The organism is Limisphaera sp. 4302-co (genome assembly GCF_049537155.1).
Taxonomy (GTDB): domain Bacteria; phylum Verrucomicrobiota; class Verrucomicrobiia; order Limisphaerales; family Limisphaeraceae; genus Limisphaera.
The window spans coordinates 288,358-346,028 of record NZ_JBMVQZ010000002.1 but is presented as its reverse complement, the minus strand read 5'-3'; the positions used below and the strand labels follow the sequence as shown (position 1 = coordinate 346,028).

General features: G+C 65.7%; 31 protein-coding genes, 1 tRNA gene and 1 pseudogene (2 of these 33 only partly in view). 15 read left to right on the top strand and 18 right to left on the bottom strand.

The genetic code is table 11. The features are described 5' to 3' along the window. Both ACPDIX_RS03535 and ACPDIX_RS03530 read right to left on the bottom strand, forming a co-directional pair. A protein-coding gene (locus ACPDIX_RS03535; protein ID WP_423430464.1) for a Calx-beta domain-containing protein crosses the window boundary here: on the bottom strand, positions 1 to 7,034 show its 5' end (the start). 10,945 nt of this gene lie to the left of the window's left edge; only the first 7,034 of its 17,979 coding nucleotides appear in the window; the start codon lies at positions 7,032 to 7,034; its stop codon lies off the left edge, out of view. Positions 7,035 to 7,487: 453 nt separating this feature from the next. Continuing rightward, positions 7,488 to 7,571, bottom strand: a pseudogene (locus tag ACPDIX_RS03530) (LEPR-XLL domain-containing protein); the annotation flags it as partial. A gap of 417 nt (positions 7,572 to 7,988) precedes the next feature. Here ACPDIX_RS03530 and ACPDIX_RS03525 point away from each other — a divergent pair. The 4 genes from ACPDIX_RS03525 to ACPDIX_RS03510 all read left to right on the top strand — a co-directional run bounded on the left by ACPDIX_RS03525 (position 7,989) and on the right by ACPDIX_RS03510 (position 15,247). Next, entirely contained in the window at positions 7,989 to 9,839 is a 1,851-nt protein-coding gene (locus ACPDIX_RS03525) for a DUF2075 domain-containing protein (RefSeq protein WP_423430396.1), read from the top strand. Between the two features lie 288 nt (positions 9,840 to 10,127). Continuing rightward, positions 10,128 to 12,455 carry a DUF6600 domain-containing protein gene (locus tag ACPDIX_RS03520; protein ID WP_423430395.1) on the top strand — a complete coding sequence of 776 codons (2,328 nt, stop codon included), beginning with the start codon at positions 10,128 to 10,130 and terminating at the stop codon, positions 12,453 to 12,455. 36 nt (positions 12,456 to 12,491) lie between these two features. Further along, a complete protein-coding gene (locus ACPDIX_RS03515; protein ID WP_423430394.1) occupies positions 12,492 to 13,547 on the top strand; it encodes a hypothetical protein in 1,056 nt (351 codons plus the stop codon). Between the two features lie 788 nt (positions 13,548 to 14,335). After that, positions 14,336 to 15,247, top strand: a complete 912-nt coding sequence (locus tag ACPDIX_RS03510) for an HDOD domain-containing protein (protein ID WP_423430393.1) — start codon at positions 14,336 to 14,338, stop codon at positions 15,245 to 15,247. Positions 15,248 to 15,665: 418 nt separating this feature from the next. On the opposite strand, the gene ACPDIX_RS03505 is transcribed toward ACPDIX_RS03510, so the two are convergent. Together ACPDIX_RS03505 and ACPDIX_RS03500 are read right to left on the bottom strand one after the other, a co-directional pair. Further along, entirely contained in the window at positions 15,666 to 16,025 is a 360-nt protein-coding gene (locus tag ACPDIX_RS03505) for a competence type IV pilus major pilin ComGC (RefSeq protein ID WP_423430392.1), read from the bottom strand. Positions 16,026 to 16,391: 366 nt separating this feature from the next. Next, positions 16,392 to 16,781, bottom strand: a complete 390-nt coding sequence (locus ACPDIX_RS03500; protein WP_423430391.1) for a competence type IV pilus major pilin ComGC — start codon at positions 16,779 to 16,781, stop codon at positions 16,392 to 16,394. Between the two features lie 466 nt (positions 16,782 to 17,247). On the opposite strand from ACPDIX_RS03500, the gene ACPDIX_RS03495 reads away from it, so the two are divergent. Continuing rightward, positions 17,248 to 17,322: transfer RNA gene (locus tag ACPDIX_RS03495), tRNA-Glu, on the top strand. 278 nt (positions 17,323 to 17,600) lie between these two features. On the opposite strand, the gene ACPDIX_RS03490 is transcribed toward ACPDIX_RS03495, so the two are convergent. After that, positions 17,601 to 18,623 (bottom strand): M23 family metallopeptidase, encoded by a 1,023-nt coding sequence (locus ACPDIX_RS03490; protein WP_423430390.1) that lies wholly within the window; start codon positions 18,621 to 18,623, stop codon positions 17,601 to 17,603. A 7-nt stretch (positions 18,624 to 18,630) separates the two neighbouring features. Next, positions 18,631 to 19,161: a SecDF P1 head subdomain-containing protein gene (locus tag ACPDIX_RS03485; protein ID WP_423430389.1), complete on the bottom strand. Its 531-nt coding sequence runs from the start codon at positions 19,159 to 19,161 to the stop codon at positions 18,631 to 18,633. A 48-nt stretch (positions 19,162 to 19,209) separates the two neighbouring features. Between ACPDIX_RS03485 and ACPDIX_RS03480 the strand changes: the two genes are divergently transcribed. Beyond that, positions 19,210 to 19,446, top strand: a complete 237-nt coding sequence (locus ACPDIX_RS03480; protein WP_423430388.1) for a hypothetical protein — start codon at positions 19,210 to 19,212, stop codon at positions 19,444 to 19,446. A gap of 496 nt (positions 19,447 to 19,942) precedes the next feature. Here the strand turns inward: ACPDIX_RS03480 and ACPDIX_RS03475 are convergent, their stop codons facing one another. Both ACPDIX_RS03475 and ACPDIX_RS03470 read right to left on the bottom strand, forming a co-directional pair. Beyond that, positions 19,943 to 22,015 carry a DUF4129 domain-containing transglutaminase family protein gene (locus ACPDIX_RS03475; protein ID WP_423430387.1) on the bottom strand — a complete coding sequence of 691 codons (2,073 nt, stop codon included), beginning with the start codon at positions 22,013 to 22,015 and terminating at the stop codon, positions 19,943 to 19,945. Positions 22,016 to 22,685: 670 nt separating this feature from the next. Then, a complete protein-coding gene (locus ACPDIX_RS03470) occupies positions 22,686 to 23,780 on the bottom strand; it encodes a type IV pilus twitching motility protein PilT (RefSeq protein ID WP_423430386.1) in 1,095 nt (364 codons plus the stop codon). Here ACPDIX_RS03470 and ACPDIX_RS03465 point away from each other — a divergent pair. The 3 genes from ACPDIX_RS03465 to ACPDIX_RS03455 all read left to right on the top strand — a co-directional run bounded on the left by ACPDIX_RS03465 (position 23,715) and on the right by ACPDIX_RS03455 (position 26,829). Further along, positions 23,715 to 24,749, top strand: coding sequence for a prepilin-type N-terminal cleavage/methylation domain-containing protein (locus ACPDIX_RS03465; protein ID WP_423430385.1), 1,035 nt, complete (start codon positions 23,715 to 23,717; stop codon positions 24,747 to 24,749). The two genes, ACPDIX_RS03470 and ACPDIX_RS03465, sit on opposite strands and share 66 nt — an antisense overlap. Before the next feature lie 98 nt (positions 24,750 to 24,847). Beyond that, entirely contained in the window at positions 24,848 to 26,191 is a 1,344-nt protein-coding gene (locus ACPDIX_RS03460) for a hypothetical protein (RefSeq protein WP_423430384.1), read from the top strand. After that, positions 26,188 to 26,829, top strand: coding sequence for a MarC family protein (locus ACPDIX_RS03455; RefSeq protein ID WP_423430383.1), 642 nt, complete (start codon positions 26,188 to 26,190; stop codon positions 26,827 to 26,829). Before ACPDIX_RS03460 ends, ACPDIX_RS03455 begins: the two co-directional genes overlap by 4 nt. Before the next feature lie 582 nt (positions 26,830 to 27,411). On the opposite strand, the gene ACPDIX_RS03450 is transcribed toward ACPDIX_RS03455, so the two are convergent. Together ACPDIX_RS03450 and ACPDIX_RS03445 are read right to left on the bottom strand one after the other, a co-directional pair. Continuing rightward, positions 27,412 to 28,452, bottom strand: a complete 1,041-nt coding sequence (locus ACPDIX_RS03450) for a TIGR00730 family Rossman fold protein (RefSeq protein ID WP_423430382.1) — start codon at positions 28,450 to 28,452, stop codon at positions 27,412 to 27,414. A gap of 142 nt (positions 28,453 to 28,594) precedes the next feature. Continuing rightward, complete coding sequence (locus ACPDIX_RS03445; protein WP_423430381.1) at positions 28,595 to 34,597, bottom strand: PAS domain S-box protein; 6,003 nt, start codon at positions 34,595 to 34,597, stop codon at positions 28,595 to 28,597. Positions 34,598 to 34,754: 157 nt separating this feature from the next. Here ACPDIX_RS03445 and ACPDIX_RS03440 point away from each other — a divergent pair, with 157 nt between their 5' ends. Continuing rightward, positions 34,755 to 35,528, top strand: coding sequence for a nucleotidyltransferase family protein (locus ACPDIX_RS03440; protein WP_423430380.1), 774 nt, complete (start codon positions 34,755 to 34,757; stop codon positions 35,526 to 35,528). A 110-nt stretch (positions 35,529 to 35,638) separates the two neighbouring features. Next, the gene (locus ACPDIX_RS03435; protein WP_423430379.1) at positions 35,639 to 38,956 is read left to right on the top strand and encodes a discoidin domain-containing protein; all 3,318 of its coding nucleotides are present in this window, start codon (positions 35,639 to 35,641) and stop codon (positions 38,954 to 38,956) included. A 205-nt stretch (positions 38,957 to 39,161) separates the two neighbouring features. On the opposite strand, the gene ACPDIX_RS03430 is transcribed toward ACPDIX_RS03435, so the two are convergent. The 3 genes from ACPDIX_RS03430 to cysS all read right to left on the bottom strand — a co-directional run bounded on the left by ACPDIX_RS03430 (position 39,162) and on the right by cysS (position 44,756). After that, complete coding sequence (locus ACPDIX_RS03430) at positions 39,162 to 42,251, bottom strand: vitamin B12-dependent ribonucleotide reductase (protein WP_423430378.1); 3,090 nt, start codon at positions 42,249 to 42,251, stop codon at positions 39,162 to 39,164. Positions 42,252 to 42,597: 346 nt separating this feature from the next. Beyond that, positions 42,598 to 43,248 carry a dTMP kinase gene (tmk, locus tag ACPDIX_RS03425; protein ID WP_423430377.1) on the bottom strand — a complete coding sequence of 217 codons (651 nt, stop codon included), beginning with the start codon at positions 43,246 to 43,248 and terminating at the stop codon, positions 42,598 to 42,600. 59 nt (positions 43,249 to 43,307) lie between these two features. Then, positions 43,308 to 44,756 carry a cysteine--tRNA ligase gene (gene cysS, locus ACPDIX_RS03420; protein ID WP_423430376.1) on the bottom strand — a complete coding sequence of 483 codons (1,449 nt, stop codon included), beginning with the start codon at positions 44,754 to 44,756 and terminating at the stop codon, positions 43,308 to 43,310. 308 nt (positions 44,757 to 45,064) lie between these two features. Between cysS and dps the strand changes: the two genes are divergently transcribed. Beyond that, the gene (gene dps / locus ACPDIX_RS03415; RefSeq protein ID WP_423430375.1) at positions 45,065 to 45,556 is read left to right on the top strand and encodes a DNA starvation/stationary phase protection protein Dps; all 492 of its coding nucleotides are present in this window, start codon (positions 45,065 to 45,067) and stop codon (positions 45,554 to 45,556) included. A 185-nt stretch (positions 45,557 to 45,741) separates the two neighbouring features. Here the strand turns inward: dps and ACPDIX_RS03410 are convergent, their stop codons facing one another. Beyond that, the gene (locus ACPDIX_RS03410; RefSeq protein WP_423430374.1) at positions 45,742 to 46,122 is read right to left on the bottom strand and encodes a dUTPase; all 381 of its coding nucleotides are present in this window, start codon (positions 46,120 to 46,122) and stop codon (positions 45,742 to 45,744) included. 182 nt (positions 46,123 to 46,304) lie between these two features. Between ACPDIX_RS03410 and rpmI the strand changes: the two genes are divergently transcribed. The 3 genes from rpmI (at position 46,305) to lpxA (ending at position 47,960) form a co-directional block, all read left to right on the top strand. Further along, a complete protein-coding gene (rpmI, locus tag ACPDIX_RS03405; protein ID WP_423430373.1) occupies positions 46,305 to 46,520 on the top strand; it encodes a 50S ribosomal protein L35 in 216 nt (71 codons plus the stop codon). A gap of 36 nt (positions 46,521 to 46,556) precedes the next feature. Then, positions 46,557 to 46,940 carry a 50S ribosomal protein L20 gene (gene rplT, locus ACPDIX_RS03400; protein ID WP_423430372.1) on the top strand — a complete coding sequence of 128 codons (384 nt, stop codon included), beginning with the start codon at positions 46,557 to 46,559 and terminating at the stop codon, positions 46,938 to 46,940. Between the two features lie 174 nt (positions 46,941 to 47,114). Next, entirely contained in the window at positions 47,115 to 47,960 is an 846-nt protein-coding gene (gene lpxA, locus ACPDIX_RS03395) for an acyl-ACP--UDP-N-acetylglucosamine O-acyltransferase (protein ID WP_423430371.1), read from the top strand. Positions 47,961 to 48,099: 139 nt separating this feature from the next. Here the strand turns inward: lpxA and ACPDIX_RS03390 are convergent, their stop codons facing one another. The 4 genes from ACPDIX_RS03390 to ACPDIX_RS03375 all read right to left on the bottom strand — a co-directional run. Continuing rightward, the gene (locus ACPDIX_RS03390) at positions 48,100 to 51,594 is read right to left on the bottom strand and encodes a pyruvate carboxylase (RefSeq protein WP_423430370.1); all 3,495 of its coding nucleotides are present in this window, start codon (positions 51,592 to 51,594) and stop codon (positions 48,100 to 48,102) included. 119 nt (positions 51,595 to 51,713) lie between these two features. Then, positions 51,714 to 52,952 (bottom strand): SLC13 family permease, encoded by a 1,239-nt coding sequence (locus tag ACPDIX_RS03385; RefSeq protein ID WP_423430369.1) that lies wholly within the window; start codon positions 52,950 to 52,952, stop codon positions 51,714 to 51,716. 82 nt (positions 52,953 to 53,034) lie between these two features. Next, positions 53,035 to 55,401 carry a glycoside hydrolase family 95 protein gene (locus tag ACPDIX_RS03380; RefSeq protein ID WP_423430368.1) on the bottom strand — a complete coding sequence of 789 codons (2,367 nt, stop codon included), beginning with the start codon at positions 55,399 to 55,401 and terminating at the stop codon, positions 53,035 to 53,037. A gap of 114 nt (positions 55,402 to 55,515) precedes the next feature. Then, on the bottom strand, positions 55,516 to 57,671 hold the 3' portion of the coding sequence (locus tag ACPDIX_RS03375; protein WP_423430367.1) for a ComEC/Rec2 family competence protein. The gene runs 271 nt beyond the window's last position; only the last 2,156 of its 2,427 coding nucleotides appear in the window; its start codon lies beyond the right edge, outside the window; its stop codon occupies positions 55,516 to 55,518.

Below are 57,671 nucleotides of genomic sequence, written 5' to 3'. Positions count from 1 at the left end.
CGGTAGTTGGTGATCGTGCCGTTGCTCTGGATCAGCAGATCGTTGTGCAGTCCGGCAAACCGGACCACCTTGCCGGCGCCCGAGGCGCGCGTCGAGACGGCTTCCTCGATGAACAGCCGCACCAGGTCCGGAATCTCGACAACGAGGTGGTTGTCCGGATAGCCGTCGCCGTTTACGTCGGCGTTGCCGCCGAGGGGCGTGCTTTCCAACGGGGCGAACACCGGCAGCCGGGCGCTTACCCCTCCCTCCAACTGCAGGTCCACCACCTCGCCGTTCAGCCAATCCTCGTCGAAGTACAACCGCCCGTCACCGTTCGGATCCTGCAGGCCCAGGCGGAAGACCGCGCCGCGATCGCCCTGCGTGGGACCGGTGTCAGGATCGCCGTCCTGGTCCAGGGTCACCGTCCCGTCCTTGATGAAGATGCCGAACACCGCCCCCAGGGACGCCTCCAGTTCGATCTCCGTGCCGGCCACACGCGCCAGCACCGTCGCTCCGGTGGTGTCGGCCAGGAACGGCCGTGGCCGCAGCGGATCGGTGATGTCGAAGCCGAAATCCAACTGCAGCTGCGCACTGGCGCTGACCGCCAGTTGGCCCTCGCCCTTGATCTGGACGAGCGTCGTCGCGAGCTCGAGGAAGGAGCGGAGTGTCGGGTTGTCGCCCGCCACGTGGCGGAGCAGATCCTGAAGGTCAAGGTTGAAGGGGAGAAGATCCGAGTAGGCCGTGGAAAACTGGAGGGAGAACCTGAGTGCGGCGGTGGAGATCGTACCGGTGCCGTCGTTGCCGGAGGCCGGATTGTCCGGTGGGGCCAGCGCCGCGTTCCAGGGCGAACTCAGGGCATTGATCGCCGAAACGATGGCCGAGGCGGTGGTGCGACCCGGCTGGATCCGAATCGTCAGCAGTTTCTGACCGGCATCCCAGGCGGCCCGGGCGGTGGCATCCTGGATGGTCGAATCGCCCAGAATCCGCACCACGGTGCCGTTGAGCGCGGCGCCGTTGGTGTTGGCGGTGATCCGGAAGGCGTTGTTGTCCCCGTTGTAGTTGATCAGGAGCGAGCTCGGCTGGCTCGGGCTGCCGCCCGAGGTCACCAGGCTGCCGGCCGGCACGCCGTTCTCATCCAGTGAAATCGTCAGGATGCCCGGATCGAGGTTGAACAACGTGTCGAGCTGCTGCTTCAGCTGGGCCAGCGTGTTCTGCAGGGTTTGCTGCGAACCCGCGGCGGAGAGACCCTCCAACCACTGCGCGATCTGCCCGGCGTAATCGAGCATGTCATGGACGCTCAGGTCCACGAAGGGCAGCGGCTCGTCGAGGAAGGAAAAAGCGCTGAGCGAGGAAAGGTTGTCCGCCACCGCCTGCAATGCCCGCACGATCGTGCCGAAGTTCAACTGCGTCAGGTTCTCCAGGCTCCCCAACGACGGATAGGTCACGAAGATGCCGTGCGGGTTGGTCGCCGGATCATACGGATCCGGGTTGTAATCGAGGTGGGTGATGTCGGGGATCCAGACGGATATCTCCGGATTGGTCAGCGGCAACGAGAAGCCCAGGCCCGTGACACTGATGTTGTCCAGACGCGCCAGGAAGCTGCCATGGAACTGGAAGGCCGGCACCAGATTGGCAATCCGATCGGACGAGGTGTTCTGGAAGAGTTCCGAAATGTAGAACCGTGTCTCGCCGGTGGTTTGATTCTCCAGGCTCAGCGAGGCCGTGATCGGTGCGGGAGTGACGCCGTCGTACGCACGCGTTCCGAAGGCGCCCCCGGTGGTCTGGATCTCGACGAAACCCAGCCGCAGCGTGCCCTGGATGCCCGGCGCCACCGTCCCGATGTCCACCGACGCCTGCAGGGACGCATCCTCGATGAACAGTCCACGCATCGGCGACACCGCCACCGTCATGGACACCTGATCCGTGGTGGTGCCCGGATCGTTGTCCAGATCGAGGATCTCGTCTCCAAAGCCCAGTTCGGTCGTCAACGGATCCTGCCGCGGGGCGATCATGACGATGCGGTTGACGATCCCCAGTTGTTCGGCCCGGGCGGACAAGACGACCGTGCCGCCCGCAGGCTGGGCCACCAGCACATCGCCCAGGGTGCCCGACCCGTAAGGGACACCGGCCAACACGGCGTTCAGGTCGGCGGCCAGGTCGCTCACGCTGTTGTTGTCGGCCGTCTGGGCCGCGGTCAGCGTGATGGGGAACAACTGCCCGAACGTCCCCAGCGGGTTGGGTTCCGCGTCGTTGAGGTAAATCCCGAAATGCGCGTCCGCGGTCAGTCGCCCGTGCACCGGCACGGGCACCCCGTTTCCAAAGAAGACACGCGGCACGTCGGCGGCGCCCAGGTCGAACCCGAGCGTGAACTGGAAACCGACCGTCACCTGGAACTGCAGGGCGCCGGTGACCGAGGCGCCGCCGATCGGTCCCAACGCGGTGTCGAACCGGAACGGCACGGTGCCGGTGCCGAACAGGTCGTTTGTGTTGTACGTGGCCGACTTGTTGACCGTGTAGGTGTACATCCGGCGCATCGGGTCGTAGAGCACCCCGCCGTCGCCGTCCAACTGCCCGTCGTTCAACACATCGGCGATCGCAGGGAAGAAATCCTCCGTACCAAACCGCTCCACCAACACGGCGGATTGATCCACCGTGCCGGTGTTGCCGTCCCCGGGACCAAACCCCAGCGACGCAGCCTGCGCATCCGCATCCACCAGCACCAGCGTGGTGTTCCTGGCGATCTCCCCCTCGCGCAACGCGATCACCACCTGCTTGTTCTTGTTGATCCGCGCCACGAGAGACCCCGCCAGACCGGCGGCGTTGATGGCGTTGTTGAGCAGCTGCACCAGTTCCGTACCGGTCCGGCTGTTGGGATTGCCCACCGTATCCGTCACGGTCAACGTCTGCACCGGCCCATCATTGAGCCGGATCTTCAATTGCGCGCCGCTCAGGGGCCCCGAATGCACCGTCGTCTCAAACACCGACCGCGACTGCAGCTCCACGCTCACCATGAACTTGTACAGCACGTCCGTGTACAGTTGCGTCCAGTTGAGCACCTCCCCCAGTTTCACACCGTCGGTAAACGGCAGGGTGATGTCGAAGAGGCTCGAATTCTGGAAGCTGTCCAACCACTGCCAGAGCTGCCGCAGCAGCGTCACCCATTCCAACGGGTTGGCCCGCGCGAAATCGAAGTTGGCCAGCGAGGCCAGCGGCGGCCCCAACGTGATGTTGCCCGCACTGTCCACGGAGACGAGCAACTGATTGGATGCGTCGCGAAACTCCACCGTCCCGCCGCTGACGCGCACGATCAGGTCGAAGGGCAACGCGAACGATCCCACGTGCAAATTGCCCTGGACCCGCACCTGCAGCCCCAACAAGGCGGGCAGGTTCAGTGTTCGCGGCCCGCCGGCCACCGTCACCGTGGTGTTCACGGCGGCGCCGGTCGTGTTCACCTGCAGGGCAATCGCCCCGGACAAGCCCACCACCCCGGTCTCGAACTGCAAATCCGCCTCGCCCGCAATGCCGCCACCCGTGATCAAGAACGCCCCCTGCCCCTGATCGAAGCTCACCACGGTGAAGCTGCCCGCCTTCAAGGCAAAGTGCAGATCCGAGGCGCCCAGCTTGATGACCGGACTGCCGCCCACCACCGCACGTTCGAAGGTGAAGTCTCCCCCCAACACCACCGCTCCCGCCAGGCCGCCCAGTTGGGCCGTGCCCGAAACACCCAGGAAGTCGTGGTAGTAACTCCCCTGGAACTGGATGGAAACGTCCTCGGCCGGAACCGAGCTCACCGGGACCACCACCGGATCCGGCACGCCCACGTCCCCTCCCGTGTTGTTGATCCGCAACCGCAGGTTCTGAGCCGTCAGCGTCAGTGCACCGGCACCCGACAACCCGGCCGTCGTCACCTTCACCTCGCCGGCCAGGCCGGTCGAGTGGATCACGAACGCACCGGACCCACCCGAGACGGTCAGACTCACCGGTCCCGCCCCCAACGTCGCCGTCACATTCGAAGCCGCCACCGTCACGTACGGCGTGCTCCCGGGCACCAGCCCCAGCACGAACCGCCCCTGCAACGTCTGCGTGTACGAACCAACCTGCACCTGGATGTTGACCGGCACCGGACCGGAATCGAGCCTCTGGAACGGCCCGGCCGGCAGGTTCAAACTCGTCGGATTGCCCACCGTCTGCTCGAACGAGCTCGCCGTCGTGTTGAAACTCCAGTCGAACGTGTGCGAGAACGTGTTGCCGAAGGCCGCCACCGCCACCGTGATCTGCCCCTGCCCAGCCACGCCGGCGTCGGTGATCATGAAGAAACCTGACCCGTTGCTGGCCGTCAGCAGGCCGGTCCCAAAAGTGAACGACACCTGCGAGGCCGTCACCAGAATCAGCCGGTCGCCGCTGTCGCTGGTCTTCTGTTCGAAGGCGAAGTTGCCCGTCAACGACGCACCAAACACGCCCAGCGTCACCCCCGTCCCGCCCACCCGCAGGTACGGTCCCGCCGGCAGGTTTACCGTCACGGGTGAACCTCCCACCGTCACCGTCTCGTTCACCGCCACACCGGCGTCATTGATCTCCACGGAAAACGAGCCCGACAACGTCACACCCGGGACGGTCAACGTCACCGCGGCCGAGGCCGTCCCCGCCAGGCCCTGCGCCGTCAGAATGAACGCACCCGTCCCGTTGCTGACCACGAGCAGATTCGGCGCCACACCGCCGAACTGCAGCGAAAGGTTCGAAGCCGCCACTGTCACCACCCACTCGCCACCCGTCGTGGTCTGACGCCGTTCGAACGCGAAATCCCCGTTCACCCCGATACCCTGTACCGTCAGGGTGGCCCCCACCCCGCTCACCCGCAGCAACGGCCCCGCCGCAACGTTCACCGTGACGGACCGCCCACCCACGATGAACGTCTGATTGAAAGCCGTCCCCGTCGTGTTCAGCGACACATCGAACGTGCCGCCCAGGCTCAGCACCGGCACGGCCACCGAGACCTGCGCTGACAAACTCCCCACCAGCCCGTTGCTCAGAAACACCAACGCACCCGTGCCCTCGCTCACTTCCAACAGCGGATCCGTCCCATCCGTGAACACAAAATCCAGACCTGACACCGCCACCGCCACCTCGTCCCCGGGCACGCCGTCCACGTCGCGCGGTTCGAACAGGAACGACCCGTTCAAGGAGGCCTGCGGTTGGGCCAGGGTCAGCGTGCCGGCCCCCGACACCCGGAAATACGGACCGGCAGGCAGATTCACCGTCTCCCCTCCCACCGTCGGGACCGCCCCGGCCGACGTGTTCAACGAAAGCGTCAGGCCCGTCACGCTCATCCCCAGGCCCGGAATCGCCGGACCCAGATCGAAATCGAGCGTCAGCACCCCGGCCAGTCCGGTATCGAGCAGAACGAACGTGCCCGACCCGTTCTGCACACTCAGCACACGGTTGCCTCCCGTGCCCAATTGGAAGTTCACCCCCGTCGCCTTCAGAATCGTTTCCGTCCCGGTGTCTTCGAACGTGAACGACCCGTTGAGCGTCTGCCCCATCACAACCAGCGTACTGTTCACGTCCAGGCTCAGCCTCGGCGGCTCCGCAAACACGTCCGAAGATTCCACCCGCACCCGGTAACTGCCGGTCAGGCTGAACCCGGCGAACGTCAACCAGCCGGACAGCGGAAATTGCGCATCTAACGTCCCGCCCTTGCTGAAATTGAATGCATCGCCCACCGCAATCCCACCCGAGGCCAGTTGCCCCAACGTACCGGCCGTGATGCGGCCGCCCGTCAGGACGCTGGCGTCCGGTTCCGCCCGCACAAACGCATCCATCAACACCGACCCGCCACTGCCACTCAAACCGGCCGACCCGGTGGGCAGACTGAAATGAAAGCCGTACCCGCTCAACCCCGTGACGTTCACCGACGCCCTGGCCCCGATCTCGTCAACCTCCAGGATCAGTCCGGCCGCCTCCCGCCCCACCGACAGATCCAAAACGATCGAACTCTGCACCGTGACCGTCGGAGCCGCCCCGCTGAATACCGCACCGAAAACCCCACCCGTTACGTTCTGCAACGCCAGGTTCACCGAGCCCGGTTCCAGCTCCAGGTCCAGATCCCACCACATCGGATCCGAACTGCTTGAACCAAAGTGTGCCAAAACGCCACGCACGCGGAAGGTCAGCCCGCCAAATGTCGTGCCATCCCAACTTTCGACCGTCCGGGTCACCGTCGCCGCCGACGGCAGCGCGTTCAAAACCGATTGCAGCCGGTTCTTCAACCCGTTGACCAGGCCCGTACCCATGTTGGCCAGATTGCCCAGGTCCGACCCGATCAACGGCAGGTTTTGCGCAAAGCTGCCAAAGGCGTCCAGCGCGTCGGCCACCGAACCGAGTTTGTCAATGGCATTCAAGATGACCGTGTCCGCACCCGACACCAGTGTGGGCGTGGCGACGATTTGGAGCTGCAGTCCCGTGGCGGTGTAGGTGGGGACGAGGGCCCAATCAGGTTGGCCGGGGATGGAAGCCGTGCCCAGCCAACGCGCAAATTCACCCGTACGCCCCCCGCTCGGCCAGGTAATTACGGTGAAGGTGTCACCCAGCGAGGGGGTATAACCGCCTTGGGGATCAAAGAGAATTCTGAGGGTTCCATCGAGGACCGCCGATCCGGTGACCTCGATCCAGTCATACGCTGTTCCCTGCGTAAGTCCCTGGATCTCAATCTCTGTGACGGCATCCGGACCGGGTTGGAAGGTTGAAACAACAATGTGCCCCGGCGAGTTGCCCGGCCGGATCACACCATTGCCGGCCACGGCACCCAAGATCGTGCCGTTGCCGCTCAAAACCTGACCTTCCTGCAGGTAAAGTGTGCCCCCACCCAAATCCCACACTTCATCAGGATTCAGGTGGATCCCTTCCTCCCCGATCGGTGGACCGTTTGCAGCCCGCAGGGTCTCGACCAACTGCGCTGCCAAAGGAGACAAAGCCGCATCCACTCCCCCGCCCTCGCCGTCCTCGAGCTCCACCGCCGCTGCCACCCCCTTGGTGACCTCGTCCGGTTCCACAGCCACAACAGCATCCGCGGACACGACCTCGGGAACCCCGCCAACCGGGTCAGCCCCCGGCTCCTCCGTACCGGGCCCAGCCACACCGGTGAAGCCATCCACAACCGACTCGGTCCGGGCCGACCCCGCCGATTCCACCCCTGCCAAGGTCACCCAAACCGCAGAGCCCAACCCACCAAACCCGTCGTCTGCCGCGCCCGCAGAATCACCCCCGGAAACCACATCTTCAGCCCCGGCAAGCTGGTCACGCCCGGGCATGAAATCTGTGTCACTTTGACCCAAGGCTTGACCTGCCGACGCTTCGGATGAATCGCCCGAGGCTTCCTCGAAAAGCTCGGCACTCGGGGCATACGAGACCGGCGAACGAACCACCGCCTCCGACTGAGGGACGTCACTGGACTTTGCGAGGGGATCTGCCGGAAAAGGTTCCGCCGCCATCCCCGGCCAGCGCAGACCGGAAAGGCCCAGCGCATCCGCCGAAAGGAGGATCCTCGGCTCCAGCGCCTCCAACTCGAACTCACGTCTGGGATCCGGCCCGTTCACAATGGCTCACGATCACTGCGGCCCTGCAGCCTCCCCGGTGGCACCATGACCCGACACACGATAAGAGCTGCTCACACCATTCTTCAATCAGCTCTGCGCCCTCCCTTGTAGCGGTTTACCAAGGATTGTCAAGCACCTGAACAAGCCTTTTTGTGCAAAACTCTGGTGTACGAGGGCTACCACCTTCACACCCAGGAACAGGCCATTCGCTGAAAAGCCTTCCCTCACAACCCGAAACCGAATCAGAATGTACGCGTGCAAGCTCGCGTGACTCGGGATCTCGGACGCCCGAAACTCTCAAGGGCATGGTACGATGCGCCTGTTGAAACTTTTTGCCGGACCCCTCTGACGGCCATTCTTGGGCAACTCGTTCACAGCAGCACTTTCGATGTTGACCAAGCCCAGCGAAACGCGTGGATGGAGGAAATCCGTATCCTTCGCGACCAACTGAAGCCGTTTACTGGTTGGATCTTCCTGGAGTTCGCGATTCCGCGGATGGGCGCCCGTGTTGATGCGATCCTCATCCATGGGCCTGTTGTTTTCGTGCTCGAGTTCAAGGTGGGCGAAAACACCTTTGCCACTTGGGCCTTCGATCAGGTCTGGGACTACGCCCTTGACCTCAAGAACTTTCACGAAACGAGCCACCTCGCCTGGATCGCGCCCGTCCTGGTCCCAACAGCAGCGGCTCAACCATTCTTGTTCGACATCCGACATGACGCAGACAAGGTTTTTCGCCCCATCGGCAGCGCCCCGAAAACCCTCGGCGACGTTCTCAGCCGCGTGATGGCTCTGGCCAGCGGGGACCCCTTGGACCCCATCCTCTGGAGTCAAGGCGCCTACAGGCCAACGCCCACGATCATCGAAGCTGCACGGGCCCTCTATGCAAACCACTCGGTTGAAGAGTTGGCTCGCAACGACGCGGGCGCCCAAAACCTGACTGCGACGTCGGCCCGGCTCGAGGCGCTCATCCAAGAAGCACGCACCGAGCGCAAAAAGGTCATCTGCTTCGTTACCGGGGTACCAGGGGCCGGCAAAACATTGGCCGGACTCAACCTCGCCACGCGGTGCCACCAGAGGGAGTCAGCCTTTCACTCCGTCTTCCTCTCGGGCAACGGGCCCCTAGTAGCGGTCCTCCGCGAGGCCTTGGCCCGGGACGAAATCCGCAGGCGGAAGTACCGGGATCCAGCTGTTTGCAAAAAGACCGTGCTGTCCCAGGTTAAGGCCTTCATCCAAAACGTTCACCATTTTCGCGATGATGCAGATTTAGACCTGCGACCACCTGCCGAACACGTTGCCATCTTTGATGAGGCCCAGCGCGCTTGGGACGCCACTCAAACCGCTCGATTCATGCGGCAAAAACGCCGCAAACTGGACTGGACCCAATCAGAACCTGAGTTCCTCATTTCTTGCATGGACCGCCACTCTGACTGGGCGGTCGTCGTTTGCCTGGTCGGAGGCGGGCAAGAGATCCATACGGGTGAAGCCGGTATCAGCGCGTGGCTGGAGGCCATAAACTCCAGGTTCCCTGCTTGGCATGCCTACATTTCGCCTCGTCTCACGGATACCGAGTATGCCAGCGGCCAAGTCCTCCAGCTCATCCAATCGCGTCCGAACACCCACTTTGATGAGTGCCTTCACTTGGCGGTTTCGATGCGATCTTTCCGTGCAGAGAACCTGTCGGCCTTCGTGAAGGCCCTTTTGGATTGCGACATCAAAACCGCTCGCGACCACTGGGAATCCATCCGCAGTACGTATCCCATCGTTTTGACGCGTGATTTGAACATGGCCAAGCAATGGCTCCGCCACATGGCTCGCGGCTCCGAGCGATACGGCCTACTGGCATCCTCCCGTGCCATGCGGCTCAAACCGCACGCAATTGACATCCGGGTGAGCGTCGACCCTGTCTGCTGGTTTCTCAACGACCGCAGCGACATCCGCTCCAGCTACTACCTGGAGGACGCCGCTACGGAGTTTCAAGTCCAAGGCTTAGAGCTCGACTGGAGCTGCGTGGCCTGGGACGCGGACCTGCGGCATCAGGCTCAGGGCTGGGGGCGCTACGATTTCCGAGGCACCCAATGGTGCAGAGTCGGAACCCGGGAGAGACAGCAGTACGTCCTCAATGCGTATCGTGTCCTGCTCACCCGCGCCCGCCAAGGCATGGTCATCTTTGTACCGCCCGGAGATCGCAACGATCCGACACGCAGGGCAGAGTTCTACGATTCAACCTTCAACTACTTCTGTGAATTGGGCATACCCATGCTCGATTGAAGGGCTGCCTCTCCCACGCTCAAGCCACGGAACTCCATTCCCCGGAGTGCTCATGGTCTATACGGCACAAGTACGCCAACCCACCGACACCTTCCACGCGTCCCGAAACCGTCAGGCAGGCCACGTCCGTGACAGCCCCTCCTCGTCCCCCACCGCGGGTTGGCTGCACACCCCGCCCACCCGCACACCCCATGAATACCCTCCCCAGGCCGGAAGTCGAACCTGTTGGGAAGCCCCCCCGAACGATCGGTGGCAACCCGCCCGAAAAAGCGTACATTGGAGAGGCTTATGAAAACCGGCATCCCCATCGCAGCCGCAGGGCTGCTGAGCCTCCTGCTCTGCCTGCCCCTGGCCGGGTGCGCCCGCACCACCCAGGCCGAAAGCCCGGCCCCGCCCCGGGATACCGTCGCCAACCCAAGCCCCGAAGATGCCCGCCCAACCCACGCAGAAGTGTCCCCGCCCGGGCCAACCACGGACACAACCGACGCCAACCTGCCACCGGTGCCCATGGACGAACCCGTCGCCGACGCAACCACGGTACTGCCACCCGACAAACCCGAGCCGGCTCCGGCCGTCGCGGAGCCGGTGGTTCCCGAGGCCCTCAAGTTCTCCCCCGCCACACTCGAACTGGTCAAACTGGCCCGCGCGGCCGTGCCGGAGTCCGTCATGCTCGCCTACGTCACCAACAGCACCCGCACCTTCAACCTGTTGGCCGACCACATCGTTTACCTGAACGACCTGGGCGTCTCCAGCGAGGTCATCCGCGCCATGATCGAACAGGATCGCCGGCTGCGTGAACTGGGCGGTCAATTGCCCCCCCTCACGGACCAGGCCCCCGCCACAAACACGACCCCGCCCGAATCTGAATCGCCCGTCGCTGCCGCGCCCCGGTTCGCCCCCACCACCAACGCGCCGGCCGAGCCCTCCCCCGAAACAACCGCTGCCGCACCCACCGCCGGTACCAACGTCACCTACCAATACTTCTACGAGGCGCTCTCCCCCTACGGCACCTGGGTGTACGTGGACGGTTACGGTTACTGCTGGCAACCCAGCGTGGTCATCCTCCAGCCCGGATGGCGACCCTACTGCCACGGCGGTCGCTGGATCTACACCGATTACGGTTGGTACTGGCATTCCGATTACACCTGGGGCTGGGCCACCTTCCATTACGGTCGTTGGTTCCTGCACCCCCGCTGGGGCTGGTGCTGGTGGCCCGACACCATCTGGGCGCCGGCCTGGGTGACATGGCGTTACCACCCCGGTTACTGCGGTTGGGCGCCCCTGCCACCCTACGGCCACTTCAGCGGATTCGGCTTCGCCTACAGCAGCTACGGCTTCGGCTGGAGCTGGTTCACCTTCGTCTCATGGGACCATTTCCACGATCGCCACCTCCACCGTCACCGGGTGAAAGACGACGATTGCCGCCGACTCGTGCGCGAATCCCGCCCGGTCAAAGACGGCCTGGTGCGCGAGCGAGACCGGATCGTCAACCGCGGGATCGACCCCGACCGGGTGCGCGAACATACGGGTCGGGAAATGCGACCGCTGCGCGTCCGACCCCAGCCGGTGGACACCGCCCAACCGGCCAGCTTGAGCGCCGCGCGGGAACGCTACGAACCGGCCCGCGGCGAAGTGCTGGCCCCACGGTTGCGTCCAGCCGACCTGACCGCCGCCCGAGCCCCCGGGGCCGGCCGACCCGAACGTGCCCCGGCCCCGCCGGCTGCGAGCCCGCCCACCGCCGGAGCCGGCGCTGCAGCGCTGCGAGATGCCCACGGCACCGCAGCCATCACCCCCACACGCTCGGCCGCACCCGTGGCACGCTCCCGGCTCGTCGAAACCCGCTCCCTCACCGCCGGCACCACGGAATCCAACATTCCAGCCCGCCCCGAACGCACACCGGAACTGGCCGCACAGGGCGCACCCGAGCCGCGCCCGACCGCACCCCGCGCCGCGATCGAGCGGCCCGCTATTGCTCCCGGAAGCGGCACGGCACGCGGAACCGACGCTCCGGCCCGACGCAGCGAAGCATCCACGCCGGCTGTGCCGGCCCGACCGGTCACTCCCCGGCCGGAGAGTCGCGCCACCTACACCTGGACCCGGCCCGCCCCCGCCGTTCCACAGGCCCCGGCCGCAGCGCCCCAACCTTCGCCGGTCATGCAACCTCGACCCGCACCGGCACCGGCACCCACGACCCGGCCGACTCCCCCCGCACCCGCGCCACAGTCCCCGTCGCAAAATGTCATCGTCATCCGTCCCAGCACACCGCCCGGATTCAATGCCCCGGCCGCGCATCCAGGAGGGCGGGGCGGCGATTCCGCTTCGCGCTATCGCGTGTTCTCCTCCCCGCCGGCAAGGCAGGTGAGCCCCGCCCAAGCGTCCCCACCCTCGCCCGCGCCCGGAGGTGTCCCCGCCCCGGCCCTCACGCCGCCAAGCCGGCCCATGGCACCGCCGCCGTCCTTCCAACGACCGGCCCCCACACCGGCCACGCCCCCGGCTGAGGTTGGTCCCGCGCCCACACCCTCCTTCCGGCCGGCACCCGCGACACCTCCGGCGCCGGCACCCTCCGCAACCGGCCGCGGCGCCGCCGCCCCGGGCAGGCCGCGATCCGAACGTTGACACCCCTCGCCCGTCTTTCATCGGTCGGTTGTTCCCATGAATCTTCCAAGGATCGGAACGGAACAGTGGGTGTCTCGCTCCGCCTTCACGCGGACCTGTCCGCCGCGGAAACAACGTATCCCGGACGCCACGGCCCGCCTGTTGCACGGGTTGGCGGTCTGGTGGCTGACGCTGGCGTTGCCAGTCTCGTCCCTCCGGGCCGACAGCACCAACCTCTTCTTCACGGCGTTTGAACGTGCCGAAGGGTACGACACGAACTACACCCTCATCGGCCAGAACGGCTGGCTGGGCACCGGCACGGGTGGAAACGGTCTGGTGCCGGATTTCTTCCCGGGCGAAGGGCAACAGGCGTACATCGGCTACTGGCCACCCCTCCAAACCAACGAAACCGAAACCATCATCTGGCGGCCGTTGAACTTCAATCCGGCGGCGGCCGGACTGCCCCTGGTGGAGTTCTCCGTGCTGATGAGCGTCGAGGATTCCTCGGCCGCAAACGGGCAATACGACAACTTCCAGTGGCAGATCTACAACGACCGCACGAACCGCCTTTTCACCCTGGACTTCGACAACTATCACCTCGACATCTCCTACCGGCTCGACGGCACCAACGATTGGGTGGTCACCCCGGTGAAATTCACCAACGGCGTGCCGGAGCGGCTGGTGATCACGATGGATTTCGCCGCCAACCGCTGGAGCGCCACCTACGGCGGCCGCCTCGTCGCCACCAACCAACCCATCACCACCACCGGCCTGCCCCTCACACTCGGTGAAATTGACCTCGTCTGGGCCTACTACGACCCGAACCGTCCGGGCGACAACTACCTGCTGTTCGACAACTTCCGCGTGACGGCGCGCGCCGCGCAGGATCGGCCCCGGCTCCTGCTCCTGGAACGAACCAATGGCGGCCACGTCTGGCTCCGTCTCCTGGGCCAACCGGGCGTGCGGTACGTGATCGAATCCACCCCCACCCTCGTCCAACCCACCTGGCTGCCCCTGCGAACCAACTCCAGCGGCGACGGCGTGCTCGACTTCATTGACACCACCGCGGTCCATGCACCCGCCCGGTTCTACCGCGCCCGCGTTTCACCCTGACGCCGCCGACCCCACCCCGCTCTGATCCTCACCACCGAGAGACAGAGATCACCGCGGAGACACCGAGCCGGACTTGATAAATCAACCACAGGGGCGCAGAGGACACGGAGATAAAACACAGAGGGATTGCTTTGCGTGTACAAGCGCCGCATGGGTGTGTCCGTGTAAAGCGACCCTCTCTCTTTTCGGTGCGTGTGGACCCTGGTCATGGCGGGCAGCCGGGCGGATCCGGCCGGGTTCGCCGGCCGTCCGTCGCCTGCCAGTGCCGTTCCTTCAATGGCATTTCCCGCTTGTTCGCTGTGAAATCTCTTTCTGGTCTGTCGTCTTGTATCTCCCCCTTTATGACTTCGGCTGCAAGGTGGACGATGTGGACTTTGCCCGGTCCCCGGGTGGGGACAGGGGGTTGGGGTGCCGACTGCAGCCGGCACCCCAACCGGCAGCGGCGGGCCCGACCGGTGCCCCAGCTCCCATGCCACCCGGTCACCCGGCCGGACACCCACGCCACCTGCGGTAAATTGGCTTTCCTCTCCTCTGTGTAAAACCTCTGTGTTCCCACAGTCTCCGTGGTTTATTCGTCAATCCCTCGCGGTGTGTCCGTGGTGAACTCCGTGTCCCGGGTGGTGTCGCGGGGGCCACGGTCGGCGGGCTTCACCCCCTCCGCTCGCCTTCGACCCCGGGGCCACCGGCGGACCGGGCCCCCCCGGCCCCGGGTCGGGCGGCAAATTTTTCCCTTAGGTTTTCCTCCCGGATGGCCGATGGAGAAGCTGAACAGGAACGCGGAAACCGCCATGCCTGAAACCGCAGCCAACGAAACCGTCCGGCCGCTGAGCTTAAACCAGATTCAGGCCCAGCTGAGCCGATGTCCCTCGCTGCCCTCCCTGAGCAGCATCAACAAGGCGTTGCAGGAGTTGCTGGGCGCGGAGCAACGGTATTCGGCCCAGATTTCTGAGATCATCCGGCGCGATCCCAGCCTGACCTCGCGACTGCTGCGGCTGGTCAATTCGGTCTACTACGGCCTGGCCCAACCGGTGAACAGCATCGAGGAAGCAGTGTTCTACCTGGGCATCCGGCAGATCCGTCAGTTGGCGCTGGTCACCCCCATCATCGAGGACTTTCAGCGGCTCACCCGTCAATGCCGCTTCCCCTGGCGCGAGTTTTGGCAGCACTGCATCGGCGTCGCGCTTCTGACGCGTGAGGTGCTCGGCACGGTGCAGACCCCCATGGACGAATCCGATTACGTGGCGGGGCTCGTTCACGACGTGGGCAAGATCGTCATGGCCTGGAGTTTCCCTGAACACTTCGCCGAGATCCACCGGCAGGCCGTGGCCGGCGAACGGGATCTGACCGACATCGAACGGGAAGTCCTGGGGGTGGATCACGCGGAACTGGGGGCCCTGTACCTGGAACGCCAGCGGCTGCCCGATCTGATGGTCCAGGCCGCGCGATATCATCACCAGCCCGACAAAGCGGAGCGGTACACGGCCCTGGTGGCGTCGGTGCAGGTGGCGGACCTGCTGCTGCGGGCCGAGGGGATCGGCTGCAGCGGCAACTACCTCCCTGTGACCCGGGAGCAATGCCAGAGCTGTGCCGGCTGGCATTTGCTCTTCCCCAACCCCAAGGAAGCCGAACAGGCCATTGCCCAGGCATCGCTGCAGCGAAGCCTGGAGCGCCTGCCCCACATCCTCGAAGGCCTGGTCTGAGCCGCAACCTTGGCGCTGTCCGGTTCCACCCCGCCCTTGCTTCCACGCACCGACCCTCTCCGTTCACCACGGAGACGCAGAGAAGACGCCCTTTCCAAAACGAACCACAGAGGCACAGAGCACACAGAGGAAAACACAGAGCCTTCTTCTCGTCTTTCAACCGCTTACGTCCATGCTTGCATCCTGGTCACGGCTGGCAACAGAGCATCTTACTCTGTAATGCGCTGTCGGAGCTCCGACCGCCCGCCAACCGTTGACTCCGGCACACACTCCGCAGCATTTTTCCTCTTCTCTGTGAAGGTCTCTGTGTTCTCTGTGCCTCTGTGGTTTATATATCACATCCTCGCCGTGTCACCGTGGTGGACTCGGTGTCTCCGTGGTGAAGACGGCCGGGCGGTCCGGAATCGGGACACCCTTGTCAATCTTCCAGGACATGCCCGAGGCTTTCGCCCAGGCTGCAGGTGGGCGCCACACCCACACCATTGATGGTGTAGGTCCCGCCTGCCGGGCACTCGGGCCAGCGTTCGCCCCGGAAGTAAGGGACCAGATCCACCGGCTCCGGTGCGGGATCCTCAGAAGACTTCTTGTACTCCAGGGCCCATTGTTGCTTGATGCTGTCAATCTCCCTGAGGTGACTGATGCAGATGTTCTTCTGTGTCTGGCTGCGGGCCCGAGCAAAGTTCGGGACCGCGATCGCCGTCAGGAGGCCCACAATGGCCACCACGATCATGATTTCCACAAGCGTGAACCCGCTTTGCAACCGATGCTGGAGTTTCATGGCTCCACCTCAATGCATGCTTTCTTTGGCGGGCTCTTGGTGGCCTGCTATAGGGACCATCTATGATATTAGGACGTCTTCACTCCACAGCAACCGCCAAGGGCCCATTCAGGGGAAGCAGTTTCCGGGCCGGTCCGGAGCATGGTACCGCGAGCCAGTGAAGCGAACGGTCCGGCGGGCCAAACCCCACCAAGGGTCCCCCGGGGCACCTCGACAACCAGACAACACGACTCACGGCGACCTCCAGACTGCGGCGCCTCACTCTCTCTTTTTGATTTGTTCGTCGCAGCTGCACCGTAAAAGCAAGAGAGCAGCCGTTGTGGCTGCTCCCTCCCAAGGGCAGTTCTGGTTACGCGACGCCTCCGATCAGCTACCTGCGTAGGCGTTATTGTGCTCAGTCGCCTTCGCACTGGTGCACGCAGGAGCCGTGCCGATCACGTTCACATTGTAGGCCGAATTGCCCACGGGACAGGTCGGTACAGTTCGAAGGTACGGCGCGATATCGTTAATGTGGCATGCATCTCCGGTATTCTTCCCTTGTTCCAAGGCCCACTGGTCCTTGGCGCCATCGATCTGCCGCAGGTTGTTCACGCAGGTGTTTTGCTGCGCGGTCTCGCGTGCCCGGACGAAGTTCGGGATGGCAATGGCGGCCAACAGACCGATGATGGCCACCACGATCATGATTTCCACCAGGGTGAACGCACCCGTGCGACGATACGTGTTCAGTTTCATAGCTGTGCTGCCTTTCTTCTCCATGCGGCGCGAACGAAGCAGCCGGCGGGTTGCATACCATCAGGACGGTTCTGTTCGCTTCATTGCCGACTGCAACCGCACCCGACCCATGAGCAGACCGGATGCCAGCCGCTTCAGGACCTCGTCAGACCCCGTTTCGTCCGGGATCCGGCGGTCTTTGAGCACATTCGCCAGTCGAACGCACGCGCCCGGGTGTCCAACGGCACGAGATTCCCGGACACACCGTGTCCCGTTTCGGGACAATCCCGTCACGCCCGAGCCGGACGCAGGTCCCCGACCTTCCCTCCAAGAACAGGGCATCAACACGGGGGCCGACCGGTCCGAAACGCCCCGCACAAGGGCAGGCCGCCACCGGCGCCGGACCATCATCATGCCGATCCGAACGGGCCGACCGGACGAACGGACCCCGGGATCAAATTTTTGCGTGACGCGGCGTTGCGCATCCGTATAGTAAAGACACGACGATCGCGACCCTATCGTCTAGTGGTTAGGACACCACCCTTTCACGGTGGTAGCCCGGGTTCGAATCCCGGTAGGGTCGCCACCCTCATTCTGCAAAAGTCCAACCATCCCAACGACCTGCGCCACTCGAGCCTCACGACTCCGCCGCCATGGCGAGGGCTGTGCATACCCGGGGCAGAGAGGCGACGCAACGTCTGTTGACCCCGTTCGCCGGCCTGTCCGGCCGGCCGGCGGCCTTGCCGGAGGATCTCCCACCCGATGCGCAGACCTTCGCCGCAACGTCACCGTAACGGCGGCACTTTCGCATGCGGCCCTGTTCAACAGGCCACCTGACCCGCGGCCGGCAGAGGGTTGGCGGACTCAATACGTCAGCAGGTCCAGGAGCCGTTCCCCGTGGGAGGCAAGCGTCCAGCCGGTTCCCCTGCGGGTCACCATGCGCTGGCAGGGGCGGTCTCGAACCTCGGCTTCGTTCACCTGCACGAGCTGGTAACGGGCGTGGCCGGGCCAGGCACCGGCGGTCACCGGCACCGCCCGGACGGGCAGGCCCTGGTAGGCGAAGGTGATCTCGTACCCGACCACCAGATCGGTCCCGGCAGGGGCGGGTTCCACCAGCCGGGGTTGACGCCGGAGCCAGGGAAAATCCGTGTCGCGCACGCGAACGGTGCACAAGGGCGTTTGTTGCTGCACGTAGTGGAGGAGGGAGAAACGGGTGCCGAGGGCCTGTTGCAACCGGAAAATCTCCGCCGGGTCGAGCCCGATGAAGTTTTGCCCGTTGTAATTGCCGTGGTCGTTGCGCTGGTTGGGTTCGTTCCGGCGGAACCAGGCATCGAACCGGTCGGAGATCAGAAAGGCGATTTCGAAGTGGAGATGGGCCCGGTCACGGCCGATGGGGGTGCGGGTGTTGGTGCTGCGGCCCAGGACACCCAGGACCTGCCCGGCGCGAACCGCCTGCCCTCTGCGGAGTCGCTCGTCCAGGGAGCGGAGATGGGCGTAAAGGGTGTAAACCTCCATGCCCTCGATGACGTGGCGCAGCACGATGTAACGGCCGTAGTTGGAGAGGGCGGGTTTGGCGTTGATGTAGGCGACCACGCCGTCGGCCGCCGCGGTGACGGGATCGGTGGGTTCACCCCGGGAATCGCGTTCGGTGGCCAGGATGTCGATGCCCTCGTGCCATTGCCGTCCCTCGGTACGGGTGCAACCGTAGGCGCCGCCCTGCCAATCCTTGCCGGGTGTGGGGGCAAAAAAGCGGGCTTCCCCGCCGGGTTCGAACAGGGCGGTGTTGGGCGTGGGCAGGTGGAATGGCCCGCCGGCCCCGCCGAAGCACGCCTGCGGGAGGAAGATGCAGGCCAGAAGCAACGTCGGAACGGGCTGCACCAACCGCATCGCAGGGTCAGAAATCCTTTTGTTTGCGTTGGGCGACGAGGTTGTTCAGGCCGCGGACGATCCGCTCGGCCTCTTCCCGGGAGGCGTCGGGAGTAAACACCAGGAACCCGTCGGCGATCCGCTGCCGGATGAGCGGGGCGGCCAGCCAGCGGGCCTTGTCGGGCGTTTCGCCGAACTGACTGAAGATGGCCATGTGCCGGCCCCGGTTGGCCGTGGTGTACTGTTCGAGCAACCAGGTCCCGGAACGGTTGAGCTGGATCTGGATGGCCGGAACACCGAACCGGTCCACCAGTTTGGCAGATTGAACGTGCACCTCGGTCAGAAAGGGCGACTTTTCGACCGTCATTTCGACGGGGTTGTCGCGGAAAACGGTGATGGTTTCGGTCTGGCCGGTCGGTTCGGGTCGCACCTCGAGATGCACGCGGAACGTGCTGATCTCCTTGCGGGCGCGGGAGGAGGAGGTTTGGCAGCCGATCACCATGGGGATCAGCAGGACCAGCGCCAAATAGAGATTGAACTGTCTGCCGGGCCAATCCATATTGCTCCGCCCAAAACAACCGCATCCGAGCGGGGTTGTAAAGGAACTATGGGCAAGCAATACAACAAGATTTTGAAACGGCGCCGCCGCCAGCGCTACATCAAGCGCAAGAAACTGGCGGCCAAGCTGGCGCGTCAGGCGACCCAGGGCGAGGAGAAGCCGGCCGCCACCGGCCAGGCGCCGGCGGCTGAACCGGCCGCTCATGCATCGGCCCCGGCCGCCGCGGGGACAGCACCGGCTTCAACGCCGGCCGAAACACCGGCTGCTCCGGCGACCGGCGCCTGAGAGTGGCGCCCGGCAGTTTCCGACGCCTTTTCGGGACAACCGCGCCGGTGCCCCGTGCGGGGGCCATCGGCGCGGCCGTTTTTCCAACCCACCCGCGCGGTCAGATTCCAACCGCGCACGGTCCAGACCGGCCCGTCATGAACTCCGGGAGGGACGGCGTCCTCGCCGCTCCCCAGGGAGGGACCGTGTTCCTGCGGGTCCGTCCAACCACAGAGACACCGGGAAGCTTGTCTCCAATCGAGACAGAAGGAACACAGAGGAAAGGACAACCGCGCCGGTTGTTTGCTTTTCCACAGGCAGCTCCATTCCTGCGTCATGGGCATGTCCGCCGGACGGAGGTGTTACTCTGCAGTGTTGTCCCGGACTTCCGACCAGCCGGGGGCCATGGGCAGGGACCATTGTTTTCTGACATTCGGTGTCTTCTTCTCTGTGAGGTACGTCTGTGGTCTTTGTGCTTCTGCGGTTTGTTTCCGAGTCCTGCCCGCGTCTGTTGTGTTCAACGCCGTGTCTCGGCGGTGCCGGTCCTGCCGTGCCTGCGGGAGCGGAGCCGTTGCAGGCAACGTCCCACCAGGGTCTGCAGGCGTTGGCGTTCGGTTTCCGTCAATCCCCTGGGGTCGAACCGGTAGCGGTAGTGCAGCAGGAGGGCCTCCTGCAGTTCCGGTGTCCAGAGGGGTGCAGACAGGCCGGACCGCACGCGGCGCAGCCATCGAGCGGGCGGCTCGTGCGGCTGGCGTTCCCATCCGCGGCGTGCCAGCCACCGTTCCAATTCGTAAAACTCCGAGTCCAGGCCCGGTCCGGCGCCGGCGCGCTGACCGGCTGCCCGGCGGGCGGCCCGTCGGCGTCCCCGGCGGAACATGACCTGGAAGAGCAGCACCCCCAGGATCGGGACGAAGAACCACAACAGATACTGGCGCAGTCGCGTGTAACCCCACCAGGCCAGGGCGAGTTGATACCGCACCCAGCTCCAGAAATCCTGCCAGGCCAGCCACTGCGATTCCCGCGTGCGTTCGTGGGCGATCCAGTCGGCGGGTGTGGTGTCGAAGTCCTCCCATTGTTGGGTTCGGTCGTTCCAGACCTGGCACCAGGCATGGGCGTCCCGCTCCCGGACCACGTACCGTCGACCCGACCCCTCGTGAACCGCATAACCTACCGAGTAGCGAGCCGGGATGCCCAACCGGCGTAGCAAGAGCACCGTGGCGGTGGCGAAGTACTCGCAATGACCCGCCCGGCTTTGGAGGAGGAAGTGTTCCAGGGCGCGGCTTCCCCGCCGGAGCGGGCGCGGCAGGGGCTGCCACAGCCGGTATTGGAACTTCTCCGCGAAAAACCGGGCCACCACGGGCCGCACCTCCTCCCAGGAGGCGTTCTCCGGCAGATCCAGCTCCGCGAGCACCCTCTCCAGTGCGGGGACCAGTTGTTCCGGCACCTCCAGGTCCCGTTCCGGATCGGGCGGAGTTTCCCAGCCGACCGCACCGTTGTGGACCGCCTCGAAAACGAGCAGCCCCGGCCCGGTCGCCAACACGGCCCCGAGCGGGTTGCGTTCCACGCTGAAGGCGGGGAGGTTGCGCAACCGGACGGTTCGTGGCGGCAGGGGCAACAGACCGGCCCGCGACTCGTTCTTGCGCCCGCGCAATGCGGTGGCGATGCGCACCACGGCGGGGCCGTTGGTGACCGTTGCCAGCGGCCAGTTGCCGCTGTCGGGAGGCGATTCGGTAACCGGCAGCAAAGAGTTGCCCCCGTCGGTGCTCAACCAGTCGGGGGGTCTGAACAACTGATACACGCTCTGCCGCAGATAGGCCGGGGCCGGCCCTTCCAGGACCTCCAACCGCACGGCAATGCGCGTCGACAGTTTCCACGGCGCCAGGCCCTGCCAGGAGATCCGGGAGATCCCCATCTCCGTGTCGCCACCCGGGCTGCGCAGTTCGGCCAACCAAGCCCCCAGACGACCCGACCCACCGATGTAGCGCTGGAGATTCCAGATCCCCAACTGGCCGGCCACGCCCAACGCCACGGCGACGATCAGGACCCCCAGCCAGACGAGCACGGGATAACGGCGCGATCGCAGCGGCCACAGCGCCCAACCCAGCAACCCGGCCAGGCCCGCCAACGTCCAGGCAAACCCGCCTCCGGGCGCCGGTTGCATGCAGGCGCCCGCCAGACAACCGGCCAGGTAGAGGTAACCCGGGTGGAACCGTGCCTCCGGCAACAACGGCACTCCCGCCTGCTCCAAACGGTGCCGGCGGCGGCGCACCAGGAGGGATACGGTGCCCAGTGTAAGACCTTCACGGTTGCTGTAGGCGTGGGCCGCCGCGAGCGGAAACATCAGCAACGGCAGCCAACGAAAGACCGACGCCGCCGTGTCGGTGGTCACCCGGCTGGCGCGCCTTTGCTGGAAGTAACCCGGCGAATCGAGCAACTGACTGAATGCGGAGGGGCCTTCGTTGGAGGTGAAGGCCCACACCAATGCCGCCAGCAGCATCACCGAACAAAGGCTCCAAATCCGCCGGAAATCCTCGTCGGAAAACTCCCATCGGAAGGGCAACCAGCGCGCCGCTTCCAGGACGGTCGCCATGGTGATCGCCAACCCCCAGTGCCCCGTTTGCCACCCCCAGAAGAGCAGTCCGGCCCCGATCAGAAACGGCGGTGGACGCACCACCGGAGCCCTTGCCGCGGCCGACCGCGCGTCCACCGGCCCGGTCTGTCGTGCCGGTGCCGGCCTGTCCGGTTGCTCTACCGCACCGGCCTGTGGTCTCGCCCCGTCCATCGCCATGGAGCCGAACTTCCGCGTCAACCATGATCCCGGAGCCGTCGCCTGGCAAGCCGGTCCGAACGCGGAACGGGCGATCGGGAGAGGCTGGCAACAGGGTTGCACCGGGGCACCTTGCCGCTGCGGCACCACCGGAACACGGAGATCACCACGGAGACACCGGGATGGACTTGTCAATCAACCCCGGAGGCACAGGGAGATTTCACAGAAAAGAGCAAAGAAGGGTCGTGGACAGAATCGTGTTCCACCTGGAGAAAGGGGTCGTGGGCACGGCCGGGTGGTTCAAGGCGGACGACGATGTTTGTGGGCAGAGGAATCCGGCATGCAGAATCGCTTCGGATTCCCGGGGAAAATACTTCGCTTGCAGGACAACAAGCACCTCTGTGTTTTTCTCTGTGTCCTCCGGATCTCCGTGGTTTTTTTAAGAAAAACTTTTCTCTCTCTGTCTCGGTGGTGGTTACCGAAGAGGGGCCGCTCAACCCAGGATGCGCCGGCCCTCGTCGAGGAAGATGCCCTTGAAATTCATCTCCAGCGCCTGCGGGTTGCTGGCCTTGGACAGGGCTTCCTTCTCGGTGATGATGCCGTCCCGCACCAGCTGGAAGAGGGACTGATTGAAATTGAGCATGCCGTCGTCCGTGCCCGTTTCGATGGCCGCCGGCAGTTTGTCCAGGCGGTTTTCCTCGATCAGTTTCCTGACCGTGGGGGTGTTGATGAGGATCTCGAAGGCCGGGATCATCCCGCCGGCGATGGTGTTGCACATGCGCTGGCAGATCACCGCCTGCAATGTACCCGCCAGTTGGCGCCGGATCTGTTCCCGTTCTTCGGCCTTGAAGAAGTCCAGGATCCGGCTGATGGACTGCGCGGCGTTGGTGGTGTGGAGGGTGGAGAGGACCAGGTGGCCGGTGTCGGCCGCGCTCATGGCGGCGGTGAAGCTGATCGCGTCGCGCATCTCGCCGATCATGATGATGTCCGGATCCTGTCGCAGGACGTGTTTGAGTGCGTGATGGAAGGAGAGCGTGTCCAACCCCACCTCGCGCTGTTCGATGATGCATTGGTTGTCCTCGAAGACGTATTCGATGGGATCTTCCAGCGTGATGATGTGTTTGCGGAAGTTGGCGTTGATGTGTTCGATCATCGCCGCCAGGGTGGTGGACTTGCCGCAGCCGGTGGAACCGGCCACCAGCACGATGCCGCGCGGGGATTCGGCAATGCGCTTGATCTGCGGCAACAGTCCCAGTTCTTCGAAGCTCGGCACCTGCGTCTTGACGTAACGCATGGCCAGACACCATTGACCGCGCTGCTGGAACAGGTTGGTGCGGAACCGGCCGATGCCGGGCACGAAATACGAGAAGTCAATTTCGCGTTCGTTTTCCAAACGCTGTTTCAGATGAGGCGGCGTGATCGTGCGGACGACCTCCTCCATCCATTGTTGGTTGGGGATGGGCGCGTCCACGGTGATCAGTTGCCGGTTGATGCGGAAGACGATTGGGGCGTCGATCTTGATGTGGACGTCCGACGCACCCCCATCCACGGCGGCTTTCAAAATCTTGTGGAACAGTTCCAGTGCCATGTCTCCAGCTTACTGCAGGTGCGGCCCTGTCTGCCAGTGGGGAAAACGCGCGTCCGCTGGCGTTCCTCCCGCGCTTGTGCCAATGTCAGGGCCCCCGGGCGGGCGGGCAATCGGGCCGGGCCCATTGCCTCACGCGCCCGGCCGGGTATCAAAAGAGTGGTGAGAAAACGGGGACCATCTCAGGATCGAACCGGTTCGTACACGGCCCGGGCTCCCCGGTCTGCCGCCGGCTCTCATGCCGTTGGCGGCCTCCGGTGGGGACGGAGCGGACGGCCGCGCGGTTTTACACTGGTGGAGCTCCTCACCGTGGTGGCCGTGCTGGGGATTCTGGCGGCGCTTCTGTTGCCCGCGCTGCAACGGGCCCGGCGGTTGGCCCACCGGACGGCCTGTCTGAACCAACTGCGCCAGCAAGGGATGGCCTGGCGGATGTATCTGGACGAGAACGAAAGCCGATTTCCTGACCGACGCGATCTGAAAACGGCGTTGCCCGGCGGGTATCGGCCCTGGTCGGACTGGCCGCCGAGCGATCCCCGGGCCGGTTGGGCGGCGGTGGTCCTTGCGGCGCAGCTGCCGGAGAGGGGCGCTTGGGACTGCCCGTCCGCGCGTGCCGGTGGGCTGGCCGACCGGCCGCAGGTGCTCCAACAGGGCGGCACGAACGACGCCGCACCGGCGGTCCGATACTGGATGTGGCGGTTCGACCGAGTGGACGAGCCGGTGCCCTTGGACAACTTTTGGGGCCGACGGGAGTCGGAGTGCGTGGCTTCGCTACGGGCGGCGGACAACCCTGTTGCCGGTCGACCGAATGGCCCGGCCGAGGTGGAGCTGGTGGTGGACGTGTATTTTCCCGGCACCATACCGGGCGTCGCCCCGGAATTGCGCGGGCGCAGCGCTCATCCGGCGGGGCGAAACCAGTTGATGCTGGACGGGCACGCGCGGTTTTTGCGGGACCGACGGTTGAGCGGTGGTTGAACCGCGCGGCGGTGCGGGGATGCGGCGGGCTTGTTCGGTGCGGCCGAACCGGGCAGATTGCCTCCCCGCGCGCCTGGGCGGCCACCGGAGCGGGTTTCATGAACATCGTTTGGGAACCACAGGAAGCAAGGGACCGGGCGCTCCGCATCCGTGAGCGGGTCCCGCCCGGCGGCCTGTTCGCTGGGGAAACCTGGCGGATCAGTCCGCTGCCTTTCCGGCTGTCGGCCGGGCTGGCGGCCGAATTGGAGTCGCTGGGCCGGGTGTTGTTGCAGTTCTACCGCGCGCTGGATCTGTTGTACCGGCAGTCGGTGGCCGGGAAACAACCCGCCTGGGTGGCCGCGTGGCTGGACCAGGGGAAACCTCCCGAGCTCATTGCATGGCAGCGGCACCCCGGGTTCCGTCACGAATTGCCCCGGGTGATCCGACCCGACGTGTTGCTGACGGCCGACGGGCCCAAGATCACCGAACTCGACAGTGTGCCCGGCGGGATCGGGCTGACGGCCTGGTTGCAGGAGGTGTATGCGGAATTGGACGGCGGGCCGGACCACCGGCTGATGGGCGGGGCGGACGGCATGCGGAAGGGGTTCGCCGGCATCTTCGGGGACGCGGCGCAGGTGCATGTCGTTGTCTCGGAGGAATCGGCGATGTACCTGCCTGAAATGGCGTGGCTGGCCGGTCGGCTGGGGAACCGGTATGCCGTCCGCGACGTGCAGTTCCGTAATGTGGCCGATGGAGATGCGGTGTACCGGTTCTTCGAACTGTTCGATCTGGCCAATGTCCCCCCGGCCGCAGAATGGTTCGACCGTGCCGCGCAGGGGCGGATCCGCCTCACCCCGCCGCCCAAGCCTGCTCTGGAGGAAAAACTCTGTCTGGCGCTGCTGTGGAACCGGAATCTGCAGGAGTTCTGGCGGCGTGAACTGGGCGCCGCGTTTTTCGATCGGTTGCGCGGCCTGGTCCCGTACACGTGGGTGGTGGATCCGACGCCGCTGCCGCCGCATGCGGCCATCCCGGAACTGGGGTTGACCGACTGGCGGCAGTTGAAGACGCTCTCTCAAAAGCAGCGCCAGCTCATCCTCAAGGTCTCCGGGTTCTCGCCCTCCGCCTGGGGCGCACGCGGGGTGGTGTTGGGCAGTGATCTCTCGCAGGATGCCTGGGCCGCGGCGGTGGAACGCGCCCTCAGGGAGTTCCCCACCCAACCCTGGGTGCTCCAGCGCTACCACGCCCCGACCCGGCAGCCCGCCTTGTGGTACGATTTCGAACACGATCGGGCGGTCCCGTTCGAGGGCCGGGTCCGGCTCTGCCCGTACTATTTCGTTCACGGGGAACGCGAACAGGCGCGGGCCCGCCTCGGCGGGGTGCTGGTCACCATTTGTCCGCTCGACAAAAAGATCATCCACGGCATGGATGATGCCGTGGAAACCGTGGCAGCCGCACCGGTATGACGGATTGGGTGCAATTCGGTTTGCTGGCCTTCGGGTCGCTGTTCGTGATCGTGGACCCCATTTCCACCGCGCCGGCGTTCCTGGCCATGACGCCGCAGAACACGCCCGCCCAACGCGTCCGCATGGCCCGGAGCGCCTGTGCCGTGGCCACCGGCGTGCTGATGCTGTTTGCCGCGGCCGGGCAATCCATCTTCCGCTTCCTCGGGATCACGCTGCCTGCCTTCCAGATCGCCGCCAGCCTGGTCCTGTTGTTGGTGGCGCTGGACATGTTGCGCGCCCAACGATCCCGCGTACAGGAAACCCGGGAGGAGACCGAGGCCGCAACGGTCAAGGAGGATATCTCGGTGACGCCCCTGGCCATCCCGCTGTTGGCCGGGCCCGGCGCCATCTCCACCGCGATTCTGCTCCAGAGCCAGGCGCGGGACTGGATCCAACACGGCATTCTTTACGGCGTGATCGTGCTGGTGATGGCGGCCAGCTATCTGATCCTGCACCTGGCCGCTCACAGCACCCGGTTTCTCAATCCCATCGCGCTGAACATCCTCTCGCGGGTGATGGGTCTGTTGCTGGCCGCCGTTGCCGTCCAGTTCATGATCAACGGCCTCCGTGCCCTCCGGGGCGAACTCTGGCCGGCCTGACCCTGAGCGCCGTTCTCCGGCTGTCTCCTTCCAGGGACCTCACGCAGTTGCCCGGAGGGGCGGGCGGCCTTCACGCGGGATTCGCCGCGCGGACAGGCTCCTCGTGCCGCCGCGACGCTCCTTCCGGCGACCACCTTCGGCCGCTGAGCGACGGAGAGACGCAGTCCACCACAGAGACACCAGGACCATCAATCAACCACAAAGGCGCAGAGGACACAGAGATATCTCACAGAGAAAACACACACCATGCTCCAACACACTTGCCGTTGCCAACAGTTACGGCCTGTTCCAAACAGCGCACGCGCAGTGCAGGGGAACACGCTCTGTTGCCGAATGTGTCCCGGCGCCGGCGACCAACATACTCGAGTCAATGAAAGAGACAAAGTCCCAAAGAGGAAGAGATACAAACTCTGTGTTTCTCCTCTGTTTTCTATGGTTTCTTTGCAAATCTTGCCCAGGGTGTCCGTGGTCACTCCGGTGCCGGTGGTTGTCGCCGGCGGCGTGCGGCACGCAGTTTCTCCGTGGTGTTTCCGGTGGTTCCGTGGTGAGAGCGGCGCGGGAATGCCGGACGCACCGGCCGGGCTACCAACTGTTGAGCACGTCGATCATCTGGCGGAGCCGTCCGTAGTCGCGGCGGTTGAATCCGAAGGCGATCCTGTGGAGTTCGAGGTGATCCCGGTCCTCCTGTTCCTCCGGCGTGGGCGGGATGCGATGGACGGGCGGGCCGGTGATGATGTCGGCGAAATCCTCGTTGAGGGCCGCCAGGGCCGTGTCCGTGGGCGGATGTTTGAGCCGGATGACGAAGAGATCCTTCACGAACCGGGTCGAGTGAAAGTTGCGGTAGAACCGTGTAATGATGCGGACGGCCTCGTCCACGCTGTCGGTCATCTGATAGAGATGCAGGTCCTCGGGCGAGATCAGTTCGTCCCGCAGGAGGTGTTCGCGCACGTGCCGGTCCCAGGTTTTCCAGTAGGTGCCGCCCGGCCGGTCCACCAGCACCAGGGGCATCAACTGACTTTTGCCGGTCTGCATCAGGGTGAGAGCCTCGTATCCCTCGTCCAGTGTGCCGAACCCTCCGGGGAAGAGCACCACCGCGTCGGCATGCCGGATGAAGATCAGTTTGCGGGTGAAGAAGTATTTGAAGGTGACCAGTTTGCTGTCCTCCCGGATGACGGGGTTGGGGTTCTGTTCCCAGGGCAGCCGGATGTTGGCGCCGAAGCTCATTTCGGGTCCGGCCCCCTCGTGGGCGGCCTGCATGATCCCGGGACCGGCTCCGGTGATGACCATGAATCCGGCCGCGGCGATTTTGCGGCCGAACTCGACGGCCTGCTGGTACTCGGGTTTGTGGGGTGCGGTGCGTGCGGAGCCGAACACGGCCACCTTTCGCACATGGGCGTAGGGGGCGAACAACCGGAAGGCGTAACGCAGCTCCCGATTGGCGATCTGGATGACCCGGACGTCGCCGCGGTCGGCCACGTCGGTCAGGAGCTTGAGGGCATTCTCGATGATGTCGGCCACGATGGCCTCGTTGTGGCCGCCGCCCTTGTAGCGGATGAGCTCCTGGATCCGGCGTTGCAATTCCGGGTCGGGCGGCGGTTTCTCTTTCTTCTCGGCGTTGTTCACAGACACAGGATAGGCGGGCGCGCGCGCCGGGCAATGCCCGGGCGGTGCCGATTTCGTGACAGGAGATCGTTCCGGCCCCGGCCCCGGCCGGCCTTGGAGTGGCGCGGCAATCGTGTTTGGATGCCGTTGCTCCGGCGGGGGCTCAGATCATTGGATCTGCGGGGGGAGTCTCCGTTTTGCCTGCGTCGGGATGCAACAGCCGGTGCAACAGCCACAGCAGGTCCCGGGTCAGGAACGGCTTCCGCAACAGACTCTCCAGATGGAGACTTTCCAGCGTGGCCATGGCGACGCGCTCGGCCACGCCGGTCATCCCCACGATGGGCAGCGAGACACCGAGCCGGCGCAGATCCCGGACCAGAGTCGGTCCGTCCATCCCCGGCATGAGCATGTCGGTGAGGATGACCCGGACGCGGTCGGTGAACCGCTGGAACAGCTCGAGCGCCTCGCGCCCCTCGGAGGCCACCAGGACCTGGTAGCCGTGTTTTTCGAGGGAGCGGCGCAACATCTCGCGCACGCCGGCTTCGTCGTCCACGACGAGGATGGTTTCGCCGCGGGCCGGCGGCGGCAGTTCGGGCTCTGCACCGGCCGGCAGGGCTCCCTCGGTCTGTGTGGCCGGGAGGTACAGTTCGAAGGTGGTGCCCTGTCCCACAATGCTCTTGAAGCGCAGGAAACCGTTGTGACCGCGGACAATGCCCAACACCGTGGGCAGACCGAGTCCCGTCCCCTTGCCCACCTCTTTCGTGGTGAAGAAGGGATCGAAGATACGGTCCCGGATCTCGGGCGGGATGCCCGTGCCGGTGTCGCTGACGGTCACACAGACGTACGGGCCGGGACGGGCATGCGGATCCAGCGCGGCAAAGTCCTCGTCCACGTAAACGTTTTCGGCCGCCAGGCGCAGCGTGCCGCCCTGCGGCATGGCATCGCGGGCGTTCACGCAGAGGTTCATCAAGGCCTGATGAAGCTGGGTGGGATCGCCCATCACCGACCACAGGTCGCGCGGGGCGTGCAGGTCGGGCTGGATGTTCCGCGGGAAGGTCTCGCGGATGATCTTGTCCATGTCCCGCAGGAGGTGGCGGATGGGCACGGGGACTCTCGTGCCGGGGGCACCTCGCGCGAAGGTCAGGAGTTGGCGGATGATATCGGCACCGCGTTGTGCGCATTGTTCGATGGTCTCGAGCATGGCGCGGGCCTCGGGATCTTCGGTGCTCTCGCGCAACAGGGGTGCGGCCATGAGGATGGGCGCCAGGAGATTGTTCAGGTCATGGGCGATTCCACCGGCCAGGGCACCAATCCCCTGCATGCGCTGGGCATGAAGGAACTGGACCTCGAGCTGCTTGCGGTCGGTGATGTCGGTCAGGATGGCCAGCACGCGCGGCGGGCTGTCCGGGGGTTCGTTCAACAGGGTCCAGCGGGCCAGGACCACGCGCTCGCCGCCGGTCTGTTGCGGGACCCGGATCTCGCCGGTCCATACCCCCTGGTCCTGAAGTTTCTGCTCCGCCTCCGTCAGGCCCGTGAAAATGAGCTCCGGCACTTCTTCCAGCCGGCGCCCGGGCAGATCCTCCCGGGTCCGTCCGAGCAGATTTGCGGCCGCGGCGTTGGCGTATCGAATGTGGTGATCCAAGGTCCAGACCAGAATGGCGTCGTTTGCGGCGTCCAACAGCGCGGCCTGTTCGCGGAGTCGTGCCTCGGCCTGTTTCCATTCGGTGATGTCGAGGCCGCATCCGCACAAGCCGATGATGTTGCCGGCCCGGTCCCGCAGGGGGACCTTGGAGGCGATTTTCCAGACCACGGTCCCGTCGCGGCGCACGACCCGTTCCTCGTAGTTCAGCAGGGGCTGGCCGGTCTCGATCACGCGACGGTCCTCCTCGGCGAACCGGGCGGCCTGCTCGGGCGGATAAAAGTCGAAGTCGGTCTTGCCCAGGACCTCCTCCTCGCTGCTGGCGCCCATGTAGCGGAGATCCTCGGGGTTGGTGAGGGTCTTGCGGCCTTCGAGGTCCTTGGCATAGACGACCATCGGCACGGTGTTGACGATGGTGCGCAGGAGGGCGCGCTCGCGTGCCAGGGCTTCCTCGGCCTTCTTGCGATCGGTGATGTCCAGGCCGCATCCGGCCAGCCCGATGACGCGCCCGTGGGCGTCCCGGAGGGGCGCCTTGTAGGTCAGGAGCCAGGCCTGCCGGCCGTCGCGCAGGGTGATCAGGTCTTCTCGACCGAGGATGGGTTCCCCGGTTTCCATCACCTGCCGGTCTTCGGCGGCGAACACTTCCGCCTGTTCGGGCGGGTAGAAGTCGAAATCGCTTTTTCCGAGAACCTCCTCCTCGGAGCTCGCACCCATGAACCGGAGGTCGACCGGGTTGGTGAGGGTTTTGCGGCCGGTGATGTCCTTGGCGTAGACGGCCAGGGGCAGGGTGTTCAAGAGCGTGCGCATGAGGGTGCGCTCCGCGGCAAGCTGGTCGCGCGCGCGCTTCAATTCGGTGATGTCGAGGCCGATGCCGGCCAGTCCGGTGATCCGGCCCTGGGCATCCCGGATCGGGACCTTGGAGGTCAGCAGCCACAGATCGGTCCCGTCTGGCCGGGTCACTCGTTCTTCGCGGTTCAAAACGGGCTGGCCGGTGCGGAGCACCTGCTGATCGTCGGCCCAGAAGGCGGCGGCCTGATCGGGCGGGAAAAAGTCGAAGTCGGTTTTGCCGAGTGCCTCTTCCTCAGACCGGACGCCGAGGTTTTTCTGATCAATGGGGTTGACCAGGGTTTTGCGTCCCTCGGTGTCCTTGAGGTAGAGGGCCACCGGCAGATGATCCACCAGCGTGCGCAACAGGGCACGTTCGTTGGCCAGTCGTTCCTCCCAGCGCTGTCGTTCGGTGACATCAATCAGGCTGCCCAACACGGCCGGCCGACCCTGGTAATCCACGCGCGCGCCATGAGCTTCGACATACACGGTGGACCCGTCCTTGCGCCGGCCGCGGAAACGGTAGCGGACTTCGCGGACCTCGCCGCTGAGCCGGCGCCGGATGTTTTCCCGGGCCAGAGGCCGGTCGTCGGGATGGGTCAGATCCAGCGGCCCCAGCTTGCCGATCAGTTCTTCGGGCGTGTAACCGAAGACGGAAGCCATGGCGGGGTTGACGTAAAGGAAACCGTTGGCGTCGTACAGGTAGATGCCCACGAGGGCGTTTTCGGTGAGCATGCGGAAGCGTTCCTCGCTTTCGCGCAATTGCGCCTCGGCGCGTTTTCGGTCCGTGACATCCGTGCACAGCGTGGCGAACCCGTCCCGACCAAACGGTGCCACGGACACTTCGAAGTGCCGGTCCACCGGTGGCCAGTAGATCTCGAGGCGACGCGGCTGCCCGGTCAGCGCGACCCGGGCGAACTCCTCCAGGTAGGGTGCGGGATGCGTGTCGTAGACCTCCGAGCCGAGCCGGCCGCGCACCTCCTGACGTTTCAGCCCCATGAGTCGCTCGTAGGTGGCATTGACGTCGAGTAAACGGTAATCCACCGGGCGGCCGTTTTCGTCGAAGACCAACCGGTGCAGCGCGATCATTTCGCCCGAGCCTTCGAACAGGGAACGGAAGCGGGCCTCGCTCTCTTCCACGGCGCGGCGGGCCTCGCGTTCGGACGTTTGGTCGCGGAAGACGAGGACCACACCGGCCAGTTCGCCCTGCGCATTGCGGATGGGGGCGGCGCTGTCGGCGATGGGGATCTCCCGGCCGTCCCGGTGAATGAGCAGGGTGTGATTGGCCAGTCCCACCGTTTTGCCCTCACGCAACACGCGGTCCACCGGATTCTCCACCGGCTGGCGCGTGAACTCGTTGGCGATCCGGAACACGGTGGCCAGTGGTTTGCCCCGGGCTTCGTCCCTGCTCCAACCGGTGAGCCGTTCTGCGACCGGATTCATGTACTCCACCCGGCCCTCGGCATCGGTGCTCAAGACCGCGTCTCCGATGCTCTCCAGCGTGATGCGTAGTCGCTCGCGGCTCTGGAAGAGCGCCTCCTCGGCCTGCCTGCGTGCGGTGACATCCGCCACGAAGCCCTCCAGGAACTGCAACTGGCCGGATTCGTCGTACACGCCCCGGCCGCGTTCCCAGACCCAGCGAACCTGACCATCCGCGCGCCGGATGCGGTAGCTCAGTTCATAGGGCTCGCGCAGGGCCAGCGCCGCCTGCACGACGTCCCAAACCGTCTGGCGATCTTCCGGCACGATCAGTTCGCCGTAGGACGGGCGGCCCTCCATGAGCGAGGCGGGCTCGTACCCGGTGAGTTCCCTGCATCCTTCGCTAACCAGGATCATCGGCCAGTCGGGTGCGTTTTTGCATCGGTAGGCCATGCCCTGGAGGTTGGCCAGCAGGGTCTGCATCTGGCGATGGCTTTCCCGGAGGGCGCGCTCGGCCTCGATCCGCGCGGTCATGTCCTCAAAGGCCAGCAGGATCATCTGCGCCGCCCGGGCCTCGCCATACAGCCGGCGCGCGTTCAACCGTAACACGCGCCGCCCCAGGCCGGGCCGTTCCACCGTCAGCTCATGATCCTCGACGCCGCTGTCCCGGGCCGGGACCTCTTCCAACACCGCACGAAGTTCGGGCCGATCGAACTGACCGTCCCAGAGTTCGAACAGGGACCGGCCCTCCACCGCACCGGGGGACTCGGCGAAGCTGGTGTAAAAGGCGCGGTTGGCCGAGACCACCCGGTACTGCGCGTCCAGCACGAGCAAGGGATGCCGCAACGTGGCCACGATGGCTTCGTTCAACGCCAGCGCCTCCGCCAACAACCGTTGCGCCCTGCGCTCCTCGGTCTGGTCCCGGAACACCAGGACCACTCCCGTGATCCGACCCTCCTCGTCCCGGACGGGTGCGCCGCTGTCGGCGATGGGAAACTCGCGTCCGTCCCGGGCGATCAGCAGGGTGTGATTGGCCAGGCCGACCACGCGACCTTCCTTCAGGACCCGTTGCACCGGGCTCTCAACCAACTGACGCGTCTCTTCATTGACGATGTGAAACACCCGGCTCAGCGGTTTGCCCCGGGCCTCGGCCAGGGGCCACCCGGTCAATGATTCGGCAACCGGATTGAGGAATTCCACCCGCCCCTCCGCGTCGGTCACGATGACGGCGTCGCCGATGCTCTGCAGGGTGATCCGGTGCCGTTCCTCCAACCGACGTCGTTCCCGTTCGGCCGCCAGTTGCTGTCTCAGCGCCTCCGCCCGGGCGCGGGCGTTCATCAACCGTACCAGCAGGCCCAACAGGACCACCACCGACAGACCCGCCGCCCAGAGAGTCGCCGCCCGGCGCCGCGCCGGTGCATAAGCCTCCGCCGCATCCGCCTTGGTCAGCAGGACCCAATCGGATCCCGGCACCACGGACGCCACCGCAACCACCCGCACCCCGCGATAGTCGGGGCCCTCGAGAAAGCCGCGCTCCCCTCCCACCGCCCGGACCTCCACCAGCGCCGACTCCGCGAGGGGAATGCGATGGCGCAGGGCCATCCCCTGCCAGTTCCGCGCCTCGTTCAGGACCACCACATCGTCGCCACGGCGCTGCAACAACAGGGCTTCCGCACTTTTGGATGGAACCGGCCAGAACGAGAGAACCGGGCCCAGGTCCTCGAAGATCCTGCCCACCAGAACGGCCGCTCCCACCACGGGCGCAGGAGAATCTTCCCCGGAAAGCAGGGGCGCCACCACCGCAAAGTTCGGCACCGGATCGCGTCCGCCGGGAAACAGGTCGCTCAATGTGGTCTGGCCGGTTGCCAGGGCATTGGTCAGGGCCTGACGAAGCTGAGGGGTCAACGGCGGCGGTTCCTCCCGAAGGACCCAACGCACCTGGCCACCGGCGTCGGTGAGCAACACCTGGGTGTACCGGCGGACCGGCAACCGCTGCTCCACGCGCCGCCGCAGCACGGCCTCACGTTGGGCATCGGGCTCGTTCAACCATTGCTGGAACGCCTGCGCCACCGAGGCTGACCGGCGATAGACCTCCCCATCCTCCAACCGTTCGCCGCGCCAGATCACCACCTCCCGGGCCTTCAGCTCGGCGATGCCGCGGAGCATTTCCTCGGCCCGGTGTCGCAGTTCGGCGCTCTGCTGCCGCTGGAGCCAGTAAACGCCGGCCAGTACCGCCACGGCGAGAGAGACCGCCAACCCTCGGACCCACAAAGGCGCTTTCATAGGCTGTTGAGCAAGCAGGCCGAGCCTAATGAGACCCGCTCAGCCGTGACAAGCCGCAACGGCCCGGGCTCCCGGGCCGGGACCGTGCCCGGACGGCAGGCCCGCCCGGGAGCTTTGAGGTTGATCGCAGGCACGTCTCTTCGTTCCATAGCCGCGTATGAAGTCCATCGTGTTGGCCGCCGGTTACGCGACCCGGTTGTATCCGCTGACATTGAACCGACCCAAACCTTTGTTGCCCGTGGCGGGCCAGCCGATGCTCGAACACGTGTTGGCCGCCCTGGCACCGGTGCGCGACATCACCCATGTCTACATCGTCACCAATGCCAGGTTTGCCGACCAATTCGAGCAATGGGCCCGCACCCGGGGTTCTCACGCCCCTTTCCCCTGCACCGTCGTCAACGACGGCACGACAGACGACTCCAACAAACGCGGCGCCATCGGCGACATCCACTTCGTCCTGGAAACCCAGGGCGTGGACGATGATCTGGTCATCATTGCCGGGGACAACCTGTTCAGCGAACCCCTCGCCGGGTTCGGCGAGTACTGTCGCCAGCGCCATGCCCCCGTGCTCGGTGTCTACGACGTGGGCGATCTCGAACAGATCAAAAAGTACAACGCCATCTCCACCGACGCCGACGGGCGCATCAGGTTTTTCGAGGAAAAACCCGCCCAACCCCGCAGCACCCTCACCGGCATCGCGCTCTATTACTACCCGCGGCAGACCCTGCCGCTGATCCGGCAGTACGTGGCCGAAGGCAACAACCCGGATCAGCCGGGCCGTCTCGTCCAGTGGATGTACACGCGCACGCCCTTCTACACCTGGCGCGTGCCGGGACTGTGGTTCGACATCGGGTCCAAAGAGACCTTGGAGGAAGCGGACCGGATCTTTCGAGAGCTGGCCCGGGGCCGGGCCGGGGGTGCCGGCGCCTGATCCAACCGGGCCGGGCACATGGGCATGTCTGCGGGCGCGGCCGCGCGGCCCGGGCCGAAACCGGTCCCGCACCCCAACCCGGATGCCCCGGCCACCACCCTACGGAACCGATGCTGCGGACAACCTGGAGGCTCCGATGGTGCCTGCTCGCGATGGCCTGGCTGGGCTGGACCACGCCAGCCGGAGCGGATCCGGACACGCTGGACCTCGGCGGCCGCTGGCGCTTTGCACCGGACCCGCAGGATGTCGGGTTACACGAGCAATGGCACACGCGGGCGTTGCCCGGAACCGTGCGATTGCCCGGATCGCTCCCGGCGCAGGGGATCGGAGACCCCGTCGGGGTGGACACGCCCTGGACCGGCGGGATCGTGGACCGTTCCTGGTTCGACGCCCCGGAGTACGCGCCCTACCGGCTGCCCGGCCGGATCAAGATCCCCTTCTGGTTGCAACCGGAGCGCTACTACGCCGGGCCCGCATGGTACCAACGCGACCTGCAGGTGCCGGCCCGCTGGCGCGGGCGCTGGCTCCGCCTGGAACTGGAACGGCCCCACTGGGAAACCCGGGTGTGGCTCGACGACCGGTTCCTGGGCACGAACCGCTCGCTGGCCACGCCGCACGTGTACGAACTGGGCTTTGTCGAACCCGGCCGACATACCCTGACCATACGCGTGGACAACCGTCGGGTGATTGACATCGGCGAGAACTCCCATGCCATCAGCGATCATACCCAGGGCAATTGGAACGGCATCGTGGGCTGCATCCGGTTGGTGGCGCTCCCTCCCGTGTGGATCCGGGATCTGCAGGTGTACCCCCGCGTTGCCGACCGCAGCGCGCGGATTCGCGTCGTGTTGACCAACCCGGCGGCCGTCCGGTTCGAAGGCCATCTCCGTCTCGAGACGGATGACGCCCGGCCGGGCCGGGCCGCGGAGCAGATCGGAGAACTCCGTTTCGAGGAGGGTGATTGGGAGGGCGAATTCAACCTGCCGCTGGGCCCCGACGCACCGCTGTGGGACGAGTTTCATCCTGCTCTGATCCGGCTGCGGGCCAGGCTCGAGGGCCGCGCCGGCGGTCAGAAGGTCCGGCACGAACGCACCGTCCGGTTCGGGCTGCGCGAGCCGGGGACGGAAGGGACGCGATTCACCCTCAACGGCCGGCCGCTGTTCGTGCGCGGGACGCTCGAGTGCGCCATCTTCCCCCGCACGGGGCATCCGCCCACCGACGTGGCCGCGTGGGAACGCATCATCCGGGTGGCCAGGCAGCATGGACTCAACCTGTTCCGGTTCCACTCCTGGTGTCCTCCCGAAGCCGCCTTCATCGCCGCCGATCAACTGGGTTTCTACCTGCAGGTCGAGACCTGCTGGCCCAACCAATCCACCACACTCGGAGACGGCAAACCGGTGGACGCATGGGTCTGGGAGGAAACCGAGCGAATCCTCGAAGCCTACGGCAATCATCCCTCCTTCCTCTTCATGGCGCATGGGAACGAGCCCGGCGGCCGCAACGCCGGTGCGTATCTCCGGCGGTACGTGAACCACTTCAAAGCGCTCGATCCCCGCCGGCTCTGGACCAGCGGGTCCGGCTGGCCCCAACTGCCGGAAAACCAGTTTCACGTGACGCCGGACCCCCGGATCCAGGCGTGGGGTGCCGGCCTCCGATCCCGCATCAACGCCCGGCCGCCGGAAACGATCACCGATTACGGCGATTATATCCGGCGCCGTTCCGTCCCTGTCATCAGTCACGAGATCGGTCAATGGTGCGCCTACCCCCACCTCGACGAGCGGACTAAGTACACCGGGTATCTCAAGGCCCGGAACTTCGACATATTTGAAGACCGCCTCCGCGCCCACGGTCTGCTCCGCTTTGCGCGGGACTTTCTCCACGCCAGTGGGCGGCTTCAGGTCCTTTGTTACAAAGAGGACATCGAATCGGCGCTGCGCACCACCGGCATGGGCGGGTTTCACCTGCTGGACCTGCACGATTTCCCCGGCCAGGGCACCGCGCTGGTGGGCGTGCTCGACCCCTTCTGGGAACCCAAGGGATACGTGACGGCGGAGGAATACCGGCGATTCTGCAATTCCACCGTCCCGCTGGCACGCCTGGCCCGGCGAGTGTTCACGAGTTCCGACCGGATCGAGGCCCGGTTGGAAGCGGCACATTTCGGGCCCGCGCCCCTTCGGGATGTGGAGTGGACCGCGCGCCTGGTGGACGGGCGGGGCCGGACCGTCCGGCGCCAGAAAGGTCTCCTGTCCCGGCTTCCCCTGGGCAACGGGCTCGAGCTCGGGACCGTGGAGTGGGATCTGGCCGGGCTGGTCGTCCCTGCAAAATACCGCCTCGTCGTGACCCTGTCCGGACGCGAGGAACCACACCCCTCGGGTGCCCGCCGCGTCCGGTTCGAAAACGACTGGGACCTCTGGGTCTACCCGGACAGGGTGCACCCGCCACCCCCATCCGTGCTCGTCACCAACGCATTCGACCGGGCCGTGGAATCCGTACTGGCCGCGGGCGGCCGCGTGCTGCTGACACTGCCGGGTCACCGCGTCCGCAACCATGACGACCTGCCGGTCAAGCTCGGTTTCTCTTCGATCTTCTGGAACACGGCCTGGACCCGCCGTCAGGCCCCCACGACCCTGGGCATCCTCTGCGACCCGCGCCACCCCGCCCTGTCAGACTTCCCCACCGAGTCCCACAGCAACTGGCAGTGGTGGTACCTGATCCATCGGGCCGGTGCGCTGCGACTCGATCTTTTGCCACCGGACACAGAGCCCATCGTGCGGGTCATAGACGACTGGTTCACCGCGCGGCCCCTGGCACTGATCGTCGAAGGCCGGGTCGGCCCGGGCCGCATCCTCATTTGTGGGTTCGATCTGACTCGCGAAGCGGACGACCCGGTCAGCCGCCAGATGCGCGCCAGTCTGACCGCCTATCTGGCGTCCGACCGCTGCCGGCCCCGCGCCGAGTTCACACCCGAACAGGTCCGGGCGCTGATCGATCCCGAACGGACGGACCCGTTGCGACCCGACCGGGTGTCGGCTTCCAGCGAACAGCCGGGTTACGAAGCCGCGCGGGCCGTTGACGGTGATCCCGAAACCCTGTGGCACACCCGCTGGGGCGAGGACGCCGATCCATTTCCACACGACCTGACGCTGGAATGGGACGATCCCCGGGCCGTGGCGGGCGTGATTGTCCGGCCCCGCCAGGACGGCAACCGGAACGGCTGGATCCGGCGCTGGGAGATTCACGTGCGCATGTCCCCTTCCGGCCCGTGGGAGGGTCCCGTGGCGGCAGGTGAATGGCCGGCCGATGCGGGCCCCAAGACCGTTCGATTCGACCCGCCGATGGAGATTCGCGCCCTCCGGTTGCGGGCCTGGAGCGGACACGGCGCAGGTCCGTGGGCTTCGGTGGCGGAAATCACGCCGCTGGCACCATGACCCGGGCGCGGGTCCGGCCGCGCCATCCCGACGGCATGAACCGCACGCCGCGCGCAATGGCCCGACCCCGTTCGAGGTGAGGCCCGAAGCGGCCCTTCCCGAAAACTGCGCCGGCCCGCACGTCGCATCGGCATGCGACGCACGGGCCGGTGATCTTTTCGGGGGCGGCACGGCCCTGGACCGCGTCAGCCGCCCGAAGGGGCGGTCACGAACAACCGAGGCTCTCGCCGCAGTTCAGGCATTTGTAACAGGCGCCGTTGCGGACCGTGACGTGGCCGCAGTTCGGGCAGGTGGGCGCGTCCAGCTGGAAATGCGCCACCGTGTCGCTCAACGATTTTACCGGACCCGCACCGGCCGCCGGGGCGCCGGCCGCGACCGTTGCAGGGCTGGCGGATGTCTCGCCCTCGCCCTCCTCGGCCGTGCGCGGCAGTTCGGGCACCGGCCGGTTGACCGTCCGCTTCAGTTCCTCCATCAGGCCGGGGAAGCTCAGCTCCGGCTGCTGGGAGGCGGCCTGCTGCTCGCGGTAACCGGGCAGGAATTGCAACGCCATCCACCGGAAGATGTAGTCGGTGATCGAGGACGCGTTCCGGATCTCCGGGTTGCGGGTGAATCCGCTCGGTTCGAACCGCTGGTGAGCAAACTTTTTCACCAGGGCCTCCAACGGCACGCCGTACTGCAGGGCCAGACTGGTCAGCGTGCCGATGGTGTCCATCAGGCCGCCGATGGTCGAGCCCTCCTTGGCCATGGTGATGAACAGTTCGCCCGGCGAACCGTCGTCGAACAGACCCACCACCAGGTAACCCTCATGACCGGCGATCTCGAACTTGTGGGTGACCGACCGGCGCGTATCCGGCAGGCGACGGCGCCGGGGCCGACCCGCCTCCTGCTGCAGCCGCCGCACCTCGGCTTCCAGCTCCTCGATCCGTTTCCGGAGCGACTCGATCGTCTCCCGATCGCCGGCCTCGCCTGTCTTGCGGGTGCTGAGGGGTTGGGACCGTTTCGAACCGTCCCGGTAGATGGCCACGCATTTCAACCCCATCTTCCACGCCTGCACGTAGGCGTCCCGGATCTCCTCGATGGTGCTGTCCTGGGGCATGTTCACCGTCTTGGAGATCGCCCCGCTGATGAACGGCTGCACCGCGGCCATCATCTTGAGGTGCGCCATGTAATGGATGGCGCGTTTGCCGCGGGCCGGCTTGAACGCGCAGTCGAACACCGGCAGATGCTCCGGCCTGAGCCCGCTGCGGACCACCTGCCCGTTCTCCTCCACGTCCTCGATCGTGTCGTACCGGTCAATGTGCGCCACGATCCGGTCAATCTCCTCCCGGGAATAGCCCAGCCGGCGCAGCGCCTCCGGCACCGTGCGGTTGACGATCTTCAGCAGCCCGCCGCCCGCCAGCAGCTTGTACTTCACCAGCGCGATGTCCGGTTCGATCCCCGTCGTGTCACAGTCCATCATGAAGGAGATCGTCCCGGTGGGCGCCAGCACGGTCACCTGTGCATTCCGGTAACCGAAGCACCGGCCCAACTGCAGCGCACGATCCCAACAGGCCCGGGCCGCCTCTTTCAGATGGGCAAACTCCGCGGCAGGCTGGATCTGCTCCACCGCGTCCCGGTGGAGCTGGATCACCTCGAACATGGACTCCACGTTGTCGGGCTTGAGCGGCTTGGGCACGTGGGCGCACCGTGCGTCGTGCAGACCCGGGAAGGGCCCCAACGCCTCGGCAAGCCGTGCCGACTGTTCGTAGGCCGTGCCGGTCATGATGGCCGTGATCGCGCCCGCCAGCGCCCGTCCCTCGTCCGAATCGTAGGGTAAGCCGTAGCTCATGATGAGCGAACCGAGGTTCGCGTACCCCAGGCCCAGGGTGCGGAAGATGTGCGAGTTTTCCGCGATCTCCTTGGTGGGGTAGCTGGCGTTGTCCACGATGATGTCCTGCGCCGTGATGAACACCCGCACCGCCGCCTGGAACCGTTCCACGTCGAACGATCCGTCCGGGCGCTTGAACTTCATCAGGTTCAGCGAAGCCAGGTTGCAGGCCGTGTTGTTGATGAACACGTATTCGGAGCAGGGGTTGGTGGAGTAGATCGGCTCGGTGCCCTTGCAGGTGTGCCACTTCTGGATGGCCCCGTCGAACTGCATGCCCGGATCGCCGCAGATCCACGTGCCCTCGGCGATCTTCCACAGCAGTTTGGCGGCGTCCTTCTTCTCCAGGGGCTTGCCGGTGGTCACCGCGCGCGTCCACCACTCGCGACCCTGCAGGGCCGCCTCCATGAACGCGTCGGTGGCACGCACCGACAGGTTCTCGTTCTGATACATCACGCTGCCGTAGGCCTCGCCGTTGTAGCTGCCGTCGTAACCCTGCTCGATCAGGGCCCAGGCCTTTTTCTCCTCCCTGGCCTTGGCCTCGATGAACTCCTCGATGTCACCGTGCCAGTCGTACAACGTGTTCATCTTGGCGGCACGCCGGGTCTTGCCGCCGCTTTTAACCACGTTGGCCACCTGGTCGTAAACCTTCAGGAAACTCAACGGCCCGCTCGGCCGGCCGCCCCCGCTGAGTTTCTCCTTGCTCGACCGGATGGGCGACAGATCCGTGCCCGTGCCCGAGCCGAACTTGAACAGCATGGCCTCCGAGTACGCCAGCCGCATGATGGACTCCATGTTGTCCTCGACCGACTGGATGAAGCAGGCGCTGCACTGCGGGTACTCGTACTGAGTCCGGGCCCGCTCCGCCTGGCCGGTCCGGGGGTTGTAGAACCAGTTGCCCGGGGCGGATTTCGTGCCGATCCCGTACTGATGGTAGAGTCCCACGTTGAACCAGACCGGCGAGTTGAACGCCCCGTACTGGTTGAGGCACAACCACACCAACTCGTCGTAGAAAACCTCCCCGCCCTCGGGCGTGAAATAGCCGTCCTTCACCCCCCAGTCCGCAATGGTCCGACACACGCGGTGAATGAGCTGGCGCACCGAAGTCTCCCGTTCCGGTGTGCCCATCTCACCGTAGAAGTACTTGGAGACCACCACCTTGGTCGCCAGTTGCGACCAACTCCTGGGCACCTCCACGTCCTCCTGCTTGAAAATCACCCTGCCCGAATCGTCCGTGATCTCGGCGGTGCGCCGCTCCCACTCCACCTGGTCGAACGGCTTGACCTTCGGATCACTGAACACCCGGGGCCAGTCCATCGGCTGCCGAATGGGCGGTTCCGCCCCCGCGCCCGCTGAAACGTGCCGCGCCCCGTCCTCCCCGGGACGATCGGACCGTGCCTTTACCTGCTGAACCGTCGGTGCTTCGATCATGGCGTCAGGTTTGTTGCTTGGGATTCGGTTGCTGCCCCCCGGACCCGCCGCGCACAAAGCCACCGCCGGCCATCGGCTGTCCGGGGGAAATTCGATTCAAAACTGTCACAAATCCGCGCCGCATCGCGGGGAAACCCCGCCGATCGGCATTGCCCAACCGGTTGGGCAACACGGCCACCTTAGACCCAACATATAGCGTTGCAAGGGATTTTTTTGACTTTTTCGTTTAACGGTAACGAAGGCCGTTTTCCTCGGTTTCTTCGCGCCGGTCGGGAGCGCAAAACCCGGTGGCCACGTTGCGCAGTGGCCCGTGCAGCGTCAGGTCGAGCCCGGGAGAGCCTCTTGCTCAGCGTTTGCCCAACGCCACCAAGGGCGCCACTTCGCGCCAAATGGCTGCATGCACCGCCTCCACCGAGCCTGAGGCGTCTATGACGCGCACCCGGTTGGGTTCAGCCGCCGCGATGGCTTCATATCCCCGGGCCACGCGCTCGAAAAATGCGGCATCGGCCTCTTCCATCCGATCCCGCACGAACGGCAGGGTGGCCTGGCGCCGCCGGAGTCGCTCGGCACTCACTTCCGGCGGCACACGCAACAGCAGGGTCAAGTCCGGCCACGTGTCGCCCACGGCCACCTCGATCACCCGCCGCACGGTCTCCAGGTCCAGTCCACGCCCGTACCCCTGGTAGGCAATGGTCGAATCGGCAAATCGGTCGCACAAGACGATCTCACCGGCGGCCAGCGCCGGGCGGATCACTTCACGGACCAATTGTGCCCGGCTGGCGTTCATGAGGAGCAGCTCGGTTTCCCACGCCATGGCGTGGTTTTGGTGGCTGTGTTTGAGGGTGTGGCGGATCTCCTCACCGATGGGTGTGCCGCCCGGTTCCCTCACCACGCACACGCGGCGGCCCCATTCCCGCAGTTTGTCCGCCAGCAACGCCACCTGGGTGGTCTTGCCGCTGCCCTCCGTCCCTTCGAACGTGATGAACAACCCTTTCACCTCGGTTCCTCATCGCACCCGGACCGGCCGGTGTCCTGCCGGGCCGGACCTCGGCCGGGTCAGGCGGTTCGCGGAAGCCGTTTCAGCCGCGGCCCTTTGGGGGTGTCTTCCACAAGCCAGCCGGCTGACCGGATCCGTTCCCGCAGGGCATCTGCCCGCGCAAAGTCCCGGGCTTTTCGGGCGGCTTGTCGTTCTTCCACCCACTGCAGCACCTCCGGCGGGGCGGTTTCCTCCGAATGTTCGCCCACCGCCAGCACGTCGTCCACCCGGGCCCATTGTTGCAGCGCCGCGGCGGCCCCGGCCGGGGTCAGCGTGCCGGCAGCCATCCGGCGGTTCAGTTCCCGAACCCACTCGAAGACGGCCGCCCAGGCGGCGGAGATGTTAAGATCTTCGTCCATGGCCGTCTCGAACGGTCCGAGCAGATCCGGCACCGGCGCCTCCGCCCCGGAAAGGGAGGAAGCCGTCCCCGTGTGGCTTTCGGCCAGCTCGCGCAGTCGCGCCAGGCACTCGTCAAGTCGGCCCAGTGCCCCCCGGGCGGCCTGCAGGCCCTCCAGTGTGAAGTTCAGGGTCTCGCGATAGTGGCCGGACAACAGGACGTAACGGACCTCCCGCCCGGCAAAGCCGCGCGCCAGGAGGTCGCGCAGGGTGAAGAAGTTCCCGAGCGACTTGCTCATCTTGCGGCCTTCGACCAACAGGAAGGCCCCGTGCACCCAGTACTTGACGAATCGCCGGCCCGGCTGCTGCAGTCCGGCCCCTTCGCTCTGGGCGATTTCATCCTCGTGATGCGGGAAGATCAGGTCTTCACCCCCGAGGTGCAGGTCGAAACTGGGCCCGAGCCATTTCATGCTCATGGCCGAACATTCGATGTGCCAGCCGGGCCGGCCCTCCCCCCACGGGCTGGGCCAGTAGACGTCCCCGTCCTCGGCTGTGCGCGCCTTCCAAAGCGCGAAATCCACGGGGGTCTCCTTGGCGTACTCGTCGGACCGGACCCGCTCGCCCACCCGCAACTGGTCCAGACGCACCCGCGCCAGCTGGCCGTACTGTCCGCCGGCGGCGACGTATTTTTCGATGCTGAAATAGACCGACCCGTCCGGAGCCTGGTAGGCAATGCCGCGGTCCATCAGCCGCCGGATCAGTTCGATGATCTCCGGGATGTGCTCGGTCGCCCGCGGCGTGTGATGCGGCCGGCGGCAACGGAGGGTTTCGAAATCCTCGAAAAACGCCGTCTCGTACCGGACCGTGTACTCCCGCAGCGGCAGACCGGTCTCCTGCACGCGCCGGATGATCTTGTCCTCCACGTCCGTGATGTTCATCACGTGCCGGACCGTGTACCCGCGAAACTCCAGATACCGCCGCAGCAGATCCGCAAACACGAACGTCCGCCAGTTGCCGATGTGGGCGTAGTCGTACACGGTCGGACCGCAGCAGTACATGCCCACCTGGCGCCCCCCGGGGTCCAGTGGCTCGAAGGTCTCCAGACTTCGTGTCAGCGTGTTGAAGAGTTTCATGCCTCGCGACGGTCGCGCAGAGTAACGAAGCCCCTTCCCGCGCTGCAAAGCCGAAATCCCTCCCGCGCCGGGACGGTCATCCCCGCCGCGACATCCCCCCACCGAACGGCCCGCAACCCGCATGCCGCCGGTCCGGTGAAAGCCTGTCAGCTCCGCCCCTGATGGGGAGCTCCGCCCACGCCCACCGCCCATAAAAGCGAACCGGCCGCAGGCGGCCGGCCGCGGATCCAACCACCTTTCGGCAGCGTGCCGCTGCGTTCCATCCCTGTTTGACCCGGAACCGTTCTGCTGCCATTAATGTGGCTGATATGAGTGCACCCAACACACGGACAACTCGAATCGACCTCGCATCGCCGGCGCGTGAGGCCATGGTGACTCTCCTCAACCGGCAGCTGGCCGATACGCTCGACCTGTATGCCCAGACCAAACAGGCACATTGGAACGTCGTGGGGGCCCATTTCCACCAGTTGCATGAACTGTTCGACGAGCTGGCAGAAACGTTGCTGGGTCAGGTGGATCTGCTGGCGGAGCGGGCCACGGCATTGGGCGGCGCCGCCCAGGGCACCGTTCGCATGGCCGCGGCGACGTCCCGTCTGCCCGAGTTTCCAGCCGGGTTCCAGGACGGCCTGACGTGCGTGCAGCTCCTGACAGAACGATATGCCGCGCTGGCCGCTTCCACTCGTGCCGCCATCGAGGCAGCCACCCAGGCCGGTGACGCCGGCACTGCGGACCTCTTCACGGAGGTCGGTCGCGCCCTCGACAAGGCTCTCTGGTTCCTGGAGGCGCACCTGCCGAAATAGCCGGCGCGCGCGGCCCGGGCGGCGGGCGCCGCCCGAACGGTTGAAAACCGGGGACTGGTCGGGACCTGCGTCACGGGCCGGGGAACGGCGGCCACCGGCACGATCGGCGTCCCCCTCCCCCGAGCCGCGCGCCCACCGTGCGAGCCGCAGGGGCGTCCCATCCGGCACCGGCCGGTGAGCCGGTTTCAGATGTGCCGCGAGTCGGTTTCGTCCTTGGTGGTGTAGCCGGTCTCCTGGCGCCGGAAGTTCACCTCGTTTTTCTTGCGATAGGCCTGGTAGACGTCTTCGGCGCTCATGCCCAGCACCTGCGCCAGGCTGATCAGGAAGTGGAAGAGGTCCACAACCTCCACCCGGGCGTTTTGTTCGTCGAATTTCTGGTACCGGGCCCACCACTTCCACGGTACACTGTCGGTCAGTTCGGCGATCTCCTGGGACATGGCCCGGCAGTAGTTGAGAATCCAGTGCACCCGGTCGGCCTCGGTCATGCCCTCGGTACGGACTCCGATCCGCTCGTTGAGCGCGCGTTGCATCCGCCACAATTCCTCGAGACGATCCGGTTGGTTCATCGGGCGCCGCACCATACGCCTCCGGGCGGGCGGTGAACAGTCCAAACTCGGTTCGTGGTTCCGGCCACCGCGGCCGGTCAACCGCCCCGGTGCAAGTTCTTCCTCCCGGCCTGAAAAGCCCTTGCGCAGCGGCGGTGCCTCACCTATGATTGCGCCTCTGTTTGAACGAAAGGACAGTCTGTATGCGACGTCCCCGAGCTGTAAAAACACGCAAGGCCGTGGCCAAACGGTTCAAGATCACCGCCACGGGCAAGGTCCTGCGCTCGCGCGCCGGACGCCGGCACCTGTTGCAGGGCAAGAGCCCCAAACGCCGCCGTTCGCTGCGCAAGCAGGTGCTCGTGCCGGAGGCCGACGCCGAACGCGTCCTGGCCAACCTGCCTTTCAGCCACCGCGGCTGATGCCCGTGCACCCGGCCCTCTGATCCGTACGGACCTATGCGAGTCACCAACGCACCAGCTTCCCGGAAACGCCGGAAACGAATGATCCAAGCGGCCAAGGGCTATCGCCTGCGCCGCTCCAAACTCTACCGGTACGCCTCCGATGCCGTGGATCACGGGCGGCAGTACGCCTACCGGGACCGCCGGACCCGCAAGCGCGAGTTCCGCCGGCTCTGGCAGATCCGCATCAACGCCGCCGTCCGCGCCGCCGGCCTGACCTACAACCGGTTCATGGAAGGGCTCAAAGCAGCCCAATGCACGCTGGATCGGAAGGTCCTGGCCGACCTGGCCGCCCAGGACGCGCCTGCGTTTGCTCAACTGATCGAGCTGGCCAAAAAGGCCCTGCAGGAAAAGCAGGCCAAACTGACCGCCGCGGCCTGAACCGGATCGGACCGGTCGTTTCATTTTGCCTCACCCCCGCCCGGCGGGGGTTTTGGCTTTTCAGAAGGGGCCATCCGACCCAACATGCCGGTCCGTGAAACCCACGCGACGGTTGGTTCGACGACCCGAACCCGGCAGGCCCCGCAGGTCCGCCCCTCTGACGAGCCTGAAACGATGATCCACCCGACCGCCGTCGTTGATCCCGCCGCCCGACTGGATCCCACCGTGCAGGTGGGGCCCTGCGCGGTCATCGGGCCGGAGGTGGAGCTGGGCCCGGGTTGCGTGGTGGGGCCGCATGTCGTCCTGTATGGCCGGCTGCGGGCCGGTGCACACAATCGTTTCCATGCCGGATGCGTCATCGGCGACGCACCACAGGACCTCAAGTACCGCGGAGCACCCACCGGTGTGCGCATCGGGGATCACAATGTCTTCCGCGAACACGTGACCGTCCACCGCAGCAACAACCCGGAGGAGGACACCGTCATCGGCTCGCACAACTTTTTCATGGCCCACAGTCACGTGGCCCACAACTGCGTCATCGGCAACCACGTCATCGTGGCCAACGGGGTGTTGCTGGGCGGACACGCCGTGGTGGAAGACCGCGCCTTCCTGTCGGGGAATTGTCTGGTCCATCAGTTCGTGCGTGTGGGCACACTGGCCATGATGCAGGGGGGCGCCGCCATCAGTCAGGACCTGCCTCCCTACACGATGGCCTGGGGCGACAACTCCCTGTGCGGACTGAACCTGGTGGGCCTGCGTCGCGCAGGGTTCTCCGCCGCCGAGCGGCTGGAATTGAAGCAGCTTTATCGCTTGCTGTTCCTTTCGGGACGCCCCCTCCGGGACGTCCTGGCCGACGCACGGAACCGGTTCACATCCGCACCGGCGCAGACCGTCATTCGCTTCATCGAACAAAGCCGGCGCGGAATCTGCCGGCACGGCACGCGCGCGCGCGCCGCTGCCCTGCCCGAGGAGCCGTCGGAGACAACCTCTCCCGAGGAATCCGGTCCCGGGAACCCGTAGCCGAACCGGCCCGCCCTTGCGTTCCGGAAGGAGGCCCGCCCCTCCTGCCCGCGACCCTCCGTGGTTCGAACCGTTTGGCCGGAGGGCGGCCGGCAGCCGGCCGCGCCCCCGCAAGGCCATCGCGCAGCACGGACCGGGCTCAATCCTTTCTGGGTTTCCCCGGCGAGACCGGGCGCAGCCGCACCAGCAGGTCCTTGGCCTCCACGACGTCCCCCGGTGCGACCAGAATCTCGGCCACCTCGGCGTCCTGCGGTGCCTGGACGCTGGTCTGCATTTTCATCGCCTCCAAGGCCACCAGCTTGTCGCCTTTCCGGACGGTCATGCCCACGCTGATCGGCAGGGTGGTGATCACGCCCGGGATGGGCGCGCCCACCTGCCAGGGATCCTGCGGATCCGCCTTGGGACGCGATTTCACCTTCGGTTGGACGGATTTGTCCTCGATCACCACCTGGCGGGGCATGCCATTGAGCTCGAAAGCCACCACCCGTTTGCCCTCCTCGTCCACCGGGCCCACGCTGATCAGGCGGATGAACAACGTCTTGCCGGGTTCCAGATCCACCGTGATTTCCTCGCCCGGTTTCATGCCGTAGAAGAACGCCGGCGTGGGCAGGACCGACAAGTCGTCGTAGGCCGCCTGGATTCTGGCGAACTTGAGGAAGACATCCGGATACATCAGGTAGGAGTACACGTCGTCGAGGGACACCTCGCGTCGCAACCGGCTGCTCAACTCGCGCTGCACCGCCTCCAGGTCAATGGGTTTCAACCTTGCGCCGGGCCGGCCGCGGTACGGCTTGCGATCGCCCAGCACGATCTTCTGCAGCTTGCGCGGCCAACCGCCGGGCGGCTGCCCGAGCCCGCCCATCAGCATGTCCACCACGGACTCGGGGAACGACACGCTGCCCGGCTTGAGCTTCAGCACGTCGGCGGGTTTCATCCCGCGGCTGACCAGGAAGATGGTCATGTCGCCGACGACCTTGCTGCTCGGGGTCACCTTCACGATGTCACCGAACAACTGGTTGACCTCTGCATAGGTCCGCTCGATCTCGGGCCAGCGATCGAGCAACCCCATGGCGGCGGCCTGTTCCTTCAGGTTGGTGTACTGGCCGCCGGGCATCTCGTGCACGTACACCAGGGCGCTGCCCGCGCGCGGGGACGTGTCGAAGGGGGCGTAAAACTCCCGCACGGCCTCCCAGTAGTCCGCCAGTTCATTGAGCGCGTCCAGGTCCAGCTCCGTATCCCGCGGCTGCCGTTGCAGCGCCGCCACGATCGAGTTCAAACACGGCTGGCTGGTGGAGCCGGACAACGGGGCGATGGCCAGATCCACAATGTCGGCCCCCGCCTCCACCGCCGCCAGCACGCTGGCCGAGGCCACGCCGCTGGTGTCGTGCGTGTGAAAATGCACCGGCAGGCCGATCTCCTCCTTCAGCGCCTTCACCAGGGCACGCGCCGCGTAGGGCTTGCACAGGCCGGCCATGTCCTTGATCCCCAGGATGTGCGTGCCCATCCGCTTCAGCTCGCGCGCCAGTTTGAGGTAGTAGTCGAGCGAGTACTTCGTCCGACGCGGGTCCAGGATGTCGCCGGTGTAGCAGATGGCCGCCTCGCAGAGCGCGTGCGTCTCCTGCACCGCCTCCATCGCCACCTTCAAATTCGGCAGGTAATTGAGCGAATCGAAGATGCGGAAGAGGTCGATGCCATTGGCGGCTGCATGCTTCACGAAGCCCGCCACCACGTTGTCCGGGTAGTTCGAATAACCCACGGCGTTGGCCCCGCGGAACAACATCTGGAAACAGATGTTGGGGATCTGCTCCCGCAGCCGGCGCAGTCGCACCCAGGGATCCTCGTGCAGAAACCGCATGGAGGTGTCGAACTTCGCGCCACCCCACATTTCCAGACTGAAGAGATTGGGCACCCGCCGGGCCAATACACCGGCCACGCGTTCCATGTCGTAGGTCCGCAACCGCGTGGCCAGGAGCGACTGATGCGCATCGCGGAAGGTCGTGTCGGTAACCAGCACCCGTTTCTGCTGCAGGATCCATTCGGCAAACCGCCGCGGGCCGAGCTCCAACAAGAGCTGTCGCGTCCCCGGCGGCGGCGGTTGACGCAGATCGCACGCCGGCACCCGCGGTTTGGGCAGCGACTTCGGTTGCCAGCCCTTGGCCTGCGGATTCCCGTTGACGATCACCTCCCCCAGAAAGGTCAGCAACTTGGTGGCCCGGTCCCGGCGCGGCGTGAAACGGAACAACTCCGGCGTTTCGTCAATCATCGTGGTCGTGGCCGCCCCGCGCCGGAACACCTCGTGCCGGATGACGTTCTCCAAAAACGGGATGTTGGTCTTGACGCCCCGGATCCGAAACTCGCGCAGCGCACGGTCCATGCGCTGGCAGGCAATTTCGAACGTCCGACCGTAGGCGGTGACCTTGACCAGGAGCGAATCGTAGAACGGCGTGATCACCGCACCGGCAAAGCCCATCCCGCCGTCCAGCCGCAGACCGAACCCGCCGGCGGACCGGTAGGTCAGGATCCGGCCGTAATCCGGGGCAAAATGATTTTCCGGGTCCTCGGTGGTGATGCGGCACTGGATGGCGTAACCGTTGCGGGGGATCTCCTCCTGCGGCGGGATCCCCAGCTCCGGATCGAACAACGAATGACCGAGCGCCACCAGGATCTGGGAGCGGACCAGGTCGATGTTGGTGATCACCTCCGTGACGGTGTGTTCCACCTGGATCCGGGGATTCATCTCGATGAAAAACCACTCGCCCCGGTCCATGTCCACCAGGAACTCGATCGTGCCCGCGTTGTCGTACCGGATCTCCCGGGCGATCCGCAGCGCAGCCTCGCAGATGGCCCGACGCAGCCCTTCATCCAACCCGACCGCCGGCGCCACCTCGATCACCTTCTGATGCCGCCGCTGCACCGAACAATCGCGTTCGTGCAGATGGATCACGTTGCCGTGTTGGTCGCCCAGGATCTGCACCTCGATGTGTTTGGCCCGCGGGATGTAGCGCTCCAGGAAGACGGCCGGATTGCCAAAGGCCTTGTGCGCCTCGGCCTGCGCCTCGCCCAGTAGCGATTCCAGTTGAGAGGCGTCCCGCACCATCCGCATGCCGCGGCCCCCTCCCCCGAAAGCCGCCTTGATCATCAGCGGATAACCGATCCGCCGCGCCCACCGCAGGGCCTCACGACGGTCGCTCACCGGCTCGGGCGTGCCCGGCAGGGTGGGCACCCCCACCCGCTCGGCCACCGCCCGCGCCGCGGTCTTGTCCCCCATCAACTGCAGCAGCTCGGTCCGCGGCCCGACGAAAACCAGGCCCGCCTCCCGACACGCCCGCGCAAAATCAGGGTTCTCCGACAAAAAGCCGTAGCCCGGATGTACCAGGTACACACCCTTCTCCCTCGCCAGGCCCACGATCCCTTCGATGTCCAGGTAGGCACCCACCGGCCCCTTGCCCTCGCCCACCATGTAGGCCTCGTCCGCCTTGAACCGGTGGATGCAAAACCGGTCCTCCTGGGCGTAGATCGCCACCGTCCGAAAGCCCAGCTCCGTCGCCGCCCGGAAAATCCGGATGGCAATCTCGCTCCGGTTCGCCGCCAGCAGTTTCTTCGGCTCCGTTTCAATCGGGCTTACAAGGTTCATGAGACAGCCGCCATTGTGCGAACCCCGCCGAAGGGAGACAACAAGGAACGGACCTTTCGAACCTCAAATCGGCCCAAGATCCCCGGGGGAAACCGCGCCGGCCCATCCGCACCCGGCCATCACCCCACCCACACCAACAGCAGCAGCCCGATGGCCGTGCTCAAGATCGTCACCGGGATTCCCACCCGCGCGTAATCCCAAAAGCCGATCTCGCAATGACCGCGGGCCGATTCCACCACGATGATGTTCGCCACCGACCCCAGAATCGTCAGGTTCCCCGCAAACGTCGTGGCCAGCGCCATCACCTTCCACATCAGCGCCGGATCCGCAAAGTTCGCCATCCACTGACCAGCCACCAGCACGAACGGGACATTCGAGAACAAATTCGACCCCACCAACGAAAACCAGGTCAGATGGACCGCCTGCGACACCGCCGTCTCGCCGAACAGGGGTCGGACCTGCACATACCACCGGTCCGGCAGACCGGTGCGGTTGAAACCCTCCACCACCACGAACAACGCCGCGAAAAAGACCAGCAAATGCCAGTCCACCTGTCGCAGCACCTCATGCGTATCCCGCCGCGCCAACACCATCAGCGCCGCGGCACCCGTCAGGGCCGTCCACGCCAGGTTCCAACCGGCCAGAAAACCCGCGAACACACCCGCCAGCACCACCAGGCTCAGGGCCACCAATCGCCGGTCCATCGGAGGCGGCGGCCCCTGCGGACGTCGGATCCGGGCCGACCGCAGGATCCGGCGGAACCCGAACCAGAGAATGAGAAACGCGATCCCCAAACCGGCCAGCGCGGGCAACAGCAGCGATCGGGTGAAACCCGCGAAGGAAAGTCCCGACAGCGAGCCGATGATCATGTTTTGCGGATTCCCCACCAGGGTGGCCACGCTGCCGAGGTTCGCACTCATGGCCAGCGCCAGCAGATAGGGCGCCAGCGGCAGACCGCCACGGACCATCACCGCCACCACCAACGGCGTCAGCATGAGACAGACGGTGTCATTCACCAACAACGCCGATGCCACACCGGAAACCGCCATCAAACCGGCCAGCAGCCGGACCGGCGTCCGGGCCCACCGCAGGATCCGATCCGCGCACCACTCGAAGAACCCGGCCAGGTGCAGATAAGCGGCAATGAGCATCATCCCCAGCAACAGCACCAGCGTGTCATGGTCCACCGCCCGGTAGGCTTCCTCCGGCGTCAACACCCCGGCCGCCACCATCAGCGCCGTGCCCAAAACGGCCGCCGCCGGCCGGTTCAACGGCAGCATCTTCAGCCGCCTGCCGCTGATCAGCAGATACGTCAGCGCGAAGATGACGACCGCCAGCGTTTCCGTGCATTTGTCCATGCCTCCCCCTGAAACCACCACGCCCGCCCGCATCCCGTACACGCGGCCGGTTGCGCGCAGGGCAGAACCCGGGTTGACCGCGCTACGTGCCTTTTCGCTCCAGACGACCGTCGAGAGTCAGGCTGCCCCCGCGCCGAAGCTGGATGGGGCGTTCGCGCCCCTCGTACAGGAGCACACATTCGCGGCCCGGCCGACTGCGAACCGTCACCTCGGTCAACCTGCCGCCCTGCCAGGCCAGGTCCACCTCGAACCCGCCCCGCGCGCGCAAACCGCGCACCCTGCCATCCGGCCATGCGGAAGGCAGGGCCGGCAGCAAATGAAGGATGAACCGACCCTGCTCATCCCGCATATGACTCTGCAAAAGCATCTCGGCAATCCCGGCCGTGGCGCCGAAGTTTCCGTCAATCTGGAACGGCGGATGCGCATCGAACAGGTTCGGGTACAACCCGCCGTCGGCCCGGCTGCCCACCGGAGCCAAGAGGTTCCGCAGGATCTTGTAGGCGTGATCGCCGTCCAGGAACCGCGCCCAGAGATTGATCTTCCATCCCATGCTCCAGCCGGTCGCCTCGTCTCCGCGGAACACGAGCGACTGCCGGGCAGCTTGGAACAGGTTGGTCGTGCGCCAGTTGATCTCACAGCCGGGATACACGGCCCACAGATGCGACACGTGCCGGTGTTTGTTGTTCGGATCGTCCTTGTCTTCCAGCCACTCCTGCAACTGGCCCAGGCGTCCGACCCGGTTGGGTGCGATCCGCGCGCGCAACCGGTCCAGTTCCGCCGCAAAAGCCTCGTCCGTCCCCAGGATTCGCGCCGCCTCGCTCACCGCGGCAAAGAGGGAGCGGATGATCTGGTGATCCATCGTCGGGCCCATGACCAGGCCGCCATGCTCGGGCGAGTTGGACGGTCCGCTGATCAGGTAACCCGTGCGCGGATCCTCCACCAGGTAATCCACGAAAAACAGGGCCGCCTCCTTCATCACGGGATAGGCCCGCCGCGCCAGGAAATCCCGGTCCTGACCGAACAAATAATGTTCCCACAGATGCAGGCTCAGCCAGGCCCCGCCCGTCACCCAGATTCCGTGATCGCTGTGGTTGATCGGGGCCGTGCCCCGCCAGAGATCAAAGTTGTGATGCAACACCCAGCCGCGGGCATTGTAATGATTCCGGGCCGTTCGCCGGCCGGAGACCACCAGCTCGTCCAATGCATCGAACAACGGCTCGTGACACTCCGGCAGGTTTGTCACCTCGGCCGGCCAGTAGTTCATCTCCACGTTGATGTTGCAGGTGTACTTGCTGTCCCAGGGCGGACGCAGACTCTCGTTCCAGATACCCTGCAAATTGGCCGGCTGCGTCCCCGGACGGCTGCTGGCCATCAACAGATAACGACCGTACTGAAACACCAGCGCCGCCAGCCCCGGATCGTCATGGTCGCGCGCGCGCCGCAGGCGCTCGTCAGTGGCCAGCTCGTCTCCCGGGCCGTGTCCCAGGTCAAGGCTCACCCGTCGGAACCGTTCCTGATGATCCCGCAGATGAGCCCGCCAGAGGTCCTCAAAACCCTTGCGCCGCACCTCCTCCAACACGCGGGTGCACCGCTCGCCCGGGTCGGCCCAGACCTCCTGGAAATTCACGTAACAGGTCGCAGCCGCCAGCAACAGCGTGACCCTGTCCGCGTTTTCCACCACCAGCGCGTCGCCCTCGCCCCGGACCGTTCCGCCCCGCGCACGAGCCTCCAGCACCGCCTCGAACCGCATGGGGTTGCGGATCTCGATTTTGTTCGCCTGATCAAAGTTGCGCACCCGACCCTGCAGAATCAGGCGGTTCACCCCCTGCACGCGCGCCTGCGAGTTGGTGTGCGGACAACGAAACCAGACTCGAAAAGAGAGGCCGCCCGGCCGATCCGCCTGCAGATGCACCACCAACACCTGATGCGGCGCACTCGAAAAGACCGTGCGCTCGTACCCCGTTCCACCAGCCCGATATCGCACCCGGACGGCGCCCTCGTCCAGGTTCAGTTCCCGGCGGTAACCCTCCACCGTTTCCCGATGATCGAAGCGGATCATCAAATCTGCAAACGGTTGATAAGGCATCTGCCGCAGGGGCACGCTCATGAACTCGCGCATCGCGAGTCCCTCCGCCTCCCGTTGCCGGCCCTCGAACAACAACCGCCGCAACGTCTCCAGATGACGCCACGCCCCGGGCCGCGAATAATCCCGGGGTTCACCCAGCCAGAGTGTGTCCTCGTTGAACTGGATCCGTTCCTCGGGCGCACCTCCGAACACCATGGCCCCCAACCGGCCGTTGCCCACGGGCAGCGCCTCGGTCCATTCCCGCGCAGGCTGCCGGTACCACAACACCCAGCGCGAATCGTCGGTGCCCTCCTGCAGCCCCGCCCACACCCACGCCGACCGGCACCAAGCCGCCCACACCAAAAGGCAGAGGATCCGTTTCATGCCAGGCATGATGCGGAGCATCCTCACACAAGGCCAGTCGGAACGGCCGGGCGCACGGACGCCCCACAAGGGCCGCCTTCCCGCCCACCCCGGCGCTATCGCGCGCCCCAACCCCTACTGATGATTCCCCACTTCGCCCTCCCACACCCAACCGTTTGCCGAGCGCAGTCGCAACCGACGACCGTCCCAACGGCAGTCCACCGCGCCGGCCTCGCTCGTGCACCAGAAATTCACGCCTCTGCCGCCCAACACCTCGCGCACACCCTCCAGCCAGCGGAGAGGCCGCCCCGGCGATCCATCCGCCACCAGGACCCAGCGGGGGCGCACCCGCTCGAGCAACTCCGACAGGATCCAACTCTCCAACCCCGATCCACCCAATAGCAGAATGTCTGCCTCCAGTTCATCCTCCCTCTTCAGCAACCCTCGAGCACCCTCCTCACTCAAACCGCCCCACCATAACACCCGCAACCCGGCCAGTGTCCCTCTCCACACCACCGAGGCATCGGCCGCGCGGCGCCAGTGGTCCTCCCCCGCCGGATGCAGCACCTCGCCAAGCGACCAGGAGTCGCCCCGGGCCACGTAAACCAACCGTACCCCTGCGCGTTCGCACGCCGCCAGGCTTTCTCTCACCGCGCGGGAACGGATCGTTCCATCGCCCACCCACAACTGCTCCGGCCGAAATGTGGACACCAGATTCGTCAACCCGCCGCCGGATGCGGCGAGCGCCGTGCCCAACAGAATGCCGGACAGCCGGTCCACCCCGTCCGCCTGCAAGAACGGCTTCACCACGAACTCCACGTCCTCCGCCGTGCCGCAGTTGACCAGGACGCAACGCCGCGAGGCCGGACCCGTGACATACGCCACGGGGGCCTCCGCAGCCGGCAACAGCACCAACCGCGCCTGCCGGGCGGCTTCCCACCGGACCCAGGCACCCACACCCACACCCAGAATCGCCACCGCCCACCACGGTCCGCGCCAACCCGGTCGCAAGAGCGCCCCGGCTGCCGCGCCTGCCAGCCAGATGTAGTACCCCAGGATCTCGGGAACCGCGGGACCACTCACGTGAAAACTTCCCCCGGGCAGGGTCGCCGCCCACGTACTCACCCCCATCATCAAACGCATCCACAACCACGCACTGTGGTTGAACAACTCGCACAGAAGCCCGGAAATCGGACCACACACCCAGCTCCCCACACAGCTCGCCAGCGCCAGCGCAGCGCACGGCACCACCACCAGGTTCGCCACCAGCGTCACCGGGGTGACCAGGTGAAAATGATACGCAATCAGCGGGAGCGAACCGAGCCAGGCCAGGGCCGAGACCGCAGCCGCCAACAGCACCCGGCGCAGACCCTCACGTGTCCACGCCCGCCATCCTCCCGCCAGTTCAGGCGGCAACAACGGATCGGCCCGCAGCCGGTTGCGCAGCCAGGTCTCCACCTTCGGCATCCCCGCCGCCAGCGCGGCCACCACGGCAAAGGAGAGTTGGAAACCGACATGAAACAACTGTTGCGGTTCCCCCAACAGGATCAGCACCGCCGCCCACCCGATCGCATTGAGCACGTCCACCGGCCGGCTGAGCAGCCAGGCACACGCCACCATGCTGGTCATCAGCGAGGCCCGCACCGCCGAGGGCTGCCACCCCGTCGCCGCCGTGTAAAACCAGATCAGCAAAATCAGCACACACGCACACGCGGCGCGTGACAGGCGCATCACCCGCAGCAACGTCACCACCACACCACCCAGCAGCGCGATGTGAAGCCCGCTGATGGCAAACACGTGCATCGTGCCCGAGCGCATGAACACCTCGGCGACCTCGTCGGTCAACGCCGTGCGCCAGCCCAGCGTCATCGCCCGAAGCAGATCCAACGCCGCATCCGGTGGTTGCCCCCGCTGCAGTTGTCGCGTCGCCCAATCCACGAACCGGTCCGTCCACGGCAGCGGCGTTTCGGGGCCGATCGGTTTCCAATCCGCCGCCGTGGCGGCCCGGAGTTGGTAATGGATCCCGCGCCGTGCCAGCCAGGCCCGGTAATCGAACGAGCCCGGGGCCCGGGCTCCGGCGGGCCGTTCCAACACACCCCTCACCTCCACGAACTGTCCCCCGTGAAACGCCGGCGGCAACTCCCCGGGTGTCAACACCCAGATCCGGCCCCGCGCCGGCTCCCATTGATCACCCCGGGCAAGCGCCGTCACCTCCAGGGAGGCCACGGTCTTCCACACAGCTTCACCGTCGTGGATCCGCATGCGCAAACGGGGAGTCTCCACCAACCGCC

What these genes read in the sequence shown, in the direction of transcription:
- rplT (WP_423430372.1), top strand. Translation starts at nt 46,557, where the DNA reads ATGCGAGTCACCAACGCACCAGCTTCCCGGAAACGCCGGAAACGAATG.
- ACPDIX_RS03515 (WP_423430394.1), top strand. Translation starts at nt 12,492, where the DNA reads ATGAATCTTCCAAGGATCGGAACGGAACAGTGGGTGTCTCGCTCCGCC.
- ACPDIX_RS03410 (WP_423430374.1), bottom strand. Translation starts at nt 46,122, where the DNA reads ATGAACCAACCGGATCGTCTCGAGGAATTGTGGCGGATGCAACGCGCG.
- ACPDIX_RS03380 (WP_423430368.1), bottom strand. Translation starts at nt 55,401, where the DNA reads ATGAAACGGATCCTCTGCCTTTTGGTGTGGGCGGCTTGGTGCCGGTCG.
- ACPDIX_RS03480 (WP_423430388.1), top strand. Translation starts at nt 19,210, where the DNA reads ATGGGCAAGCAATACAACAAGATTTTGAAACGGCGCCGCCGCCAGCGC.
- ACPDIX_RS03475 (WP_423430387.1), bottom strand. Translation starts at nt 22,015, where the DNA reads ATGGCGACCGTCCTGGAAGCGGCGCGCTGGTTGCCCTTCCGATGGGAG.
- ACPDIX_RS03525 (WP_423430396.1), top strand. Translation starts at nt 7,989, where the DNA reads ATGGAGGAAATCCGTATCCTTCGCGACCAACTGAAGCCGTTTACTGGT.
- ACPDIX_RS03430 (WP_423430378.1), bottom strand. Translation starts at nt 42,251, where the DNA reads ATGATCGAAGCACCGACGGTTCAGCAGGTAAAGGCACGGTCCGATCGT.
- cysS (WP_423430376.1), bottom strand. Translation starts at nt 44,756, where the DNA reads ATGAAACTCTTCAACACGCTGACACGAAGTCTGGAGACCTTCGAGCCA.
- ACPDIX_RS03470 (WP_423430386.1), bottom strand. Translation starts at nt 23,780, where the DNA reads ATGGCACTGGAACTGTTCCACAAGATTTTGAAAGCCGCCGTGGATGGG.
- ACPDIX_RS03520 (WP_423430395.1), top strand. Translation starts at nt 10,128, where the DNA reads ATGAAAACCGGCATCCCCATCGCAGCCGCAGGGCTGCTGAGCCTCCTG.
- ACPDIX_RS03385 (WP_423430369.1), bottom strand. Translation starts at nt 52,952, where the DNA reads ATGGACAAATGCACGGAAACGCTGGCGGTCGTCATCTTCGCGCTGACG.
- ACPDIX_RS03485 (WP_423430389.1), bottom strand. Translation starts at nt 19,161, where the DNA reads ATGGATTGGCCCGGCAGACAGTTCAATCTCTATTTGGCGCTGGTCCTG.
- ACPDIX_RS03390 (WP_423430370.1), bottom strand. Translation starts at nt 51,594, where the DNA reads ATGAACCTTGTAAGCCCGATTGAAACGGAGCCGAAGAAACTGCTGGCG.
- ACPDIX_RS03505 (WP_423430392.1), bottom strand. Translation starts at nt 16,025, where the DNA reads ATGAAACTCCAGCATCGGTTGCAAAGCGGGTTCACGCTTGTGGAAATC.
- ACPDIX_RS03455 (WP_423430383.1), top strand. Translation starts at nt 26,188, where the DNA reads ATGACGGATTGGGTGCAATTCGGTTTGCTGGCCTTCGGGTCGCTGTTC.
- ACPDIX_RS03490 (WP_423430390.1), bottom strand. Translation starts at nt 18,623, where the DNA reads ATGCGGTTGGTGCAGCCCGTTCCGACGTTGCTTCTGGCCTGCATCTTC.
- dps (WP_423430375.1), top strand. Translation starts at nt 45,065, where the DNA reads ATGAGTGCACCCAACACACGGACAACTCGAATCGACCTCGCATCGCCG.
- ACPDIX_RS03440 (WP_423430380.1), top strand. Translation starts at nt 34,755, where the DNA reads ATGAAGTCCATCGTGTTGGCCGCCGGTTACGCGACCCGGTTGTATCCG.
- ACPDIX_RS03510 (WP_423430393.1), top strand. Translation starts at nt 14,336, where the DNA reads ATGCCTGAAACCGCAGCCAACGAAACCGTCCGGCCGCTGAGCTTAAAC.
- ACPDIX_RS03435 (WP_423430379.1), top strand. Translation starts at nt 35,639, where the DNA reads ATGCTGCGGACAACCTGGAGGCTCCGATGGTGCCTGCTCGCGATGGCC.
- ACPDIX_RS03500 (WP_423430391.1), bottom strand. Translation starts at nt 16,781, where the DNA reads ATGGAGAAGAAAGGCAGCACAGCTATGAAACTGAACACGTATCGTCGC.
- ACPDIX_RS03460 (WP_423430384.1), top strand. Translation starts at nt 24,848, where the DNA reads ATGAACATCGTTTGGGAACCACAGGAAGCAAGGGACCGGGCGCTCCGC.
- ACPDIX_RS03445 (WP_423430381.1), bottom strand. Translation starts at nt 34,597, where the DNA reads ATGAAAGCGCCTTTGTGGGTCCGAGGGTTGGCGGTCTCTCTCGCCGTG.
- rpmI (WP_423430373.1), top strand. Translation starts at nt 46,305, where the DNA reads ATGCGACGTCCCCGAGCTGTAAAAACACGCAAGGCCGTGGCCAAACGG.
- lpxA (WP_423430371.1), top strand. Translation starts at nt 47,115, where the DNA reads ATGATCCACCCGACCGCCGTCGTTGATCCCGCCGCCCGACTGGATCCC.